A 56343-nucleotide genomic window follows, 5' to 3' on the forward strand; every position below is an offset into this window, starting at 1 on the left:
GCCACCAACGCCATTGCCAGCCTGCAGGAAAGCCTCTCGGCCGGCGGCAAGGCGGAGGAGTTCGACCAGTACCTGGCCCAGTACAAAGCCACCAACCCCAACGACAAGTCGGTGGAGAGCGTGGAGTTTGAGGCGGCCAAGTCCCTATACACCGCCGAGAAGTACGCCCAGGCCATTCCGCGCCTGGAAGCCTACCTGAAGGAGCACACCAGCAGCACCCTGGCCGCCGACGCGCGCTTCTTCCTGGCCGATGCCTACCTCAAAACCGGCCGCAAGCAGGACGCGCTGCCCAGGCTGCGCGCCGTGGTTGATGAAAACAAGAGCGAGTACGTGAACCGCGCCGTGGCCCGCGTGGCCGACCTGGAGTTCGAAAACAAGAACTACGCGGAGGCCGCCAAGTACTACGACCGGCTGCGCCAGACCACCCGCGTAGCCCGCGAGCGGGCCACGGCCGGCCTGGGCCTGGTGCGCAGCTACTACGAAGCCGCCAACTACCCGGAAGCCAAGCGCGTGGCCGCGGAAATCGTGACCGAGGGCAGCGCCGCGCCCACCATCATCAGCGCCGCCAAGCTCTACGTGGGCAAGGCCGACTACAAAGCCGGCAACCTCGACGCGGCCGTGGCCGGCCTGACCGAGTCGGCCCGCACGGTGGACGTGAACGGGGCCGAGGCCCAGTACCTGCTGGCCGACGTGCTCTACCAGCAGAAAAAGTACGAGCCGGCCCTCGACGCGGCCTTCAAGCTGAACTCCGACTTCAACCAGTTTGACCTCTGGCTGGGCCGCGCCTTCCTGCTCATCGCCGACATCTACCGCGACCAGGGCGAGGCCTTCCAGGCCAAGGCCACGCTAAACTCCATCATCGACAACAAATTCCCGGTGCCCGAAATCATCGAGGAAGCCAAGCGCAAGCTCGCCGCCCTCGACGCCGCCACCCCGGCCCCGACCAGCACCACTGGCAAGGGCAAAACCACGAGCACCCCGGCCAAGCCCGGCACCACCAAGGCCCCGGTGAAAACGCCCGCGGGCAAGACCGGCGCCCGCCAGTCGCTGGTGCCGCCGGCCGACACCACCAAGACGGATACCGCCGCGCCCGAGCCGGATGCGCCGGCCGACGAGGAATAGGAGCGAGGTGCTTTTGGAATTTATAGTCAACTGAAAAAGAATGCGCTGCGACCCAGGGGCTCCAGCAACGCCCGAAGGCCGTAGCGCATCCATCATACCCCCGTACATGAGCGTTAGCCCTTCCCAACGCCTTGCCCTGACTGCCCTGCTGGCCACCGCCGCCGGTGCCACATTGGCGCAGGGGCAGCCCACCAAGCCCCGCACCCGCGGCACCATCGAGGACGCCGAAATCGAAGTGGTGAAGGAGCGGGAAAACCAGCTGCCCGAAGCCGCCCGCAACTACGACAAGGTGGAGCTGCCCGCCCCGACCAAGGCCGACCGAGCGGTGCGCTACACCTTCCCCGACTTCCGCCTGCCCAGCCAGAACCTCAACCCCACGGTGCGGGTGCTCACCATCAAGCAGGAGGAGCTGGCCCCGCTGCAGGGCAACTACGCCCGTCTCGGCGTGGGCAACTACGCCTCGCTCTTCGGCGAAGCGCACGCCCACACCACCCGCAACGAGGACCACGCCCTGGGCCTGGATCTGCGCCACCTGTCCTCGGCCCGCGGGCCCGTCGACGGCAAGAACTCCGCCGTGAGCCAGAGCCGGCTGGGGTTGAACGGCGAGCTGTACCGCGGCGCCGTGACGCTGGGCGCCAACGTGAAGCTGGGCCGCGACCGGGCCAACTTCTACGGCTACAACCCCACCACGGAGCCCAAACCCTCGCCGGACTCCATCAAGCAGACCTTTTTCCGCACCGACGCGCAGGTGTTCGTGCGCAACCGCGACCGGGACGCCAAGTTTCAGTACGACCTGGCCGGCGGCTACCGCTACTGGAAAGACCGATTTGAGGCCAAGGAATCGGACCTGTACGCCCAACTGCGCACGGCCTACTACGTGACGGAAAAAGGCCGCGTGCGCCTCGACGGCGACCTGTCGTTCATTTCGCAGAAAGACTCGGCCTACTCCGTGAGCCGCCCCTTCGTGCAGGCCACGGCCCAGTACGAGCAGCGCATCGGCGACCGGCTCGACGTGGGCATCGGCGCCACCCTGGGCTACACCGGCGACACCATCAACGACGCCAAGCAGGTGACGGTGTTTCCGGCCATCCGGGTGGGCTACGCCGTGGTGCAGGACAAGTTCGTGCTCTTCGGCGGCCTCGGCGGCGGACTGCAGCGCGTCACGCTCTACGACCTGAGCCAGGAAAACGCCTGGCTGGGCAAGCGCCAGCAGGTGGCCGACACCCGCCGCGGCCCCTCGGTGTTCTTCGGCTTCAACGCCGCCCCGGCCCGCGCCCTGCAGGCCTCGGTGAAAGTGACGCTGGCCAACGACTACAACCTGTACTTCTACAACAACTCCGGGCGCGACTCCTCGCGCTTCGATTTGGTGTACAACCGCGACGGGAGCACCCAGCTGGTGAACGTGCACGGGGAGCTGATCTATAACGCGGCCGAAAAGCTGCGCCTCGGCACCAAAGTGGACTACAACGGCTACAAGGTGAAGACCCTGGCCAAGCCCTTCCACCGGCCCAACTTCCAGGGCGTGTTCTTCGGTTCGTACAACATGAACGAGAAGCTCATGCTCGGCGGCGAGCTGTACGTACTCAACTCCAGCTACGGCTCGACGCTGCGCCGCAGCTCCCTGGTGCCGCTGACGTACACCGAAACCGTGCAGAAAACCGACGCCGTCATCGACCTCAACCTGCGGGCCGATTACCGCTTTTCGGAAAATCTCTCGTTCTTTGTTTTGGGCAACAACCTGCTGGGCCGCAAATACGAGCGTTTTTTGAACTACCCGTCCAAAGGCGTCAACGTACTCGTGGGGGCCGGCTACCAGTTTTAAGGTGAACTGGTGAGATGGTGAAATGGTGAGTTTGATGTTCACGCATCAGTCACTGTTTCACCATCTTGCCGCTCGCCATTTCACCATCTCACCACTCACTGCTTTGCAGCTTACCGACCACATCCAGCACCTGCTCCGGGACCATGACTGCGTCATCATTCCGGACTTCGGCGGCCTGATTGCGGACTACGAGCCGGCCCGCCTGCACCCGGTGCGCCACACCCTGGCCCCGCCGGCCAAGCGCGTGGCCTTCAACCAGGCCCTCACCCGCAACGACGGCCTGCTGGTTGACACGGTGAGCCGCCGCCTGAGCTTGACGCCCGGCATGGCCCGCCAGCAGGTGCGCGACGCGGTGCAGCGCATGCAGCAGGAACTGGACGAGCAGCAGCGCACCGAGCTGCCCGGCATCGGCATTTTTCGCCAGGCCCCCGGCCGCGGCCTCGACTTCGAATATACCGGGCACCAGAACCTGCTGCCCGCCAGCTTTGGCCTGCCCGAGCTGACCTCGCGCCCCGTGCGCGCCACCGATGCCCTGCTGGCCCGCGAGCGGGTGCATCAGGCCCCGCTGCCCGTGCTGGCCCCGGCCCGCCGCAAGGCCCTGCGCCGCGTGCTCAACGGAGTGCTGAGCGTGAGCATCTTGGGCCTGGTGCTGTCGGCCAACCTGCAGGCGGTGCACAAGCTAGGCTGGTGGCCCGACGGCTGGTGGCCCTACGCCCCGGCCGGCATGGCCAGCACTCCGCAGGTGCGCCCGCAGGCCGCCAACCTCGCCGCCCAACCCTGGACGGAAACCGCCGTGCCCGACGGTACGCCCGAAGACGCACCGGAAATCGGCAAGCCCGCCGTGGCCGCACCGGCCAAAGCCGCTGCAACCCCGGCCGCCACGACGGCGTCCGTTGCCGCAGCCACCAAAGCTGCGGTGGAAGGCCGCAAGGCTGCCAAGCCGGTGGCCGTGAAACCGGCTGCTGCGGGCCGCAACACCGTGTCGGGCGTGTCGAACCGCTGGTACGTGGTGAAGGCCACGTTCAACTCCCTGGCCGGCGCCCGGCAGGTGCAGAGCAACTACGCCGGCAAGGGCGTGGCCGCCAAGATTCTGCTGCCGCGCTGGGGCCACCGCGGCGTCGTCAATACCAAGAAGTACCGCGTCACCGTTGCTGATTTCGCTGACAAGAAATCGGCCAACCAAAGCCTGCCCGCACTGAAGAAGCAGTTCGGCAACGAAATTCTGGTTTACCCTTACTAAGCATGCTCGCAACCCTGCTGCTGCAGACCGCTGTAGTCACCGCCGACTCTACCACCGCCGCCGCCGCGGCCACGGCCGCCGCCCAGCCCTCCTCCATTTCGGTTATCGACCTGATCCTGAAGGGGGGCTGGATCATGTTCCCGATTTTCGCCCTCTCGCTGGTGTCGTTCTACATCATCATTGAGCGCTACATCACCATCCGCAAGGCCGCCGCGCTGCCCGACGGGTTCATGAACCAGATCCGCAACCTGATGGTGAAGGGCGACCTGCAGGGTGCCAAGATGCTCTCGGCCCAGACGGCCTCGCCGCTGGCGCGCATGATCGAGAAGGGCATCCGCCGCATCGGCCAGCCGCTGAAGGACATCGAAACCAGCGTGGAAAACGTGGGCAAAGTGGAAATTGCCCGCCTCGAAAAGAACATCAGCATCCTCGGCATCATCGCCGGCATTGCCCCGATGCTCGGCTTTGTGGGTACCATCGTCGGGGTAATCAACATCTTCTACGCCATTGCCTCGACCGGCGACTTCGGCATCGCCCAGATTTCGGGCGGTCTGTACACCAAAATGGTGACCTCCGCCGCCGGCCTGATCGTGGGCATGATTGCCCACATCGGCTACCACTGGCTCAGCATCATGGTCGAGCGCCTGGTGTTCCGTATGGAAAACTCGGCCATCGAGTTCATGGACATTCTTCAAGACAATTAGTGAGATGGTGAGGTGGTGAAATGGTGAGTTTGAGGTTCGGGCAACCGAAACCGCGCAGGTTGCGCCAGTAGAACGACACTCACTATTTCACCACCTCACCAGTTCACCATCTTACCAAATGGACCTCAGCCGCCGTCGTAAGCTTTCTTCGCACGTCGAGACCAGCTCGATGAACGACATCATGTTCTTCTTGATGCTGTTCTTCCTGATTGTGTCGACCATGGTGAATCCCAACGTCATCAAGCTCATGCTGCCCAACGCCCGCTCGGGCAAGCAGGCTATGAAGCAGCCCATTACCATTTCGGTGGACGCCAACGGGCAGTACTTTATCGACCGGCAGCCCGTAACGGCCACCGAGCTGGAGGCCGACTTGGGGCGCCGCGTGCAGGGCCTGGAAAGCCCCACCGCCGTGCTGCGCGTCGACAAGTCGCTGAACGTGCAGAAACTGGTCGACATTCTGGAAATCGGCAACCGGCTCAAGATCAAAATGGTCATGGCCACCGCGGCCGAATCGGGCAAATAGCCCGGCCGCCGCAGCAACCTGGCCCGACCCTTGCCCAACCCTGGCCCCGGTGCGCTGAACCCCAGCCGCACCGGGGCGCGTTGTTTAGGCCAAGGCCGCTGCAGGGCTGAGCCAGCCCAGGACCGGGTTGCCGGCTGGACGGTCTGACCCAGCCCACCTCACTAAATCACTAAGTCACTAAGTCACTAAATCACCGCAGTCATGGCTGAATTTCGTCACGAGCACCGCCGCGAAGCCCTGATTGGCACCATTGCGTTTCACGCGCTGCTGGCGCTGCTGTTTCTCTTTATCGTCTTCAAAAACCCGCCCGACAGCATTGCCGAAATGGGCGACGGGGGCGGCGTGGAGCTGAACTACGGCATGGACCAGGTCGGCGACGGCGACGTGCAGACCTCGGCCCAGGCCAACGCGTCGCCCAACCGGGAGGACTCCAAGCCGCCGGCCCAGCAGCCCGACCCCGAGCCCCAGCAGGCCAGCACCCCCACGCCACCCACGCCCGCCGAGGACGTGCAGGAAAAGGTGGTAACCAGCGAGGCGGAGGAAAACGACGTGAAGATTCCGCCGGTGGAAAAGCCCACCCCGCGCCCCCGCGAGGAGCCGGTGCGCGAGCCGGTGAAGGAACCCGAGCCCGAGCGGCCCAAGGTTAATCAGCGCGCCATCTTCACCCCGCGCGGGGCCACGGCCAACACCGGCGGCAACGGCGTGAACGGCAGCAGTGACGCGCCCGCCGGCAACAACAACGGCGACAACCCCGGCACCGTGGGCGACAAAGGCGACCCGCGCGGCACCTACACCGGCAAGGCCTACTCCGGCGACCCGGGCAGCGGCGGCGGCTCGGGCGGCGGCGACGGCGACGGGTTCGTGGGCGGCGGCTGGGCCTTCGCCGCGACGCCCAAGCCCGAAGCCGTGGACAACCAGAACGGCTACCTGCGCTTTAAAATCAAAATCAGCGCCGACGGCGAAATCGAGTCGGTAGATAAAGTAGCCGGCAACATGTCGGCCGAGCAGGTACGCATCTGCCGTAGCCTGATTCAGGAGCGGTTCGGGGTGCGCAAGCTCAAGGCCGAAGCCGGGCCCGCCACGGGCTTCTTCACCTTCCGCTTCAAGGTGGAATAGCCGCCGCTCGACTCGCTTACTTGGCAAAAGCTGACGCCGCTGGTCGGAATTCTCCGGCCGGCGGCGTTTTTTTGCACCCTGATTTCCCCGCCCGCCATGACTTACCAGCAAACCCTCGACTTTCTCTACGGCCAGCTGCCGATGTTTCAGCGGGTGGGTGCTGCCGGCTTCAAGGACGGACTGGTGGGCGTGCAGAAGCTGGTAGCCGCCATGGGCCACCCGGAGCGCGGATTTCGCAGCGTGCACGTGGCCGGCACCAACGGCAAGGGCAGCAGCTCGCACCTGTTGGCCGCCATCCTGCAGTCGGCCGGCTACCGCACCGGACTCTACACCTCGCCGCACCTGCGCGAGTTCACCGAACGCATTCGGCTGAACGGCCGGGAGCTGACGCCCGAATACCTGGTGGCCTGGGTGGCGCGCTGGCGCGGGTTGTTCGACGAGGTGCAGCCGTCCTTTTTCGAAATGTGCGTGGCCCTGTGCTACGACTACTTCGCCGCCGAGCAGGTGGACGTGGCCGTCATCGAAGTGGGTTTGGGCGGGCGGCTCGATTCCACCAACATCATCACCCCGCTGGTGTCGCTCATCACCAACATCAGCTACGACCACCAGGCCATCCTGGGCGACACGCTGCCGCTGATTGCCGCCGAAAAAGCGGGCATCATCAAGCCCGGGGTACCCGCCGTTGTCAGCCAGACGCAGCCCGAGGTGCAGGCCGTGTTCGAGCAAACCGCCGCCGAGCGCGCCGCCCCGCTGCTCTTCGCCGCTACCCGCTACCGCGCCGAGCTGCTGCGCGACGCGCCCGCCGCGGCCAGCCAGTACCTGCGCCTCTGGCGCGACGGGGCGGTGTGGCTGGACGAGGTGGAGCTGGCCCTCGTGGGGGACTACCAGCGCCTGAACCTGCCCGGCGTGCTGGCTACCGTGGAGGAGCTGCGCCGCCAGGGCTTCATCATCACTGACGAGCACATCCGCCAGGGCCTGCGCGCCGTGCGCGAGCTTACCGGCCTGCGGGGCCGCTGGCAGATCATCGGCCGCCAGCCGCTCACCATCTGCGACACGGGCCACAACGAGGCCGGCATCCGCCTGGTGGTGCAGCAGCTCGGCCGGCTGCGCTACCAGCGCCTGCACGTGGTGCTCGGCATGGTGGCCGACAAGGACCTGGGCAAGGTGCTGGCCCTGCTGCCCACCGAGGCCACCTATTATTTTTGCGCCGCCAACATTCCGCGGGCGCTGCCGGCGGCTGAGCTGGCGGCCCAGGCGGAGGCCCACGGCCTGCGCGGCCCGGTTTGTGGCTCGGTGGCCAACGCCCTGGCCGAAGCCCGGCGGCAGGCTGGGCCCGAGGACGTCATTTTCGTCGGCGGCAGCACCTTCGTGGTAGCCGAAGTACCCGACCTGTACGAAGCCGAAACCGGGCCCGAAACCGCGGCTTAGCAGTGGGCGGCGGTAGGGCAGAGGCCCACCGCCACAACGGCCGTCAAGCCGCACCGGCCCGTTAGAATGGCAGGTCGCGGCGTAGCGTCACCCGCGCCCCACAAACTCACCACTTCACCACTTCACCATTTCACCTCTAGATGGGTCGAATTAAACTCCGGCGCTTTGCCGAAAACGCCCAGCGGGCCGACATTGTCGAGCCGGGCAAGGACACCTTCGGGGCGCTGCGCGGCCGCTGGCAGGCCGATTTTTTCAAGAATGACAACCCCATCACCCTGGAAATCGGCTGCGGCAAGGGCGAGTACACCGTGGGCATGGCCGAGCGCTACCCGGAGCGCAACTTCCTGGGGCTCGACATCAAGGGCGAGCGGATGTACCGCGGCAGCAAGCTGGCCGAGGAAAAAGGCCTGACGAACGTGGGCTTCCTGCGCATGCAGGCCGAAAAGCTGCTGGAGCACTTCAGCCCCGGCGAGCTGGACGAAATCTGGATTACCTTCCCCGACCCGCGCCCGAGCCTGGGCGACACCAAGCGCCGCCTCACGGCCCCGCGCTTCCAGGAGCTGTACCGCCAGCTGCTGCGCCCCGGTGGCCTGGTGCACCTCAAAACCGACTCCGACCTGCTCTTCGACTACACCCTGGAGCTGCTGCAGGAGCAACCGGCCCCGAACCTGGTCTTCACCAAAGACCTCTACCAGACCACCGGCCTGCTGCCGCACGCGTACGACATCCAGACCACCTACGAGCGGCGGTACCGCGCGCTGGGCGTGCCCATCAAGTACCTGCACTTTTCGTTTGAAGCAGGTGACAAGTAATACGTGACAGGTTCGCCGTGCTGACCTATACGTACCATGTATCACTGGTCACCTGTTACTTGCCACGTGTTACCTCCCAAAAACCAGTCGCGTGTTACCCATGAAGCAACCCCCCATCGTCACCCTGCCGCTGTTTGCCGAGCTGGACCGGCTGCTGCTGGACTTTCTGCGCACGCTCAGCCCCGAGGAGTGGGAGCGGCAGACGCTGGCCCCGCGCTGGCGGGTGATGGACGTGGCCCTGCACCTGCTCGACGGCAACCTGCGCACCCTCTCCATGCTGCGCGACGGGCACTTCGGCGTGGCGCCCACCGGCGACATGGGCACCCACACCGGCCTGGTGGAGTTTCTCAACCAGCTCAACGCCGACTGGATTACCGCCACCCGCCGCCTGAGTCCGCAGGTGGTCACGTGGCTGCTGGAGTTGAGCGGCCGCGAGTACACCGCGTTTCTGCAGACCCTCGACCCCTGGGCACCGGCGGCCTTTGCCGTGGCCTGGGCCGGCGAGGCTGAGTCGCCGAACTGGTTTCACGTGGCGCGGGAGTACACCGAGAAGTGGCACCACCAGCAGCAGATCCGCCAGGCCGTGGGCCGCGGCGAAGATGCCCTGCTGGCCCCGGCCCTCTACGAGCCCTACCTGCAAACGTCCATGCGCGCCCTGCCGCACCACTACCGCACGGTGCTGGCGCCCGAGGGCACCCAGCTGCGGGTGCGCCTGAGCGGCCCGGTGCCCGGCGAGTGGCAGCTGGTGCGCACCGCCGACCACTGGCAGCTGACGCCCGAGCGCCCCACCCCCGACGCCACCGTCACCATCGATGGCGCGGTGGTCTGGCGGCTGCTGAGCAACGAGCTGGACCCCGCCGACGCCGCCCGCCACGTGCACACCGAAGGTGAGCAGTGGCTGGGCGAGAAAATCATGGACCTGGTGGCCGTGATGGTGTGATTGACTGGCTAAATGGCTGGGCGTTCAATCGGTAGCCAATAAAAAAGGTCCTTTCCGCGCGGAAAGGACCTTTTTCTTGTAAGCCGTTGTGGCGCAGGTAGTGCCATTTAGCCATTTGTCAATCAATTTCCAGCTCTTCAAACACGGTTTCCATTTCGCTGAAGTCGCGCACGCCGGGGCGGATTTCGTCGCCACCTTCCAGCACCAGGCCGCGGGGCTGCACCGCGTCGAGCAGCTGCCGCACCGTGCCGGGCGCGAAGCCGGGCGCCAGCCAGATGGGGTAGGAGCGGGCCTGCTCGGTAAGGCGCGTCAGCTGGGCCTCGGTGAGGGGCTGCGGGGGCAATTCGGCAAACACGAAGCCGGCCACGTGCGGGGCCAGCAGCTGAAAGCGGCGGTCCACGTCTTCGGGCAGCATATCGGGCACCCAGCCCACCAGCAGCCACGCGGGCAGGGCCAGTTCGGCCATTTCTTCGGCCGTGCGCAGCCCGTGCAGCAGCACCGCGTGCAGCCCGCACTGCCGGGCCAGGGCGTTGATCTGCTCGGCCGGCATAGCCCCAAACTCGCCGATCAGCTCCACGCCGGCCACCCAGCCGCTCAGCTCCTGCACCAGCTCGGGCGTGACGGCGCCCGGCAGGGCCGGGTCGAGGCGAAACGTGAGGTAGTCGGCCCCCATGCCGGCGCAGTAGCGCACGTCGGAGAGGTTGTTGATGCCGCGAACCAGAACGGAAGTCAGAAGAGCCAAGGTGGTGAGATAGTGAAATGGTGAAATGGTGAGTTGATGTTCGGGCTCCTGGCAGCGTGAACGACACTCACCAATTCACCATTTCACCATCTCACCGCCGCGAAGGTAGGAAACCCAACGCGGCTGTTCGGTGTTACCTTTGCCATTCGGCCGGGAACTTTGACCTCCCGGGCGCTACTCTATGACCGTAGAAACTACCCCCGGCGCCGGCTCGAAAGGCCGCGTCCTCGTCGCGATGAGCGGCGGCATTGATTCCTCCGTCGCGGCCGTGATGCTCCACGAGCAGGGCTACGAAGTGGTCGGGATGACCATGAAAACTTGGGACTACGCCTCGGCCGGCGGCTCCAAGAAAGAAACCGGCTGCTGCTCGCTCGATAGCATCAACGACGCGCGCGACGTGGCCGTGCAGCTGGGCTTCCCGCACTTCATCATCGATATCCGCAACGAGTTCGGCGGCCACGTCATCGACGACTTCGTGGAAGGCTACCTGGCCGGCCGCACGCCCAACCCCTGCGTGCTCTGCAACACCCACATCAAGTGGGACGCCCTGCTGCGCCGCGCCGACCAGCTCGGCTGCCAGTACATTGCCACCGGCCACTACGCCCAGGTGCGCGAGGAAAACGGCCGCTACGTCATCACCAAGGGCCTCGATGAAGGCAAGGACCAGTCGTACGCCCTCTGGGGCGTGTCGCAGGAAAGCCTGGCGCGCACCATCTTCCCGCTGGGCCAGCTGCGCAAGGCCGAAATCCGCCAGATGGCCACCGACCGCGGCTTTATGGAGCTGGTCAACAAGCCCGAGAGCTACGAAATCTGCTTTATCCCCGACAACGACTACCGCGGCTTCCTCAAGCGCCGCGTCGAAGGCCTGGAGGAGCGCGTGGCCGGCGGCAAGTTCGTGCTGACCGACGGCACGGTGGTAGGCACACACGAGGGCTACCCGTTCTACACCATCGGGCAGCGCAAGGGCCTGGGCGTGGCGCTGGGCTTCCCGGCCTACGTGGTCGAAATCCGCCCCGAGGCCAACGAAGTGGTGCTCGGCAACTTCGACGAGCTGGCCCGCACCGCCACGGTGGTCGGCCGCCTCAACCACGGCAAGTTCGCCTCGCTGGAAGGCCAGGGGCTGGTGCCGGCCGTGACCAAGGTGCGCTACAATCATGCGGGCGCCGCGTCGTTCTTGGAGGAAAAGGACGGAAAAATGTACGTTTACTTTCCCGAGCCCGTACACGCCATTGCCCCGGGCCAGGCCGCCGTATTCTACGACGGGCTGGACGTGCTGGGCGGCGGCTGGATCGAGCGCAGCCCCGCCGGGCTCAGCGTGCCGACCCTGCCCGTCGTCGGCCGCGCCGGGGTTGCTGTCTAAGCCATCCACTGTATTGTCGTTATGAAGCGTCTGTTATTTCCGGTAGCGGCCGGCCTGCTGCTCGGCCTGGGAGCCTGCAAAAACACCAGCGAAGCGCCCACGGCCTCGGGCCGCGACTATTACCCGCTGAAAGTTGGCACCGAGCGCGTCTACGACGTGGTGGACCGCAGCTACACCAACAACCGCGCGACCGAAACCCGCTCGCAGGTGCGCGAGCAGCTGACCGAGTCCTACACCGACGCCACCGGCGCGCTGACCTACAAGCTGGTGCGCTCCTCGCGGGCCCTGGCCACCGACGGCTGGCGCGTCGACAGCGTGCAGACGCTGACGGTGAATGCCCAGAACCTGCTGCTGACCCGCAGCAACTGGCGCACCGTGGAGCTGATTTTTCCGGTGCGCGACGGGGCCGAGTGGAACAAGAACGCCTTCAACGACCGCGACACCCTGGTGGCCCTCAACCGCCGCTACCAGGACGTTGGGGCCAGCTTCGCGGCCGGCACCCGCAGCTACGACAACACCCTGACCACCTACGACGACGACCCGGACCGCAACAACCTCTACTACGAGTTCAACTCGCGGCAGGTGTTTGCCAAGGGCATCGGGCCGGTGCTGCGCGAGTCGCGGGCGCTGAACTACTGCCAGCCCAACGGCAGCTCCGGCTGCCAGGTCGGGGTGAACTACATCACCTCGGGCAAGACGCACACCGAAACCCTGGTGCAATAGGCCGCGGCGGCATCCCGAACGGGCAACGCCCGCCAGCGCAAGCCGGCGGGCGTTGTCGTGTCCGGAAAACCCGCCGGGCGGTCCGTTGGGGCTCCTGCGCTAATTCAGTATCTTGCCTATTCCATTTTCACTCGTATTCATGCGTCTTCTTTCCCTGGGACTCGTGCTGGCGGCCCTCACGCTGGCCGCGCCGGCGGCGCAGGCCCAAAGCAGCCCCGTGCAGCGGCACCTGGTGTATTTCCGCGACAAAACCGGCACGCCCTACACCGTGGCGCAGCCGCAGGCCTTTCTGTCGGCGCGGGCGGTGCAGCGGCGCACCCGGCAGGGCATTGCCGTGCTCCCGCGCGACCTGCCGGTGACGCCCGCCTACGCCACGCAGGTGCGCAACACCGCCGGCGTGCGCCTGCTCTACACCTCGCGCTGGTTTAACGCCGCCGTGGTGGAATGCAGTGCTACGGCGCTGGCGCAGCTGCAGGCCCTGCCCTTCGTGCGCACGGCCACCACCCTCAACCGCAACGCCGCGGCTTCGCTGCCGGTGCGCAACCCCGTCAGGCCGCAGGCCGCCCCCGCCGCGGCGCGCACCGCCGCCGTGCCCGCCGATTACGGGCTGGCGTACGGGCAAGCCGAGATGATCGGGGCCGTGGCCATGCACAACGCCGGCTACCGGGGCGAAGGCATGCAGATTGCCGTGTTCGACGCGGGCTTTCCGGGCGTCGACCAGATGGCCGCTTTTGCCCCGCTGCGGCAGGAAGGCCGGCTGCTGAGCACCTTCGACTTTGTCGACAAGGACCGCGGCGTGTACGAGAAGAACGACCACGGTACGCTCACGCTCTCGACGCTGGCGGCCAACCAAACGGGCTACTTCATCGGCACGGCGCCCAAGGCCAGCTACCACCTCTGCATCACCGAGGACATTCGCTCGGAGCACCCGGTGGAAGAGGCCAACTGGCTGATTGCGGCCGAATACGCCGATTCGCTCGGCGTCGACGTCATCAGCTCCTCCCTGGGCTACACCACCTTCGATGCGCCCTCCACCGACCACACCTACGCCGAGCTGAACGGGCGCACCGCCATTGCCAGCCGCGCCGCCAGCGTGGCCGCCCGGGTGGGCATCCTGGTGCTGAACTCAGCCGGCAACGACGGCAACAACAGCTGGCAGTACATCGGCGCGCCCGCCGACGCCGACTCGGTGCTGACCGTGGGCGCGGTGGATACGCTGCTGGTGCGCGGCAGCTTCAGCTCCATCGGCCCCACGGCCGACGGGCGCATCAAGCCCGACCTCGCGGCCCGGGGCGTGCGCGCCACCGGCCTCTCGCCCGGCAACGGCATCCTGCAGGGCAACGGCACCTCCTACGCCTGTCCCATCCTGGCGGGCATGGCGGCCGGTTTCTGGCAGGCCAATCCCTCGCTCACGGCCCAGCAGGTGCGGCAGTTTCTGCGCAGCAGCGGCACCCAGGCCTCCAGCCCCGACAACTTCGTGGGCTACGGCGTGCCCAACTTCGTGCGGGCCTACAACCTGGCCAACCCCGGCGCCCCGCTGGCCGCCGGCGCCCCCCGCCAGCCCACCGAGGAGCTGAGCGTGTTTCCGAACCCCGCGGGCTCGGAGCTGGCCCTGTACCTGCCCGAGCCCTTCCGCCGCCAGGCCCTGCGGGTGCGCATCCGGGACAGCCGCGGGGCGCTGGTCAGTGAGCAGCGCCTGGCCGCGGCGGGCCGCGAGCAGGTGCCGCTGCAGCTGCCCGCGCTCAGCCCCGGCGCCTACACCTGCACGGTGGAAGCCGGCAGCGAGTCGCGCACGGTGCGCTTTGTGCGGCAATAACCCGGCTTCTGCAGCTCCCAGAGGGCTGTTGGCTTCTGAGCCCTTTCGCTGGTCCGTCCGGCGGGAGGGCCTTTTTATGAGTTCTGTTTGCTAACTATTTTGGATTGCTAAAAATATTGGGTACCTTTAAATCGTATTGCAGAACCATTCAAGCACAGCGCATCATGCTCCAACTGATGACCACTAAGCGAATTGGCCGGCGCCAATTCCACTTCACCGTACAGGGCGGCTCCTTCCACGAAGTCGTGGCCGAGTACGACCGATTGAGCTTTCCCGACGTGGCCGCCTGCGGCCTCTGCGGCTCCGATAACCTGGACCTGACCTCGCGCGTGGCCCAGGACAAATTCAAGTACACCTCCGTCAAGTGCCTGGACTGCCGCGGCGACCTGACCTTCGGCAAAATGCAGCGCGACGACCAGACCGTGTTCCTGCGCCGCCGCGAGTCGGGCGAGCTGGACTGGCAGGCCTGGAAGAAAGGGGAGTAGAAAAGGTGACGCGTACTACGTGACAGGTAACAGGTGAAAAGTTGAGTTAGGAGTGAATGGCGGTTGGGCCGGGGCCGTGTGGTGAGACGCCCGGCCCGCAGCCTGCCCGGCTAGCTTACCCCGTGCGACTATCGGCTTATTAACGGCCCGGCCATACTTTGTGGCCGGGCCGTTCGTTTGGGGGCCGTTCGGATGGCGCGACCGGTCTTGTTCTGCCAGGTCCATTGGGCTGCGGGCTGCTGAAAGGCCCCGTTGCCCCGACCAGCCCCGGCAACGAATAAGCGGAAACACCCCGCCCGGCGGAACCCGGCACCTGCTCCCTTCATCACCTAATTACCCAATCACTCCCAACCTGTCACGTGTCACCTGTTACTTGTCACCCCATTGCCTAATTTCGCGGTCATGAGCACTTCTCCCCGCCGCATCACTCCCTTGCTAGCGCCGTCGTTGCTGGCCGCCGACTTTGCCAACCTGCAGGCCGAAACCGAGCGCCTCGCCGGTAGCGCCGCCGACTGGCTGCACTGCGACATCATGGACGGGCGCTTCGTGCCCAATATTTCCTTCGGTATTCCGGTGCTCCAGGCCATTCACCGCCACGCCAAGCAGCCGCTCGACGTGCACCTGATGATCGAGGACCCCCAGAACTACCTGCAGGCCGTGCGCGACGCCGGCGCCGCGGGCATCACCGTGCACTACGAGGCCTGCCCGCACCTGCACCGCGTGCTCCAGCAGATCAAGAAGCTGGGCTGCCGCGCCGGCGTAGCCCTGAACCCGCACACGCCCGCCTGGGTGCTGCAGGACATTGCCCAGGACGTGGACCTGGTCTGCGTGATGTCGGTAAACCCCGGCTTCGGGGGGCAGAGCTTTATTCCGCACACCCTGCAGAAAGTGGCCGAGCTAAAGGAACTGCTCACCGATGCCGGCTCCGAGGCGCTGATTGAGGTGGACGGCGGCGTGAACGAGCAGAACCTGCTGCCGCTGGTGGAAGCCGGCGCCGACGTGCTGGTGGCCGGCTCCTTCGTGTTCAGCGCCCCCGACCCCGTAGCGACCCTGGCCGAGCTGCGCGCCCAACTCAACGGCCTGTTTTCCGCCGCGAATTAATGACGAACCGTCGACCCTCGTTCTGGCCGACCGTGACGGTGCGGGCCCTGCTGCTGGCCGGCCCCGCTGCGGCCTTAGTGCCCGCCACCGCTCTGGCCCAGCAGCCCGCCGCCGGCCGCGTGGAGCTGCGCGGCACCGTGCGCGACGCCGCCGGCCAGCCCGTGGAGCAGGCCTCGGTATCGGTGGAGGGCCAGCCCGGGGGCACCAGCACCGACGAGGCCGGGCGGTTTCGCCTGAGCGCGGCCCGGCCCGCGGGCAGCTCCCTGGGGGGCGGTTCCCTGACGGTGGTGGTGCAGCGTCTGGGCTACGCCACCGTGCGCCGCACGGTCTCGGCCCGCGAGCTGGCCGACGGAGCGGCCGAGCTGAGCCTGAGTCTGCAGGCCAGCACCCGCGCCCTCGACAACGTGACCGTGCGCGGGCAGCGCGGCGTGGACACGCGCGAGCAGATCAGCCTCACGACGCTGGAGCCGCGCACGGCCAAGGAAATTCCCTCGACCTTCGGCGACTTCAACGCCATTCTGAAGACCCTGCCGGGCGTACAGTCGACCAACGAGCTGACCAGCACCTACTCGGTGCGCGGCGGCAACTACGACGAAAACCTGGTCTACGTCAACGGCATCGAGATTTACCGGCCGTTTCTGGTCACGCAGGCCCAGCAGGAAGGCCTGAGCTTTGTCAACCCCGACCTGGTCGACAAGGTGGAGTTTTCGTCGGGCGGCTGGCAGCCGCGCTTCGGCGACAAGCTCTCCTCGGTGCTGAACGTGGAGTACAAGCAGCCCACGCAGCGCGGCCTCACCGCCACGGCCAGCCTGGTGGGCGGGGCGCTCAGCTACGAGAACGTGTCGAAATCGGGGCGGGTGAGCTACCTGGGCGGGCTGCGCTACAAGACGGCGGACTACATCCTGGGCACGCTGCGGCAGCTGAAGGGCGGCTACAACGCGGACTACGCCGACGGGCAGCTGTACGTCAACATCGGGCTGGGGCCCAAGGACGACCTGCAGAAAACCAGCCTGGGCGTGCTCGGCTCCTGGGCCCACAACAACTACCGCTTCGCCCCGCAAACGGGCCAGGTCACGTTCAGCACCGGCACCAACCAGTTTCAGCGGCTGACCATCTTCTACGATGGGCGCGAGCGGATGCAGTACGACACCTACCAGGGCGGGCTGAACCTGCGGCACCATTTCACCCCGAAGCTGACCGGGGAGCTGATCGGCGGCGGGCTCATCACCCGCGAATACGAGATGCGCGACGTGGAAGCCTCTTACCGCCTGGCCGACATCAACCGCGACCCGAACTCGCCGGACTTCAACCAGGCCGTGCGCCAGCGCGACGTGGGCTCGCGCTTCGACCACTCGCGCAACCGGCTGCTGGCCTGGATCGGCACCGTGGAGGCGCGCGCCACCTACGCGCCGGCGCCGCGCCACGAGCTGCGCGTGGGCGTGAAAGCCGGCCGGGAGCACGTCGACGACCGGCTGGACGAGTACGCCTTCACCGATTCGGCCGACTACGTGCCGGCCAAGCGCTTCAGCCGCCTGCGCACCCAGCTGGACCTGACCTCGACCCGGGTGCAGGGCTACGGGCAGCACACCTGGCGCCTCGACTCGCTGCGCACCGTCACCTACGGCGTGCGCCTGCACTACTGGTCGGTGAACCAGCAGCTGACGGTGAGCCCGCGGGTGCAGTTTGCGGCCCGCTCGCGGCGCCACCCGAGCGTGTCGTACAAGGCGGCCACGGGGCTGTACTACCAGCCGCCGTTTTACCGCGAGCTGCGCAACCAGCAGGGCGTGCTCAACCCCGCGCTGCGGGCGCAGCGCTCCGTGCACGTTATCGGGGGCACCGAGTACCGCTTCCGGTACTGGGGCCGCCCGTTTCAGCTTACCGGCGAGGCCTACTTCAAGTACCTGACAGACGTGATTCCCTACGACGTGGACAACGTGCGCCTGCGCTACTTCGCCCAGAACCTGGCCACGGCCTACGTGGCCGGCGTCGACGGGCGCCTGAGCGGGGAGTTTGTGCCCGGGGCCGAGTCGTGGTTTAGCCTGGGCCTGCTCACCACCCGCGAAAACCTGCGCGGCGACTCGCTCACCGTTTACAACGGCGACGGGCAGCCCATTGGCAAAAAGGAGAAGGGCTACATCCGGCGCCCGACGGACCAGCGCGTGAACCTGGGTATTTTCTTCCAGGACCACCTGCCGAACAACCCCTCGGTGCGCGGCTACGTGAACTTCGTGTTCGGCTCCGGCCTGCCCTTCAGCCCGCCCGCCCTGCCCGAGCTGCGCGGCACCAGCAAGCTCACCCGCAGCTACAAGCGCGTGGATCTGGGTTTCTCGAAGGTGCTGAGCTTACGCACCATCCGCTCCAGCAAGTTCTACCAACCGGAAAGTCTCTGGATGGGCCTGGAAGTGCTCAACGTGTTTGCCGCCAACAACGTGGCCGGCTACAGCTACATCCAGGACCTGAACGGGGCCACCTACGGCGTGCCCAACTACCTCTCGCAGCGCGTGGTGAACCTGCGCGTCATTGCCCGCTTCTAAACCCGCCACAACGGCCCGAATGCCGCGTGCCCGCCCCGAATTTCGGGACGGGCACGCGTTGGTATAATGCGGTAGCTATTGAGCGTAGGAATGCAACACGTTGATCAAGGGGGAGGCGCCGCTGGCAAAGGCCGGTCAGAAACCCAGGCGCTGGGAGTAGGACAAGTACAGCGCGAGGCCGAGCGGAAATAGCAGGAGGATGGCCGCTTTGCCGGGCCAGGGCCGCGGAGCGGGCGTGACCAGGTCAATTAGCTGGGTGAAGACCCCCAAGCCGCTGGCCAGCGTCACCAGCAGCATCCAGCCGCGTCCGGCCGCGTCGAGGGTACCGCCAGCAACCAGCACCAGGCCCATGTGCTGCAGGCAGACAAGGCCGAGGGTAGCCAGGGCAAAGCCGCCGCGCCAGCCGCGCCGGGCAGCCGCGGCGTTCAGGGGGTTGACGGATTGGTAGAGCACTACCGGGGAAATCAGCCAGCCGAGCGGCGCGAAGAAGTGGGCCGCCAGCAGCGTGAGTCCCAGCAGGCAGGCCGCGAAGCCTAGCGCGGGGCCGAACGACCAGGAATGGAGCAGGCGCACCGGCGTGGATTACTTATCGGCGTCCTGGTGCACGTCGCGGAAGCGGAGCATGTCGAGCAGGCGCTGCTCCTTCGCGTTGTCGAAGCCGCAGGTGGCGCGGAATTCCCGGGGGTTGCGGTAGGTGCCGAAGAGCATGTCCCACCACACGATGTCGCCGTAGTTGTGGGCGTGGTGCTCGTACTCGTGGTGGATGCGGTGCATTTCGGGCCGCTGGAAGATGTAGCCCACCCACTGCGGGGTGCGCACGTTGGTGTGGTAGAAAAACTCGCCCAGGGCCGTGCAGAGCGTATAGACGGCGCCGGCGGCCGGGCTCAGGCCCAGCAGCGTAAATACCAGCAGCGTGCCGATAAGGGAATTGACCACCATTTCCACCGGGTGCTTGTAGAAGGAGGTGATGACCTCCAGCCGCTGCGGGCTGTGGTGAATCTGGTGAAAGTGCCGCCACAGAAAATCGACGCGGTGTCGCCAGCGGTGCCACCAGTAAAACACGAACGTGGCCACCAGGTAGGCCAGCAGCCCGCCCACCGCCGGCCCCACGTGGGCCGAGAGGTGAAACACGGAGTAGGCCGACAGCCACTTTTCCCAGCTGATGCCCGCCAGCAGCACCACCAGCAGCTGCACCGCGTTGAGCAGCAGCACGCGGGCGGGCCAGGTGGGCACGGCGGGCAGGCGCCAGCCCGGGCGCAGGCGTTCGAGCACGAAACAGCCCGCAAAAACGAGAAAGATGATGGGGAGCATGAGCGCAGAGCTTGGGGTGAAACGATGCCCCAAAAGTCCCGCGCCGCCCGCCGCCCGCGCTTGACAAATATCAATTTCGCTCCCGGCCGGCGCCCTGGGCCCGGATGCGGCTGATGGTTTCGGGCGTCACGCCGAGGTAGGAGGCCAGGTGCTTGAGCGGCACGCGCTGCAGCACTTCGGGGAAGGATTGAACCAGCTGGGCGTAGCGCTGCTCGGCCCGCAGCAGGCGCAGCTGCTGGGTGCGCTGCTCGCTGAGCACGTAGTAGTGCTCGGTGAGCACGCGCCCCACGTAGTTGAACTCGGGAAAGTCGCGGTAGAGCTGCTGCAGCTGCTCGTAGCTGATGGAGTACAGCACGCTGGCTTCGAGCAGCTCGATGAACTCCTGCGACGCGGTGCGGGTCAGGAAGCTCACGATGGAGATGATAAAGTCGCCCTCGCGCATAAACCAGGTGTTGGCCTCGCGCCCCTCGTGCAGGTAGTAGCCCCGGGCCAGCCCGCGTTCCACGAAGTAAATCCGCCCCGCCACCTGGCCCGGGGCCAGCAGCGCCCGGCGGGCGGGCAGCTCCTCGCGGCGCATCTGCTCGGTGATGGCGCGCAGGCAGGCGTCGGAGAGGGGATAAAGGGCCCGCAGGCGAAGCAGCAGCGCATCCATAGGCGAAAACGGGAATCCGGGGGCGGCCAACAAACGCCCGCCGCCCCAAAAGTCCGGAATTCCGGGCTCCTGGGGCGGCGGGCCGCAGCACGGACGTATCTTCTAGTAGGCTTTCGACTGCCACTGCGTCAGGGTCACTTTCATGCCCGGCAGCTGGGTTTTAAACTTGTCGTCGTCCTTGTCGCCGGCTTTGATGGCGCGCCGGGCGCTTTCCACGGCCGAGAGGTAATCCTCCTTCTGGGCCATCAGGCGGGCTTTCAGCCAGAGGTTGGTGTAGCTCTCGTTCAGCTCGATGGCCCGGTTGATGTAGCGCAGGGCCAGCTCGGCCTCGATCTGGTTCTGGATCAGGTAGTCGGCGGCGGCGGCCAGCAGCTGCGGGTCGTTGGGCGTTTTGCTCAGGGCCGCCTGCATGCTCTGCAGCACCTTGGCGTGCACGTTGGTGCGGATAAACACCGAAATGGTCTTTGTTTCCCACGACAGGTTCAGGCGGGCGGCATTGGGGCGCACGTCCGAAAACCAGTAGTGCAGCGATTCGCGCATGGGCGTGGTTTCGGGCAGCACCGCCACGCGCAGCACGTCGTCCTCGGCCTTGTAGCCTTCGCTGCCCCAGTGGTTGGTCACCTTGTTGAGGATGAGCTGCCAGTCGTGGTCGGCCGAGGGCAGCACGTAGAGCGAGTAGGTGCCCGCGGCCACGGGCTTGCCGCTGAGGCGCACCGAGTCGGAAAAGGTGATGAGCGTGTTTTCGTTGGCGCCGGCCCGCCACACCTGCTCGTAGGGCACCAGCTGCCCCCAGACCTTGCGGTTTTTCACCCCGGGCGTGTGGTAGTCCACGGTCACGTCGGCCAGGCCGATGGTCTGGGTGACGACGGCGTGCGGGCTGGCCTGGGGCTGCACGAATTGCTGGGCGTGGGCTTCGGCCGCCCCCAGAAAGGCGGCCAGAATCAGGCAAAAGAAGCGGGACATGGCAGGGGCAATGGGTGTGGAGCTAACGCGGCGGGCCGAAAGAAAAGTGCCAAGGTACGACAAGCGGGCCGCCGCCGGGTTTAATTCACATCATCATGTGAGCCGCGGAGGCGGTGAGCAACTGCGCGTTAGAGGCGGAAAAAAATACGGCAATGGCAACTGCGCGGCGAAAAATTTCGGTATTTGATTTTGGCGCGTACCTTTGCCCGCATAATTCCCAATTCCCGCATGTCCCTCGTCGCCTCGTTGCGCTACACTACGTCGCCGGCCGCCCCGCACTGGGCCGCCGCGCCGGGGCATGCCGGTCATCATCACCACCATTCCTCCCCGGGAGAGGAATAATTACGTATAGGCGTTCGGCTACGGTCCGAACCTACGTCGCCCCGCCGGTTTTGGCCCCTTGCCGCTCAAGAGCAGCTCTGCTTCGGACCCCGGCCCCCTTTGATGATGTTTTCGACAACGAATCGGCGCGCTTTGCCGCGGTCGGCGTTGTTTCCCGCTTTTCCTTTTTCCCATGATTCGTCTGGCCATCCAGAAATCTGGTCGTCTGAGCGAAGACTCGCTCGCCCTGATCCGCGAATGCGGCATCGGCTTTGTCAGCAGCTCCTACAAGCTCAAAACCGAAGCCACCAACTTCCCCCTCGAAATCCTGTTCCTGCGCGACGACGACATTCCCGGCTACGTGCAGGACGGCGTGGCCGACCTGGGCATCGTGGGCCAGAACGTGCTGGCCGAAGCCGGCCTGCCCCAGCTCCAGGTCGAGGCGCTGGGCTTCAGCAAGTGCCGCCTCTCGCTGGCCGTGCCCCGCGGCGAGGCCTACAGCTCGGTGGCCGATCTGCAGGGCAAGAACATTGCCACCTCGTACCCCGAAATCCTGGGCCGCTACCTGGCCGGCGAAGGCGTGCAAGCCCAGCTGCACACCATCAGCGGCTCGGTGGAAATTGCCCCGAGCATCGGCCTCGCCGACGCCATCTGCGACATCGTGTCGTCGGGCTCCACCTTGCTCGGCAACGGGCTGCGCGAGGTGGAAACCGTGTTTCGCTCCGAGGCCGTGCTCATTGCCAGCCCGCAGCTGCCGCAGGAGAAGCAGCGCCTGCTCGAGCAGCTGCGCTTCCGCATGCAGGCCGTGCGCCGCGCCCGCCGCAACAAGTACATCCTGCTCAACGCCCCGGTGGCGGCCCTCGACGCGGTGAAGGCCCTGCTGCCGGGCATCAAGTCGCCCACGGTGACGCCGCTGGCCGAAGCCGGTTGGGTGTCGGTGCAGTCGGTGGTCAACGAGGACGACTTCTGGCACATCACCGACCAGCTCAAGGCCGTCGGGGCCGAAGGCATCCTGGTGCTGCCCATTGAGAAGATGATTAGCTAAGCGGTGAACTGGTGAGATGGTGAACGGGTGAGTGCCGTCCTGCCTGCGCCAACTGCGCGGGGCCGGCCTCCCGAACATCAAACTCACCCGTTCACCATCTCACCAGTTCACCGAAATGCAACGATTCAACTACCCCAGCCCGGCCCAGTGGCCGGCGCTGCAGCTGCGTCCGGCCCAGCAGGAAGCCGCCGAGGTGGAGCAGCGGGTGCGCGCCATCTTCGACGACGTGCGCCAGCGCGGCGACGCGGCCCTGCGCCACTACGCGGCCGCCTTCGACGGCGCCGCGCTGACCGAGTTACGGGTTTCCGCCGCCGAGCTGGCGGCCGCGGCCGCCGCGGTGCCCGCCGCGCTGCAGGCCGCCATCCGGCAGGCCCGCCAGAACATCGAGCGGTTCCACGGCGCCCAGCGCGAGGCCGAGCTGCGCCTGGAAACCATGCCCGGGGTGGAGTGCTGGCGCCGCCCGGTGCCGGTGCAGCGCGTGGGCCTCTACATTCCGGGCGGCACGGCGCCGCTGTTCAGCACCCTGCTGATGCTGGGCGTGCCCGCCCGCCTGGCCGGCTGCCCCGACATCGTGCTGTGCACGCCCCCGACCAAGGACGGCTCCGTCAACCCGGTCATCCTCTTCACCGCTGCGCTGCTGGGCATTGATACCGTCATCAAGGCCGGCGGGGCCCAGGCCATTGCCGCCCTGACCGGCGGCACCGAATCCGTGCCGGCCGTCGACAAAATCTTCGGCCCCGGCAACCGCTACGTGACGGCCGCCAAGCAGCTGGCCGCCCAGCGCGGCGTGGCCATCGACATGCCGGCCGGCCCGTCGGAAGTACTGGTCATTGCCGATGCCTCGGCCAATCCGGTATTCGTGGCGGCCGACCTGCTCAGCCAGGCCGAGCACGGCCCCGACTCGCAGGTGGTGCTCTTGTCCGATTCGGCGCAAGTGCTCGACGCCGTGACGGCCGAGGTGCAGCGGCAGCTGGCCGAGCTGCCCCGCCGCGACGTGGCCGCGCAGGCCCTGCGGGAAAGCCGGGCCATCCTGCTCGGCAGCGCCGCCGACATGCTGCACTTCTCGAATCAGTACGCGCCCGAGCACCTGATCCTGGCCACCGACCACGCCGAGGCGCTGGCCGCCGACGTAACCAGCGCGGGCTCGGTGTTCCTGGGCCACCTCACGCCCGAAGCCGCCGGCGACTACGCCTCCGGCACCAACCACACCCTGCCCACCAACGGCTACGCCCGCAGCTACAGCGGGGTGTCGCTCGACTCGTTCGTGAAGAAAATCACCTTCCAGCGCATCACCCCCGCGGGGCTGCGGGCCCTCGGGCCGGTGGTCGAAACCATGGCCGAAGCCGAGGGCCTGCGCGCCCACGCCCGGGCCGTGACCCTGCGGCTGGACTCAATTGGTAGTTAACAAGCAGCCCTGAACAATGAGCAACCGGGGCAGCGGCGCTTGAGCCGGCTGCCACCCGCAGTGCTCATCGTTCGTTGGCAATTGATCATTGAACGCAATGAACCTCGACGAACTCATCCGGCCCAACGTGCGGGCCATGAAACCCTACGCCTCGGCCCGCGACGAATTTCAGGGCACGGCGCAGGTCATGCTCGACGCGAACGAGAACAGCCTGGGCTCGGTCGGCGGGCAGGCCTTCAACCGCTACCCCGACCCGCTGCAGCGCGCCGTGAAGGCCGAAGTGGCCCGCCTCAAGCAGGTCGGCCCCGGGCAGATTTTCCTCGGCAACGGCTCCGACGAAGCCATTGACCTGCTGCTGCGCCTGACCTGCGTGCCGGCCCGGGACAGCATCCTGATTTTGCCGCCGACCTACGGCATGTACGAAGTGGCTGCCAACCTCAACGACGTGGCCATCGAGCGGGTGCCGCTGACGGCCGACTTCCAGCTTTCCGACGACGCTATTACTAAGGTGTTGGCCTCGCCGGCCAAGCTGGTGTTCGTCTGCTCGCCCAACAACCCCACCGGCAACCTGCTGCACGCGGCGGCGGTGGAGCGCATCCTGCGCGGCTTCCCGGGCCTGGTCGTGGTCGACGAAGCCTACAGCGACTTTGCCGCCGCGCCGAGCTGGACTTCGCGCCTCGCGGAGTTTGAGAACCTGGTGGTGCTGCAGACGTTTTCCAAGGCCTGGGGCCTGGCCGGGCTGCGCCTGGGCATGGCCTTCGCCTCGCCCGCGCTTATCGGCTACCTCAACAAAATCAAGCCGCCCTACAACGTCTCGGAAACCACCCAGCAGCACGCGCTGGCCGGCCTGGCCGATACCACTGGCTTCGAGCAGATGCGCCGGGCGCTGCTGGCCGGGCGGGAGCAACTGGCCGCCGCCCTGCCCGCCGTCGGCATCGTCGAGCACGTGTTTCCGTCCGACGCGAACTTCCTGCTGGTGCGTTTCCGGCCCGATGCCACCGCCGTGTACGAGTACCTGCTCGGGCGCGGCATCGTGGTGCGCAACCGCACCACCCAACCCGGCTGCGCGGGCTGCCTGCGCCTGACCGTGGGCACGCCCGCCGAAAACCAGCAGCTGCTCGCCGCCCTGCACCAGTACCCCGGCTAGGCCCTTGCCGGCCCGCCCGTTCTTTCCGACCACGACCACCGCGCCCCACGACGGCGCGCCTGCCATGAAAAAAGTACTCTTCATCGACCGCGACGGGACCATCCTCGTCGAGCCGCAACCCAGCCAGCAGGTCGACTCCTTCGACAAGTTTCAGTTTCTGCCCGGTGCCATCACCGGCCTCGCGCGCATTGCCCGCGAGCTGGACTACGAGCTGGTGCTGGTCACCAACCAGGACGGCCTCGGCACCGACTCCTTTCCCGAGGATACGTTCTGGCCCTGCCAGAACCTGATGCTCGACATTCTGCGCGGGGAAGGAGTGGAGTTTGCCGCCGCCCTCATCGACCGCAGCTTCCCCCACGAAAACCAGCCCACCCGCAAGCCCGGCCTCGGCCTGCTCGGTGAGTACCTCGACCCCGCCAACGGCTACGACCTGCCGAATTCCTACGTGCTCGGCGACCGGCTCACCGACGTGCAGCTGGCCGAGAACCTGGGCTGCCGCGCCGTCCTGCTCAGCGACGAGCTCAGCGACGAGCGCGCCGCGCTGACCACCACCAACTGGGACGCGATATACCAGTTCCTGCGCCTGCCCGCCCGCCAAGCCGTGGTACAACGCGACACCAACGAAACTAAAATCAGCGTCGAGCTGAACCTGGACGGCAGCGGCCGGCACAGTATAAAAACCGGACTCGGGTTTTTCGACCACATGCTCGATCAGCTGGCCAAGCACAGCGGGGTGGATATGCGGGTGCAGGTGCAAGGCGACCTGCACATCGACGAGCACCACACCATCGAAGACGCCGCCATTGCCATCGGTGAAGCTTTCAGCCAGGCCCTCGGTGACAAGCGCGGCCTGGCGCGTTACGGCTTCCTATTGCCCATGGACGACGCGCTGGCCCAGGCGGCCATCGACTTCTCCGGCCGCCCCTGGCTGGTGTGGGATGCCCACTTCAAGCGGGAAAAAATCGGCGACATGCCCACGGAAATGTTTTACCATTTCTTTAAAAGCTTCGCCGATGCGGCCCGCTGCAACCTCAACGTCAAGTGCGAGGGCGACAACGAACACCACAAGATCGAAGCCATTTTCAAGGCGGTGGCCAAAGCTATCAAAGCCGCTTTGCAGCGCGACGCCAGCAAGATGGAAATTCCCAGCACCAAAGGGGTGCTGTAGGCTTTACACAAATGTTGAAACAAATGGATAAGTCCTGGTTTCCGGGTTTGCAGCCAATGCAAGGCAGGCAGATGGAAAGGAAAGCCATGTTTATTCATTTGTTAAACATGGTTTGAATCAGCAAATGGAAATAGCCGTCATTGATTATAAGGGAGGCAACGTGCAGTCGGTGCTGTTTGCCCTGGAGCGCCTCGGCGTGCAGGCCACCCTGACCGCGGAACCCGACGCCATTCGCCGGGCCGACAAAGTCATCTTTCCGGGCGAAGGCGAAGCCGCCTCGGCCATGCGCGAGCTGCGTGCCCAGGGCCTCGACCAGCTGCTGCCCACCCTGACGCAGCCCTTCCTGGGCGTGTGCCTGGGCATGCAGCTGCTGGGCCGGCACAGCGAAGAAGGCGACACCGAGCTGCTCGGCATCCTGCCCTTCGACGTGCAGCGCTTCCAACCCGACGCGCAGCACAAGGTGCCGCACATGGGCTGGAACACCCTGCGTAACCTTCGCTCCCCGCTCTTCCGGGGGCTGCGCGAAGACGACTACGTGTACTTCGTGCACAGCTACTACGCGCCGGTGGGCGCCTACACCATTGCCGAGGGCGCCCACCCGGGCCCGTTCAGCGCGGCCGTGCAGCACCAGAACTTCTACGCCGTGCAGTTTCACGCCGAAAAGAGCGGCCCCGTCGGCACGCGCATCCTCCAAAACTTCCTCGACCTGTAATCGACCCGCCATGGAAATCATTCCCGCCATCGACCTGATCGGGGGCCAGTGCGTGCGCCTGACCGAGGGCGACTTCGCCCAGCAAACCACCTACGATTCCGACCCGCTGGCCGTGGCCCAGCGCTTCGAGCAGCACGGGCTGCGCCGCCTGCACCTGGTCGACCTCGACGGGGCCCGGGCCAAGCAGCCCGTCAACCTGGCCGTGCTTGAGCGCCTGGCCCGCCACACCACGCTGCACATCGACTTCGGCGGCGGGCTGCAGCACGAGGACGCCGTGCGCCAGGCCTTCGACGCGGGCGCTGCCCAGATTACGGCCGGCAGCATTGCCGTGCGGGAACCCGAAACCGTGCAGCACTGGCTGCGCACTTTCGGGGCCGGGCGCATCATCATCGGGGCCGATTTTCGGGATGAGCACATTGCCATCAACGCCTGGGCTGAGCAATCGGAGCGGACCCTGCAGGAGTTTGTGGCCGGGTACCTGGCCGCCGGGGCCCATACCTTCGTGTGCACCGACGTGCGCAAGGACGGCAAGCTGCAGGGGCCGGCGCTGGAAACCTACCAGCAGCTGCGCGGCCAGCTGCCGGCGGCCCGGTTGGTGGCCAGCGGCGGCGTGACCACCGTGGCCGATCTGCAAGCCCTGGCGGCGCTGGGCATGCACGGGGCCATCATCGGCAAAGCCATCTACGAGGGCACCATCAGCCTGGCCGAGCTGGCGCCCTTCGTGGCGTAAGCAGCGGCCTTGGCCACTCCTTAGTAATAGTATATACCCTGGTACAAGCTTTCTGCGGCTCATGCTGACCAAACGCATCATTCCCTGCCTCGACGTAAAAGACGGGCGTACCGTCAAGGGCATCCGGTTCGAGGGCCTGCGCGACGCGGGCGACCCGGTGGCCCTGGCGGCCCAATACGCCCGCCAGGGCGCCGACGAGCTGGTGTTTCTCGACATCACGGCTACCAACCAGAAGCGCCAGACGCTGGTGGCCCTCGTGCGCGACGTGGCGCGCGAGCTGGATATTCCCTTCACCGTGGGCGGCGGCATTTCGGCCGTGGCCGACGTGGAAGCCCTGCTGCTCAACGGGGCCGACAAGGTGTCCATCAACTCCGCCGCCCTGCAGCGCCCCGCGCTCATCGACGAGCTGGCGCGCCGCTTCGGCTCCCAGTGCATCGTGGTGGCCGTCGATGCGCGTAGTACGCCGGAGGCCGGCTGGCAGGTATACACCCGGGCCGGTACCCAGGCCACCGGCCGCGGCGCGGTGCAGTGGTGCCGCGAAGCCGCCGACCGCGGGGCAGGGGAGCTGCTGCTCACTTCCATGAGCCACGACGGCACCAAGGATGGCTTTGCCCTGGAAGTGACCGGGGCGGTGTGCGCGGCCGTAACCGTGCCGGTAATAGCCTCGGGCGGGGCGGGGCGCCTGGAACACTTCACCAGCGTCTTTGAGCAGGCCGGCGCCGATGCCGGGCTGGCCGCCAGCATCTTTCACTTCGGCGAAGTCGGGATTCCCGAGCTGAAGCAGCACCTGCATTCCAATGGCATTCCAGTTAGATTGTAAATATGATTACTAAATGGTATACCTGTAATGTAAAGTAGTTTACTTATAATTGAAATAGCTTGATAGTAAACCCGTTAGTCATTCAACGAACGACCTGATGAACCTCGACTTTGAAAAAATGGGCGGCCTGATTCCGGCCGTGGTGCAGGATGCCGACACGGGCCAGGTGCTCATGCTTGGGTACGTAAACGAGGCGGCACTGCGGCAGACCGAGCACTCCGGCCGCGTGACGTTTTTCTCGCGCTCTAAAAACCGGCTCTGGACCAAGGGCGAAACCAGCGGGCACTACCTGACGCTGGTGAGCCTGCACCCCGACTGCGACCAGGACGCGCTGCTCATTCGCGCCCGGCCCGACGGCCCGACCTGCCACCGCGGTACCACCAGCTGCTTTGAGCAGGCGGCGCAGACGGCTTTGCCCACGGCGCCGATTAGTTTCCTGGCCGAGCTGGAGCGCCTCGTGCAGCGCCGGCAGCAGCGGCCCGAGGAAGAGCCGGATTCCTACACCGCGAAGCTGTTCCGGCGCGGGCTGCCCAAAATCGCGCAGAAAGTCGGGGAGGAGGCCGTCGAAACCGTGATTGACGCCGTGGCCGGCAACACCGAGGGCCTGAAGGGTGAAGCGGCTGATCTGCTTTATCACCTGCTGGTGCTGCTGGCCGCCTCGGGCCTGAGCCTCGACGACGTGGTGCAGGTGCTGCGGCAGCGGCACACGACCATTGCGGCCGGTGAACGACGGGACTCCTGACAAGTCCACGAACTGGCTTTCAGCCAAACGCCCCGCGCCAATCCAGCTGGATTGACGCGGGGCGTTTGGCTTGTTGGGCGGTCGGGGCGGCTAAAACCGGTAGCTCAGCTGCAAGCCGGCCGTGGCGTTGAGAAATTGCGGGGATGCCGCGGACAGGGTATACCTGGAACGGGACCGTTCCAATCCCAGATACGTGTCCAGGCTCAGCCGTTGACCCCAGGCCCACTGGCGGCCGACGCGCACCTGGGGCGTCAGGTCGAAGCGGCGGCGGGCATCGTTTAGCCCCTCGCCGGCCGTGACGGTGTGGCGCAGGAAGTGGTAGTTGCCCTGCAGGCCGAGGTCGGCGTACCAGCCAATCAGCGCCGGCTGGCGGCTGGAAAGTGGTAGCGGCCGTGGACTCCGGCCGAGAGCTGCCGCTGGCGGATGGTGCTGCGGCAGCGGTAAATGCTGTCGGTGGAAAGCACGTAGTCGTAGCCGCTGGCGGAAGTGGAGCCGGAGTAGCTGCCGCTGACTTCGAGTGCGAGTTGCGGCGCCAGCTGCCACTCGTACGCCAGCGTGGGCCGGATGCCCGACTGACCGGCGACGGCGTGCACCCCTAACTTAACCTGATGCGTGCGGGCCGCGGGGGCGGACCAGGAGCGGGGTAGCCAGGGCGACGCTGGCCAGTAGTACGCGGGTGAAAACGGAACGGAACATGACGGAAAGCAACGAATCAGAAGCGGTACCCGGCCTGCAGGGCCAGGCCGAAGGAGGGCCGGGCGTAGAAATAGCGTTCCGCCGTCGGGGCGTAAAGGCCGGTGTTGGAATTGTAGGCGTAGCGCGGCTCGGTGCCCACCACCAGTTCGGGCCCCAGGCTCGCGTCGAAGGTGAAGCGCGGGCCGAGCTGGCACTGCCGGCCAAGGCGCAGCTGCAGGGCCTGCTCGCGGCGTCGGCGGCGCTCGGTATGCCCGTCGTCGAAGCGGTAGCGCGTCCACTGGCCCAGCAGCTGCGCCCCGGCCCCAACGTACCAACCCGCCAGGGCGGGTTTGGGGGGCTGCAGGTAGCGGCGCACCTGCGCCGTCAGGGCCAGGCGATGCCCGCGGGCCCGGAAGCGCTGCGTCGGGATATAGTAGGAATAGGCGGAGTCGTACACGAACCCGCGGCCGCCGTCGTAGCCGGTAAACCAGCCGCCCAGCGCGGCCTGCAGGCTGTAGCGGGGCGCCAGCTGCCGCTCGTAGCTGAGGCCGATGGTTTCGCTGGAAAATACGCCGAGCTTGAGCGCCTGCCGCGGGGCCGGCGGGGCGGGAGCAGCGGCTTCGGAGGATTGCTGGGCCGCGGCCGGGGCCGCAGCCAGTAGCAGCAAGGCCGGCAGACACGCAAGAAGCTTCACGGACGATGTAACGTAAGGATCGAACAAGCCAAACAACGCCGGGGCGGGCGGGTTTGGTATGGCAATAATACGCCGGCCGGGCACCCAGGCCAAACTTCCCGGCCGGGGTGGGCGTAGAGCCCGCACGCGGCCCGCCGAAATCCTGGCTACCTTGCGCGCCGTTTTGCTGTTTTTATGTCCGACAACGCTTCTTACCTGGCCACGCAGTCGCTGACCGTGCTCGTCCCCGTGTACAACGAAGAGGAGAGCCTGCGGCAGTTGGTGGTGGAGATGAACAAGTACCTGGAAATTGCCCCGGTGGCCACCACCGTGCTCTTCGTCAACGACGGGTCCACCGACGGCTCGCTGGCCATTCTGCGCGACATCTGCCGCCACGACGCGCGCTACGAGTTCATTTCGCTGGCCCAGAACCGCGGCCTGAGCACCGCCATCAAGGCCGGCATCGACCACGCCCGCGGCACGCTCGTGGGCTACATCGACTCCGACATCCAGACCACGCCGCTGGATTTCGTGGAGCTGCTGCGGTTTTTCCCCGACTACGACATGGTCACCGGCATCCGGGCCAAGCGCCAGGACTCGGCCGTGAAGCTGCTCTCCTCGAAGATTGCCAACAACTTCCGCCGCCTGCTGATCAACGACGGCATCGTGGACACGGGCTGCCCGCTGAAGATTCTCAAGACCGAGTACGCCCGCCGCATTCCGCTCTTCCACGGCATGCACCGCTTCCTCGGGGCCCTGGTGCAGCTGCAGGGCGGCAAAGTCAAGCAACTGCCCGTGCGTCACTTCCCGCGCTTTGCCGGCACGGCCAAGTACAACCTCTGGAACCGTCTCTGGAAGCCCCTGGTGGACACGTTTGGCTACCGCTGGATTCGTTCGCGCTGGAAGAACTACGAAATCGGGGAGAAGCACCACCAATCCGCGGCCTAAGCGCCCGCCGCCGCCATGACAACCGAAACCGTCGCGCTGCTGATCGGGCTGACCTCGCAGCTGCTCTTCTCCAGCCGCATCGTGCTGCAGTGGGTGCAGAGCGAGCGGGCCCGGCGGGTGCTGGTGCCCACCCTGTTCTGGCAGATCAGCCTGATTTCGTCGTTTCTGATGATTATCTACGGCATGCTGCGCCACGACCCGGTGATTCTCGGCGCGCAGCTCATCAGCTACGGCATCTACATCCGCAACCTGCAGCTGCTGGGCGAGTGGGGCAAGCTCAACGCCTGGTTCCGGGCCGGGGCCTACGTGTTTCCGCTGGCCGTGCTGGCCTGGTTCGTGGTCGGCAACCAGCACTTCAGCCTGCAGCAGATGCTACACCACCGCATTCCGGGCGGGGTGCTGGCCCTGGGCGCCATCGGGCAGACCATCTTCCTGCTGCGCTTCGTGTACCAGTGGATTTACTCGGAGCGCAAGGGCGAGTCGGTGCTGCCGCTGGGCTTCTGGGTGGTGAGCCTGGTCGGCTCGGTGCTCATCCTGACCTACGCCGTGCTGCGCCGCCCCGTCGACGTGGTGCTCATCGTCGGCAACGTGTTCGGTACGGTGGTGTACGCCCGCAACATCGTGCTGCTGCGCCGGGAGCTGCGGCGCGCGGCCCGGGCCGCGGCTCAAGCTCCCGTTGAGCCCGATCTGGAACCGGAAAATGCGGCCGCCACGGGCTAGGCGGCTCCAAGCAAGAACTGTCATCACCAGCGAGCGGGCCGGATAGCAAATCCGGCCCGCTCGCTGGTGATGACGGCGGGCAGAAAGAGCCGTACGCGCCTTATTCCCCCTGCGCGTCCAGCCACTCCACGAACTGCCGCAGCCCGTCGGCCAGCGAGGTTTGGGGGGCGTAGCCGAGCAGTTGCTGGGCTTTGCGGATGTCGGCGAAGGTCACGTCCACGTCGCCGGCCTGCATGGGCTCAAACTGCAGCCGGGCCTCCACGCCCACGGCCGTGGCCACGGCCTGAATCAGCTCGAGCAGGGGCACGGGGCGGTTGTTGCCCAGGTTCACGGTTTCGTACACCCCGTCGTGGGCGAGCAGGTAGCGCACGCCGCGCACCACCCCGTCCACCGTGTCGGCCACGAAGGTGTAGTCGCGGGCCGTCGACCCGTCGCCGTACACCGGAATGGGCTGGCCCGTGCGCAGCAGGCGCGCAAACTTGTGAATGGCCAGGTCGGGCCGCTGCCGGGGGCCGTACACGGTGAAAAACCGCGCGTTGAGCACGTTGAGCCGGTAGAGGTGGTGGTAGGTGTAGGTCAGCTCCTCGCCGGCCAGCTTGGTGGTGGCGTAGGGCGAGATGCAGGCCTGCTGCAGCTGCTCGTCCTCGTTAAACGGCAGCCGCCGCGTGTTGCCGTACACCGACGAAGACGAGGCGAACAGCAGCCGCCCGACGCCGCGCTGCCGCAGCCATTCCAGCAGGTGCCCGGTGGCCAGCACGTTGTTGTCGAGGTAGGCCAGCGGCTGCTGCACCGACGGGCCCACGCCGGCCTTGGCGGCCAGGTGCACCACCACGTCGGGGGTGTCGGTGGGGTCGGGCCAGGCCGTTTCCAGGGCTGCGGCGCCGGCCCGCAGATCCAGCTCGCGAAACGTAAACCGCGGCTGGGCCAGCAGGGTCCGCAGGTTCCGCTCCTTCAGGCCACGGTCGTAGAACGGATCAAAATTGTCGAGGCCCAACACGCGAAACCCGTCGGCGAGCAGGCGCTGACAGAGGTGGGAGCCGATAAAACCTGCGCAACCGGTGACAAGAACCGTGGGCATACAGCGGAGCAGTTGATAAAGGAGTCAGGAGCCCGGGCGGCAGGGGAGTCGGCGCCCGGGAAAGGCGCGCAAAGGTAGCCGAAATGCCGCCCCGCGCGAGGGACATACGTAGCTTTCGGGCCGTGGGGCCGTATACGCTCCGATTTTGCCTGGATATGACGGATACTTTTCTGACCACCGCGGGCTGGCCGCGGCCGTGGGTACAATGGCTGGGGCTGGCCATCGTGTTGGGGATAGGGCTGCTGGTGCGGCTCGACGCGCCGGAAATCGGCCTGATGGAAGCCCGTAACTTCGTGGCCGCCCGCGAAATGCACGCCGGCGGCTCCTGGCTGCTGCCCACCATGAACGGGGAGCTGCGCCTGGCCAAGCCCCCGCTGCCTACCTGGCTGGTGGCCGGCGTGATGCACCTGACCGGCTCTACCACCGACCTGGGCCTGCTGCGCCTGCCCTCGGCCGCCGGGGCCTGCCTGCTGGTGCTCTTCTTCTGGGCCCTGGCCCGCCGCCTCACCCCGCCCCAGGACCGGGGCCGCACCGCTTGGCTGGCCGCCGTGGTGCTGGCCAGCAGCCTGCTGCTGCTCACCGCCGGCCGCGACGGCAACGGCTGGGACATCTACTGCTACTGCTTTATGACGGGGGCCCTGGCCGCGGCCGTGCGCGGGCTGCAAAGCCCGGGCCGGGGCTGGGGCTGGTTTGCCGCCGCCGGCGCGCTGATCGGCCTCTCGATTCTGAGCAAGGGCCCCGTGGCGCCCTACGGCATGCTGCTGCCGTTCCTGCTGGCCTGCGCCCTGCGCGGCGACCGGGCCGCGCTGCGCCGGCACTGGCCCGGGCTGGTCCTCATGGCCGGGGTGGGGCTGCTGCTGGGGGCCGCCTGGCCCCTGTACGTGCTCGGGCAGCACCTGAGCGAGGCCAGCCAGGTGGCGCAAACCGAATCCAGCTCCTGGGCCAACCGCCACGTGCAGCCCGTGTGGTTCTACGTGAGCTTTCCGGCCTTTATGGGCTTCTGGGCGCTGGCCGCCGGGGCCGCGCTGGCCTGGCCCTACGCGGCCCCGCGCATCCGGCCCTATGCCCCGTATGCGCTGCTGCTGGCCTGGGCGCTGGCCACCTTGGTGCTGCTGAGCCTGGTGCCCGAGAAGAAGGAGCGGTACTTGCTGCCCGTGTTGCCGCCCCTGGCCCTGCTCACGGCCGGGTTGCTGCGCTACTGGCTGAGCGCGTTGCGCCCCACCGGGGCCGATCAATGGCTACTGCGGGCCTGGGCCGGGGTGGTGGGGCTGGCCCTGCTGGCGCTGCCGGTGGCCCTACGCCTGGTGCGCCTGGCCAGCTTTGCCCCCGAAACGCCCCGGTACTGGCTCACCAGCGGGCTGGCCGTGGCCGCCGCCGCCGCGACGTGGTGGCTCTGGCGCAGCGGGGCGCGGGCCCGCGCTGCGGTGGCCGCCACGCTGTCGGCGGTGCTGCTGGCCAGCGGGCTGCTGATGCCGGCCTATCCCGAGTGGCAGCGCCGCCGCGACGACCCGGGGCTGCGGCCCCTGGCCCGGGTTGTGCGCGAGCGGGCGGGGCTGCGGCACCAGCCGGTGCTCAGCGTAGGGGAGATGCAGATTAAGTGGATTTGGGCGGCCGGCCGGGTGGTGCCGCAGTGGCGGCCCGAAGTCGATTCGCTGCCGCAGCTGCCGGTGCTCGTGTACGCCGGCGCGCGAGGCACTGCGCCGTTTCCGCCATCCGTGGCCCGGCGCTTTCAAATCGAAACCGTCGACAGCTTCGATCTGAGCCACCAGTTTGCGGATGGCCGCTGGTACGTAACGGAAATTCGGCCGCGGCCTTAGTTAACATAATAATGTTCCCGGGGCGAAGCAGGCCCGGCGGGGCAGGAGAGTAGCCATGACCGGCTTGTGCTCCTGCCCCGCCGGGCCTGGTGATTTTGCCTGGTCAGCTCCGGCGTTGCAGGTGTTTGCGGATCTTCTCCAGCAGCGCCTGCACAATAAGCAGGTCGGCATCTTCCTGAACCGAGAGCTGGGTATCGAGTCCCGGACCGGTAATACGAACGGTATAAAGCGCGCCGGTATCATTTGCTGCCCCGGCTACTGGCACTACCGTGGGTACATGCGCCGGCTGAGGCGGAATACCGGCCTCGGGAGCTGGTACAAGCGGGGCCGGTATGGGGGCGCTGGTATCCGTCGCCGCCCGCGGTAGCCCAACCGGTGCCAATGGGGCGTTTGGGCCGCTAAGTGGTGGTACAAGCGTTACGGGCGTTGTAGACTGCATCCCGGGGCCCGATAGCCCGAAGAGGTCCGCAACGGCATCATCCGTAAATGCGGGGGGGCTAATCACTGGCCCGGTTCCCGTCAGGGGCTCGGGCAACTCTACCGGCGAGGCCGGGCTGCTGCCGCTATCAGCGTCCGGCCGAAACAGGTTCACGTTCATGCCAGGGCTGGCAAGTTCTCGGCGCGGAGTGGCTTTGGCCAGCAGGTCGATGTCGGCTATGAAGTTGCGCTCATCGAGTATGTCCACCATGCGCGCTCCTTCCACAAAGGCTTTGGCGACATTCTGCGCATTGATTTCCTCTACATCGAACTCGCGCACCAGCATCACATCAAACATGTGCACGGGTAGCTCCCGGTTGCGAAACTTGCGGCAGATGTGGGAAAACAGCGGTGGGTGGAGGAAGGCTTCGCGGTGGTAGACCTTCTCTTCCTCTTTGTCATAGGCATTCTTAATGCGCCGGAAGAGGTTAGTGGTGGTGAGCATTTCGCGCTTGCTGGTCAGTAGACCAAACTTGACGGCAGACCCCAGGATGGCTTTGAAGCTCCCGCTAACCTTTCTGTTCAGTTTGCGGGCACACGTTTCCACGGAGCACTTGCCTCCAGTATCATCAACCGTCTCTGCCACTTCCCAAGCCGACAGATAGCTGGTGCGCGGGTAGTCTATGGTCTTGGGCATGTTGTAGTAGAAGAGAGAATAATTAGAGTCCTAAATACGGGAATAACAAGTATATAAACGCACATAAAGTATAAAATAGTATATACCAATTTAAACTTTTTATGCTTTTTTGTACTTTCAATGACTATAGAATTGCCTAATACAATATCAAACACCTGATATAAAAAAAATCTATCTAACAGACGGCCACAGGCGGGTTCCGAAGAGGAGAGAGGCTCTATTAGAATCACAGACAAGCCACACCGGAACAACTGCAACTAACACCATCCTGATAGCCATCATAACACAAGTCTCGATACAAAGCCTGAAAAGCCTTATGGTCGACACCCATGAGGCATTGGAGAAAATAAAAAGACGTGAGGTAAACGTTACTAAGCTGATATCGAGAGGACAGAAACTCAGCAAAATCAATGCTGGTCCATAATTAGGAAATAGAGCTAAAGTACGGCTGGGTACTGGTCGTGAGACCATGGGTTTCCTGCACCATAGTCATACCACGCAGCAACTAGAAGCTCACCAGACGCCGGTGGAACAAGCCGATCAAATCCAAGATTATCAGCCGCACCAAGCAAATCAGAAAGCACACCCGGCAGAGCACTCCCGAGTTACTTAACAGCCGCCACAGACCTAGAATCAGACAGCAACTCAACACGAGATACCACGAAGCTACAGAACACCCAGTATCGATATGTGCTATAATTTATATTATGTTAAGTAGTATTCCCAAAAAGCAGGCCCGCCTGATTAGGCGGGCCTGCTGAGAGACTTAACCCCTACTTCATCAGCCGCTCGGCATCAGCTTTACGCCCTACCGTTACATAGGCTTTCTGCAAGGCGCTGCGCACCCCGGCGTCATCCGGCTTCAGTTGCATTGCGGATTCGAAGTACGGAATAGCTTGCTCCATGTACTTCTTACCATCTGCCTCCATCTTCTTGCCTTTGGCCTGGTAGTTCTTGATGTCCATCTTGTTGACCACCTTGAAGATATCCGCGCCTCGGTTGTAGTAGTACACACCAAGGTTGTATTGCGAGTCGAAGTTCTTCGGGTCGAGCTCAATGGCTTTCTTGTGGGCCGCCAGCGCATCGTCCGGCCGCTTGCTTTGCTCGTAAACCGAGCCCAGCACCGAATACAGGTTTGAATTGTTCGGATCGGCCGCAATGGCTTTCTGAATCTTGTCGATGGCTTCCGGGCCGCGGCCGGTGCTCAGCGCCATGTTCAGGTCTTCGAGCAGAAAGGCTTTGTTGGTCGGGTACGCCTGCAGGGCCTGCTGCACCACGCGCTGCGCTTCAGCCTCGTTGTTTTCCTGGCGCGCAATGCGTAGCAGCCGGTCGTAGAGCTGCGGCGACTTGTAGTTGATGGCGACGAGCTTGTTGTAATTTTCCTTCGCCTGGCCCACATCCTGCTTGGCTTCGGCTGCGTACGCCGCGTACAGCAGCGCCGTGGTGTCCTGCGGACGAATCTGCTGCGCCATGCGGTAGGCGTTTAGCGCGTCGTCGTATTTCTGGGCGTTGTAGTTTTCGACGCCAGAGTTCAGCGCCATGGCGTAGATGTTGTCCAGGCGCTGGGTGGCCTGCTTGCCGTAGTCGCTGTCCTTACCCTCCAGCGAAATGGCTTTCTGATACGACTCAAAAGCCGTTTTGGCCCCTTCGCCCGGCTGCAGCGTCTTGCCGTAGATTGGGCTTTGGGCGAGGCCTTCGTAAATCTCACCGCGCACGTACCAGGTTTTGGCTTTATCCGAGGTCTTCGGATTGGTAATGGCCTTGTCGATTTCTGTGCGGGCTTTGTCCAGCGTACCGTTTTTCTGCAACAACTGGGCGTTGTTCACGGCCGAATTTTGCGCCACGGCGGCGTGCATCGCCAACGCCGGCAAAATCGTCAGAAAAGTCTTTTTCATGGGAATGAAAAGAGTGGGAAACTTAGGTTGAGAGAATTCGTGGGAAACGGGAAACCCCGGCACCGGGTTATTCGGCGCCGGGGGTTTCTTCGTTTAGCGTAGGCTCGGCGTCGGCGTCAACCGACTCCCCTGCCGTCGGCAGCTCAGCCAGCTCAATGGCCAGCTCCTTGTCATCCGCCGCTACTTTGGCAACCGACGAAATTTCGTCGCCCTCGCTGATTTTGATCAGGCGCACGCCCTGGGTGGCACGGCCAATCGAGCGCACATCTGCCACGCGCAGCCGGATGGTAATGCCCGAGCGGTTGATGATCATCAAATCGTCGTCGTCGTTGACGTCTTTGATGGATACCAGCGCGCCGGTTTTATCGGTGATTTTCAGTGTGCTTACTCCCTTCGCGCCGCGGTTCGTGATGCGGTAATCGTCGATGGGGCTGCGCTTGCCGTAGCCGTGTTCGGAAACGACGAGCAGTTCCTTGTTTGGGTCGGCCAGGCAGACCATGCCGACCACCCGGTCATCGGCCCCTTCGGCCAGGGTGATGCCCCGGACCCCGGCAGCGGTACGGCCCATCGGGCGCACGTTCTCCTCGTTGAAGCGCACGGCCCGGCCCAGCCGGGAAGCCAGGATAACCTCGCTGCTGCCGGTGGTGAGCTGCACGTCGAGCAGCCGGTCGCCTTCGTTGATGGTAATGGCGTTGATGCCGGCGGTACGCGGCCGCGAGTAGGCTTCGAGCGTGGTTTTCTTCACCGTGCCCTGCTCGGTGCAGAACATCAGGTAGTTGTTCTGCGCGTAGTCCGGGTCGCGCAGGTCGCGCACGTTCAGCACGGAGCGCACCGGGTCGTTGGCCAGCTCCGGAATCAGGTTCTGAATCGGGCGGCCTTTGGCGGCTTTGCCGCCCTCGGGCAGTTCGTAGGCCTTCTTCCAGAACAGGCGGCCGCCCTCCGTGAAGAGCAGCAGGAAGTCGTGAGTGGAGGCCACGAACATGTGCTCGGTGAAGTCCGACTCCTTGGTCGAAACGCCCTTGGCGCCGGTGCCGCCGCGGCCCTGCGCGCGGTATTCGTCGAGCGAGGTGCGCTTGATGTAGCCCTCGTTGGAGATGGTAATGACCATCGACTCCTCGGCAATCAGCGACTCAAAGTCGATTTCGCCGCCGGCGTACTCGATTTCGGTGCGGCGCGAGTCACCGTACCGGTCACGAATGTCCTGCAGCTCCTGGCGGATGATGTCGCGCTGCATCTCGGGCGACTCCAGCACGGCCTTCAGGTGGTCAATGAGCTTCATCAGCTCGTTGTACTCGTTCACGATTTTGTCGCGCTCCAGGCCGGTCAGGCGCTGCAGACGCATATCGAGGATGGCGCGGGCCTGCACGTCGCTGAGCGAGAACCGCTCGATGAGCTGCGTGCGGGCCAGCTCCGGGTCGCGGGAGCTGCGGATCAGGGCAATGACCTCGTCGAGGTGGTCGAGGGCGATGAGCAGGCCTTCCAGGATGTGGGCCCGCTTCTGGGCCTCCGCCAGCTCAAAGCGCGTGCGGCGCACGATAACGTCGCCGCGGTGCTCCACGAAGTGGTGAATCAGGTCGCGCAGGTTGAGCGTCATCGGGCGACCCTTCACCAGGGCCACGTTGTTGACGCCGAAGGTCGACTGCAGCTGGGTGTACTTGAACAGGTTGTTCAAAACCACCTGCGGCACGGCGTCGCGCTTCAGGTCGTACACGATGCGCATTCCGTCGCGGTCCGACTCGTCGCGCAGGTCGGCAATGCCCTCGATTTTCTTCTCATTGATCAGCTCGGCGGTCCGGGCAATCATGGCCGCCTTGTTGACCATGTAGGGCACTTCGGTGACGATGATCTGCTCCTTGCCCGAGGGCGTGGTGTCAAACTGCGTCTTGGCGCGCATCACCACGCGGCCGCGGCCGGTTTCCAGGGCCTGGCGCACGCCTTCGTAGCCGTAAATCACGCCGCCCGTGGGGAAGTCCGGCGCTTTGACGTACTCCATCAGCTCCTGCACGGTGATGTCGGGGTTGGCCAGGTAAGCCACGATGCCGTCCACGACTTCCGTCAGGTTGTGCGGGGCCATGTTGGTGGCCATGCCCACGGCAATGCCGGAGGAGCCGTTCACCAGCAGGTTCGGGAACTTGGCCGGCATCACCGACGGCTCTTCCAGCGAGTCGTCGAAGTTGGGCTGGAAGTCCACCGTGTCCTTGTCCAGGTCGCCCAGCAGTTCGTCGGCCAAGCGCTTGAGGCGGGCTTCGGTGTAGCGCATAGCGGCCGGCGAGTCGCCGTCGATGGAGCCGAAGTTGCCCTGCCCGTCCACGAGCGGGTAGCGCAAGGACCAGTCCTGGGCCATGCGCACCATGGTGTCGTACACCGAGGAGTCGCCGTGGGGGTGGTATTTACCGAGCACCTCACCCACGATACGGGCGCTCTTCTTGTGGGCTTTGGTGTAGGATACGCCCAGCTCCGACATGCCGTAGAGTACGCGCCGGTGCACCGGCTTCAGGCCGTCGCGCACGTCGGGCAGCGCACGGGAGATGATGACGGACATCGAGTAGTCGATGTACGCGCCACGCATCTCGTCCTCAATGTTGATGGGAATGATTTTTTCGCCTTCAGCCATTAGTCAAAACGAAAGGCCCGCGGCACCCCCGAAATGGGGGCCGCAGACGCCGGATGTGAAGTGGTATTTAAGCTGGCAAGATACCGAAAAAAGGCCGTTTTCCCTAGCAAAATCACGGTTTTGACTTGCTGCGGTCGTTACCCATTTTCTTGTCGGGCTCCTGGTGCACCTTGATCTTCTCGCCTATCTCCGGATTCTGTTTTTTCCAGAGCGGCTGGCCGCGGTATTTCTGTCCGCCGTGGATGTGCACCTTGCGCACGTGGCACGAGGCAATGGGACAGGTGCGGCAGCTGGCCAGGGCCGTGAGCAGCAGCACCGGCAGCCACCATGCGCGGCGAAGCAGGGAGTTGGGTGTTTTCATCTTACCAGCAAAACAACGCAAAAATGCCCGCTTTCGTGCCGGCGGGATTGGATAAAACCGATTAATGGCCGGGCAGCAGGTCGCTTCCCTCCCACTCGTTCAGAAACTGCGCCAGAAACTGTTCCATAAACCGGTGGCGCTCCTCGGCCACCCGCCGGGCCGCGGCGGTGTGCAGCCGCTCGCGCAGGTGCAGGAGCTTCTCGTAGAAGTGGTTGATGGTCGGGCCGCCGTTGGATTTGTACTCGGCAAAGGTGCCGTGCTGTACCGGCGGCTGCTGCGGGTCGTGCAGGGGGCGGCCCTTGTGCCCCCCGTAGGCGAAGGCCCGGGCCACCCCGATGGCGCCGATGGCATCGAGGCGGTCGGCATCCTGCACGCAGGCGCCCTCCAGGGTAGCCACGGGCGTGGCCACGCCGGCCCCCTTGAACGAGACTTCACGGATGATGGCCTCCACGCGGGCAATGAGCACTTCCTCGGCGCCCTGGGCCAGCAGCCAGGCGCGGGCGGCGCGGGGGCCGGCTTCTTCGTCGCCGCCGTGGAATTTCCAGTCGGCAATGTCGTGCAGCAGGGCGGCCAGCTCGGTCACGAGCAGGTCGGCGCCTTCGGCCCGGGCCAGAGCGCGGGCGGCCAGCCACACGCGGCGGATGTGGGCCCAGTCGTGGCCGGAGCCTTCGCCGGTGAACTGGGCTTCGACCATGGCCGCGGTGCGGGCCACCAGGTCGGGGGATGCGTCGGGAATCATGGGGCAAAAATGCAACGGCCGCGGCGAAGAAAGCCGCGGCCGTGCGGCGCTGCGGGCGTCGCCGGCGGCAAGCCGGCTGATACTCTGCGCCAAAGACGGGTGGAAAAAAAGCTAGTCGATGACGGGGTGGCGCTGGAATTCGCGGGTGCGGTCGAAGAGGTAGCGCAGGGTCTGGTGCTCCCGCCACGGCTGCCCGCCAATCAGCTTGACGATGCTCATCATCTTGGGGTTGAAGTCGCCGATCCAGTTCATCACCGTCTGGGTGTAGGGCACGGCGCCGGGCTTCTGAATGAGCAGCGAGGAGGCGTAGACCATGGCCGCTTCCACGCCCTTGCGCTGGTGCTCGGGCACCACCCCGAACACCACCCCGAACAGGGTCTTGACCGTGCCGCGCAGCTGGTGGTACTTGAACTGCACTTTCTGCCACCAGCCCAGCTTGCCGTTGAAGCGACGCAGGATTTCGTTGATTTCGGGCAGGTTGATGTAGAAAGACACCGGCTGCCCGTCGTAGTAACCAAACCAGATGATGCGCTCATCCAGGATGTCGAGCATGCTCTTCATCAGCTTGACCGACGCCTCGGGCGACATCGGCTTCACGCCTTCGTGCTTCACCCAGGCTTTGTTGTAGATGGTACGGAAGTCCTCGGCGTACTTTTTCCAGTCCTTCTTGCGCATGTGGCGGAATTCGTACTTCGGGTCGTTGGCAATGCGCTCGGCCCGCAGCTGCACGGACGGGTGCAGCTGCGCCGCCACGGTGCGGTAGAAAGTCACCTGCTTGAAGAACGTCTCGAACCCGTAGCGGCGAAACAGCTCCACGTAGTACGGCGGGTTGTAGGCCGCCCCGTAAATCGGCGAGCCGTAGTTGTCCGTCACCACGCCCCAAAACCGGTCCCGGTCGCCGAAGTTGATGGGGCCGTCCATGCCTTCCAGCCCGCGCGCGGCCAGCCAGTCGCGGGCGGCGTCGAAGAGCTGATTGGCCGCGGCCTGGTCGTCGATGCAGTCGAAAAAGCCGCAGCCGCCCATGCCACGGGCAAAATCCTCCCGGGGCGGCGGGGCCTCGGCCCCGTCGGGCGCGGGCAGAGCCGGCTTTTCGGCGGGAAACGCCGTTTCGCGGTTGAAGAAGGCGGCAATGCGGCCCACGGTCTGGCCCCGCTCGTCGAGCAGCAGCCAGCGCGTGCACTCCCCTTTCTGAAACAGCTTGTTTTTAGCGGGGTCAAACACCGCTTCGATATCCTGATCGAGCGGGCGGATGTAATGCGGGTCGCGGGCGTAGACCACGCGGGGCGGAAATTCCAGAAACTCGCGGGCCTGAGCCGGGGAACTGACTTCAACTAGCTGCATGCAATGGCGCAATACGGGAGGACAACAGAGCACGAAATAACGCAAAAGCTGCTGTTTGCGGGTCCGCCCCCGCCGCCCGGCGCGGATATGCAAAAAAGTGCTTACCTTGGCCCTACCAAAACTATTCTTTCGCGCCCCGTTGGCTTCGGCCGGCGGGGCGTTTTTGGTTATGGCGGCCCGCCGCCGCGCTAATCCGCCGGCCGCCGCGTTTCGTTTATGCCCCATTCGTTAACCACATCCGCTTTCCATGATACCGCTATACTCGCCGGCGGGCACGGCGGTGGCCTTTGCCGACGACGCCTGCCGCCTGCTTTACTTTCCCGACGGGCGGCTGGCGGCCTGGCTCGACGACGGGCTGCTCTACGCCCCCAGCGGCCGCTACCTGGGCTGGGTGCACCACGGCTGGATTCTTGACCGCACCGGACGGGCGGCCCTGTTTGCCGACAACGCCGCCGGCAAACCCGCCCGGCCGGCTGTTACGCCCCCCCCGCCCGCCCTCTGGCCCCGCCCGGGCCAGTGCCCGCGGCGGCAGCCCACGCGCAGCACCCGCCCGGCCCGCCGCGGGCGCATTGCGGAATGGTCGACCCACGCGGGCAAAGCCTACTTCGATCAGTAAAGGCCGGGGACACCCCAGCACGTACACGTCACGCAGCACGGGATTACACGCCGTTTTCAGTGGCGTGACACCACTCAACAGCGCGGCGAGGGCATGAATAGGCTTATAGCCAGCAACCCAGTGCCTGATAGATCCATGTCACAGCACCACCAGCGTCTTCCTGTTTTGCAAGGCCCGGGCAGGCCTACCTTGCACCGAAATCTTACCATGCCTCTCATGTCTTCCTGCCCGCTTCCGCTTGTTGCTCTTGCCCTGATGCTCACCGCTGCCCAGCTACCGGCCGGGGCATCTTTGTCGGAAGCCGCGGCCTAGCCGGCTTACCCCGGCACTTGTTACTTCGCCGCTACCGGTCGGCGTGGCAGATCCAAGAGACTAAAAAGCCCTGGCTGGGTGGCCAGGGCTTTTTAGTTAGGCCTTGCACAAACCCCAAAAGGCAGAGGCGGCCTATCGGCTTGCATAGACGCAAAAAACCCGCTGTAAACACGTGGTTTACAGCGGGTTTTTTGCGTCTGTGAGCCCCCTGCCGGGATCGAACCAGCGACCTACTGATTACAAGTCAGTTGCTCTACCAGCTGAGCTAAGGAGGCGAAACAGTGGTGCAAACCTAATGCATCGGGGGCACACGCACAACCCCGGCGGGGTGATTTCCTTGGCTTCTCAGCTTCATCCCGGCTTCATGGATTCCAAGGCAGCTTTGGGGCGAAGTTGCCGCATGCGCCGCCTCGCGCGCCGACGCGGCTGCGCATCGCGCTGACAGACAGGATGCCAGCCGACGGGAGGCTGGCCTGACAAGGTCCCGGCTCCGGCCGTGCGCCATGAGGTTGGAACGCTAGCGCACGGCGGGTCGGGTACCCAGCGGGGCCGGGCAGCCGGGACGTGGCGAAGGCCGTTGATTACCAATGACGCCCTCGCAAGCCGGGCAGCTCGGCCCCGCGCTCCTGTGGCCGGCGCGTCTGGCACGGGTTCGATTACGTCTTCTCTGCCCCGGCGCCCGGTTGTCGCATTATTCCTCGCCTGGGCGGCTGGATTATCCGGCCGGTTGCGCACCGGACGTACCCCGGCGCAAACTTACCGGCGCCGCTACCGCGTGGCTGGCCCAACCAGAAAAGCGCCGTCCGGCCGTACGTTGAGGTGCTCATCAGTTATTCAGATGCGGCGCGCTAACTCGCCGCCCCGTCACCGGCCGGACACGCTGGTAGAATCCCCGGCCATTATCGGTCTGATGGCCGTACTTGCTCATTGTTGATTGCTCATTTTCCCATGAACGTTCTCATCATCGAAGACGACAAGGCCCTGGCCCGCGAGCTGGGCCTGTACCTGCACAACGAACGGTTTCACTGCGACTTTGCCCGCACCGGCCGCGAGGCCTCGGAAAAGCTGTTCGTAAACGAATACGACTTTGTGCTCCTCGACCTGGGCCTGCCCGACCAGGACGGGCTGCAGCTGCTGGCCGAGGCCCGCCAGGAGCGCAACCAGCAAGCCAGCATCATCATCCTGAGCGCCCGCGGCACGGTGGATGACCGCATCAAGGGCCTGGACCTGGGCGCCGACGACTACCTGGCCAAGCCCTACTCCCTGCTGGAGCTGGTGTCCCGGATGCAGGCCATCGTGCGGCGCAAGCACGGCGTGACCCAGGACACGCTCTCGTTCGGGCCGTTCGTGCTCAACGTGAGCGACCGGACGCTGCGCCACGGCGAACAGGAAGTGCCCCTGACCAAAAAGGAGTTTGACCTGCTGCATTACCTGCTGCTGCACCGCCACAAGGTGCTCACCCGCCTGCAGCTCAGCGAGCATATCTGGGGCAGCCTGATCAGCGACAGCGACGACCGGGACTCCAATTTCATCGACGTGCACGTGAAAAACATCCGCAAGAAGCTGACGCCCTACGACCCGGGCGACTGGATCGAGACGGTGCGCGGGGTGGGCTACCGCATCAAAACCACGGCGGACGCGTGAGGCTGCGCCAGAAGCTGGTGCTGCTCACCACCCTCTCGAAGGGCCTGATGGCCGGGGTGCTGCTGCTGGCCCTGCCCTGGGCTATCGAGGTGTTTGCCCTGCGCCACACCGAAGCGCGCCTGCGCAGCGAGCTGGTGAAAGTGCGCCGGCGCATCGAGCGGGTGGGCGTCACGTCGTTTCTGCGGGGCCAGGAAAACGACCAGCGCCTGCACTACGACCTGCTGGAAGACGAATTCATCGAGCTGCGGCGGGGCCGGCCCGGCCACCGGCAGCCCGACACCATTGCCACCCTGCCGCGCCGGCAGCAGGGCGCGCTGGTGGATTTTCGGGTGCTGCGGGCCAGCTTCGAGCACGACGGACGGCCCTACACCCTGGAAATCGGCAAGAGCATGGAGTCGGTGGAGGACGTGTACGGGCTGCTGCGCAGCTTCGCGGCCTACGCCCTGGTGTTTGCCGTACTCAGCACCCTGCTCATCGAGCTGGGCGTCATCACCTACCTGCTGCGGCCCGTCGACCAGATTGTGCAGCGCCTGCGGGCCGTGCAGGGGCCCACGCCGCCCCCGCTGCCGCCGCTGCAAACCAGCACCTGGGACTTCCGCTACCTCGACGACACCATCCAGCAGATGCTGCAGAAGATCCGCCGGGTGTTTGAGCAGGAGCGCGAGTTCATTGCCAACGCCTCGCACGAGTTGTTGACGCCCATCAGCATTCTGCAGAACCGCTTCGAGAACATGCTGCAGGCCGAAAACCTGCCCGAAGAGGCCGAAACCCAGCTCGTCACCTCCCAGAAGACGCTGCAGCGGCTCACGGCCACCCTGCGCACGCTGCTGCTGATTTCGCGCATCGAAAACGCGCAGTTTGCCCGCCCCGACCGCGTCGACCTCCGCGCACTGCTCGGGGAGGTGGTGGAGGAGCTGGACTACCGCCTGCTCGACCAGCACATCCGCCTGCACCAGCAGCTGGAGGGCGCGCCCACGCTGGCGCCGGCCAACCGCACCCTGCTCTTCACCCTGTTCTACAACCTGCTCTCGAACGCCATCAAGTACAACCGGCCCGCGGACGGCCGCATCAGCCTCACCGGCGCCCCCCAGCCCGACGGCACCTACGTGCTGGTGATTCACAACACCGCCGTCCGGCCCATCCCGGCGGCGCAGCTGCCCCAGCTGTTCGAGCGGTTCCGCCGCTTCGACGACGGCCGGGTGGAGGGCTTCGGGCTGGGCCTGGCGGTGGTGCGCTCGGTGGCGCAGTTTCACCTGATCGGCATTGCGGCTGCCTCCGACGAGCACGGCACGGCCTTCACGCTGCGGCTGCCGCCGGCGCGCCCGGACGCGGCGGAATAAAAAAGCGGATTTTTGCCGCGGCCACGGCGCCGGCCCCTGCCGAAACGGGCCGGCGCGGCCTGTCGTACCCCGCCCCATTCCTGATGTGCAGCCCCTCCCCGGCGGGCGGGGCTGCGATGCCGCTTATGCGTATTCCCCGACTTCAACTCCCGCCCTTGCCGGCCGTGCTGCTGTCCATCCTCAGCGTGCAGGGCGGCGCGGCCATTGCCAAAGGCTTGTTTCCGGTGCTCGGCCCGGCCGGCACGGCTAGCCTGCGAATCGGCCTCTCGGCCCTGATTCTGCTGCTGGCCGTGCGCCCCCGCCTCAGCCGGCTGACGGGGCAGCAGTGGCGGGCGGTGGTGCCCTACGGCCTGGCCCTGGGCAGCATGAATTTCTTGTTTTACTGCGCCCTGGCCCGCATTCCGCTGGGCTTGGCCGTCACGCTGGAGTTTGTGGGGCCGCTGAGCCTGGCGCTGCTGGGCTCCCGCCGCTGGCTCGATGCGCTGTGGGCGGTGCTGGCCGCCGCTGGCATTGCGCTCATTGCGCCCTGGCAGGGCCGCGGCCTCGACGTGCCGGGCATAGGCTTCGCGCTGGCGGCGGGCGCCTGCTGGGCCGTGTACATCGTGCTGGGCCGGCGCACGGCGGCGGCGCTGCCGGGCGCGCAAGCCGTGGCCATCGGAATGCTGTTTGCCGCCCTGCCGGTGGTGCCCTTCGGCCTGGGCAGCGGCCAGCTGCTGGCCCTGACGCCCTGGCTACTGCTGCTGGGCGGTCTGCTGGCGTTGTTTTCCAGCGTGCTGCCGTTTTCGCTGGAAATGCAGGCGCTCAAGACCATGCCCACCCGCACCTTCAGCATCCTGATGAGCCTGGAGCCGGTGGCCGCCGCCCTCTCGGGCTGGCTGCTGCTGCACGAGCAGCTAACCCCCGCCCAATGGCTGGCCGTGGCCTGCATCGTGGTGGCCAGCGCCGGCGCCACCCTGGCGGGGCGGTGAGGTGGTGAGGTGGTGAGGTGGTGAGGTGGTGAGATGGTGAGATGGTGAGGTGGTGAGGTGGTGAGATGGTGAGATGGTGAGGTGGTGAGGTGGTGAGTTTGATGTTCAGACGGCGCGGTACTGCGCATCTCGTGCAATCAGAACAGAACTACACTCACTATTTCACCATCTCACCATCTCACTAAACCACCGGCAGGGTGAGGTGGAAGGTGCTGCCGCAGCCGGGGAAGCTTTCCACCCAGAGGCGGCCGCCCTGGGCGGCCATGAACTCGCGGCTGATGCTCAGGCCCAGGCCGGTGCTGCCGCGGCGCACTTCGCCTTCGGGGCTCTGGTGGAAGCGCTGAAAGATTCGCTCGTGGTGCTCGGGCGCAATGCCGGGGCCACAGTCTTCCACGCTGAGCTGCACGCGGCCGTCGGCGCTCAGCGCGCCGCGGATGGTCAGCTGGGCTTCGCTGGGCGAGTAGCGGATGGCGTTGGAGAGCAGGTTGATGAGCACCCAGGTGGTTTTTTCTTCGTCGGCGCGCACGGGGGGCAGGTCCGGGGGCAACTCCAGCCGCAACGGCAGGCGCTTGTCGTCGAGCTGGGGGCGCACGGTGTCGACGGCGCGCTGCACCACGGCGGCCAGGCTGCTGGGGCGCAGGCTGAGCTGGATGCCGGCGCCGGCGTCGAGGCGGGCCACGGTGAGCAGCTCGCCCACCATGCGCTGCAGGCGCTGGGTTTCCTGCCCGATGCCCTGGGCCAGGCGCTGCCGCTCCTCGGCGTCGGTGCGCTCGTGCTGCAGCAGCTTCAGGCTAAGGCCGATGCTGGCCAGCGGGGTTTTCAGCTCGTGCGAGACGGTGGCCAGGAAGTTGGATTTGAGCTGGTCGAGCTTCTTGAACTCCGACACGTTGCGCAGGGCCAGCAGCTGCCCGGCCGGGCGCACGTGCTGCCCGCTCTCGTCGAAGGTGCGCAGCTCGTGGGCGCTGAGGCGGTAGTACTGGTCGTAGCCGCTGATGCGCACGGTGATGAGCGGGGCGGCTTCGCCATCGGCCGCAGCGGCCGGCGGGGCCTCGGCTTCGGCGTCATCAGACTCCGGGCGGCCGGCGTGGGCGGCGGCTACGGGGCGGAGCATCCGGGCCAGCAGCTCCTGCGCCGGGGCCAGCTCGGTGGCGCGGCGGCCCACCAGCTCGGTATCGGCGCGGCCGAGCAGGCGGCAGATGGCGGGATTGGCCAGCAGGATGACGCCACGCTCATCGAGCAGCAGCAGGCCCTCGTCGAGGCTGCTCACCACGCCTTCGAGGCGGGTGCGCTCGGTCATGATTTCGGTGAGGGCGGTGCGGCGGAACTTCTGCAGCTCCAGCAGCAGGCGGTTGAAGGCCCGGCCGGCGCGACCCAGCTCGTTGTACTCCCCGGCCGGGATGGTCGACTCGAAGTTGTTTTTGCTGGCGTGCTCCAGGGCCCGCGTCAGCTCCTCGATGGGCACGGCGGCGGCCTCGGCGGTGGCAATAATCAGCCCCAGGGTGATGACCACGGCCAGCGCTGCCAGCGCCAGCATGATGCGAAACGACTCGGCGGCGCGGCGGTCGGCCACCAGGCTTTTGCGCTCCAGGGCCTCCACGTTCAGATCGACTAAACGGTGGGCGAGGCCGCGCAGGTAGCTGCGGTAGGGCGCCAGCGCGGCGGGCACTGCGCCATTCTGCACGCGCTGCTGGTAGGCCGCCGCGGCCTGGGCCAGGCTGTCGATGACGGCCTGCTCGCCGGGCTCGGTGACGTTGGCACCCGCGCGGCTGAGGGCCTGGCCCAGCAGCGGCAGCCCGCCGGGCGCAGCCGGCTGGGTTTCCAACTGGTCGATGGCGCGCAGCAGCACCTGGCCCACCTCCACGGAGTAGAGGTTGGTTTGGCGGATGCGGCGGGTGGTGTTGTCGAGGCGTAGCAGGGCCGTGGTGGCGTAGGCGCCCAGCACCAGCAGCAGGGCCAGTACCACGCCGAAACCCAGGCTTATTTTCGTGCGGATGTTCATTGAGGGGCCGCCGGGGCGGGGAATCAGGGGACAAGGTACGGCGGGGCGGTTTTAGCCTGCTGCACGTCAAGAACCAGCCCCTATGATTTCTTGAGTACTTTGCCTTATTTCGTCCAGTGACGTAATCTTAAATGTTTTAAGTATTGCCAATGAGTGTACGTGAAGACGACGTCGAGTTTTTTAGAAAGCTGCGCGCTCAAAATGTTGACAAAATAATTCTTGCTAATGGCGGCATAAGCCTCTACCGCAAAGAAGCAGCTTTGGACTACGACATAAAACTTCTCATTGATAAAGACTAGCAAATAATTGAATTTGATGGCAGGTTTATTTCTACTAAAGCAGAGTTGCATTTTGATCTATACCAGCAACTACAGTTCCCACCGTGGTATGGCCACAACTTCGATGCGCTGAATGACTGTCTACGTGATTGGAAAGTAGCTACCAATGGAACTGTCTTTATTTTTCGGAACCTAAATACATTAGAGCCTGAGCACACCAATGCATTACTTCACATATTATCAATGCATTCCAGACGCAGATTACCCTATGGACAAAAATTAATCACTTTAATTCAAGGAAAGCTATTAGGACTTGCCACCACCAAACCAATTGGAGCTATTAATTTATATGTATGGAGTGGTTTGGAAAGCCCCGGGGGATATGGAAACTTGTTATCAGAGTCTGAACGACCTTAGTTCCCTAGCCCCTACGACCGCCGAATCTTCTCCTTCAGATGCTCCACGGAGCAACTCCGCTCTAGCCCTCACTGCTCTTTTACATTATGAAATTCAAGGACAAATTATTTGCAACACTCCGCCTCCTCCAACTCATTACGAGTATTACGCCGGCCGTGTGGCTATTCATTATTATCTATTATCTACTGGTTCAAAATCAATTTCTAAAAGCAGGTCTTTTCTTCGGATTCATCACTACTGGCTGGTCAGTGTATATCTGGCTACCAACTACGATTATCCTGCTCGTTCTTAAAAAAAGGCCTATTATGCATCCAGCGACTTTACTCATTCCGGTGGTTAGTATCGTGACCAGCTTCGTAATAATTAATATTAATCCAGGCTGGGTATTTGACGATTGGCTAGGTTGATATTACTATCTAACGAAGCGGGAGAGATGCTTCGACAAGCTCAGCATGACGTTCTAGGGGATTCTACGACCGCCGAATCTCCTCCTTCAGGTGCTCCACGAAGCGGCCGAATTCCGGCTCGGCTTCCACGTTGGGGTGCCAAGCCAGGCCCAGGGCGGCCAGGTCGTATTGGTGCTGGCGGGAGATGGTGGCGCCGGGGATGAGCTGGCCGGCCTCGTCCCGTTCGTGGCCCATGAGCCAGAGGGTATCGGAGAGGGCGGTGGTGGTGGCCAGGTCGTGGGAGACGATGACGACGGTGTTCAGTTCGTCCATCGTGGTGACTTCGACGATGATTTTCTTTAGCTCGTCGATCATGGCCACGTCAAGGCCGGAGAAGGGCTCGTCGAGCAGGATCAGGTGCTCGGAGCAGAGCAGCTGCTGGGCAATGGCGGCGCGCTGCCGCTGGCCGCCGGAGAGCTGGGCGGGGAACTTCTTGCGGTGCGGGGCGAGGCAGAACCGCTCCAGGAAGGCTTCGACTTCCTGCCGGGCGGCCTCGGGCTGATGCTTTTGCTGGGCGGCCAGCAGCAGGTTGTCGGCCAGGCTGCGGTGGTTGAACAGGGGGTAGCGCTGCTGCACCAGGCCCACGTCGCCGGGGCGCACAGGGTGCTGCTCCTCTCCTACCTGCACGGCGCCGCTGCTCGGCTGCGTGAGGCCGGCAATGATGCGGCACAGCACCGATTTGCCGATGCCGGAGCGGCCGTAGAAGCCTACGACCTGGCCCTGGCTCATGCCGGGGCGCACCACGTTGCGCACCTGGGCGCTGATGTCGCGCAGCACCAGCTCGCCGTGGAAGCTCATGGAGATGTTGTCAAGGGTGAGTACGGGCTCGTGGTGGCTGTATGGTGACATAGTGAGTTGGTGAAATGGTGATTTAGTGCCGTGTGCCAGTCAGTGCACTTGCGCAGAGCAGTTGGTGCCGGGCGGCGAATGATTGTGACGAGGCTGCACAGCCCCGAATCCAGGCTTAGAGGTCCTGCGTTCGAACTGCCGACCATCGGGGCCGGGCTGCAACTGCTCGGAACCCGGTTGCAGACGACTGAAACCGGGCTGCGAGCCATCGGGGCCAGCTTACAAACAACTGTGACCAAGTTGCCAACGCTTAGGACTGGTTTGCACGCGGTTGCGTCCAGCCTGCAAACAATCGGGTCCGGTATGCAGGATTCCGGCAGAAAACCGCACGACTACCCCTGACCGGCCGCCATCAGGGCCGCGTAGGGGAAGAACACGCGGCGCAGCAGGCCGAATACGTAGTCCTGGGCGGCGCCGGTAGCGAGGATGACCAGCTGAATGGCCAGCACGCCGTCGAGGTGCAGGTAGCGGTTTTGCTTGTAGAGCAGCAGTCCGATGCCGCCTTCCGACTGGTAGAGCGTTTCCACCAGGGTTATCATCGTCCAGATGATGGCGAAGTTCTGGCGCACCACTTCCAGCATCAGGTCCAGCTTGCCGAGCACCACCACTTCCCAGAAGCTGCGCCACTCGCCCAGGCCCAGGGTGCGGGCGTGGTCCATTTCCTCCTGGGTGGTGGTCAGAATGACGCTGGTCATGCCGGTGACCAGGTACACGGTGGTGGCAAAGACGAGCACCGAGAGCTTGACTTCGTGGCCGGAGCTGAGCATCAGGGCCATGAAGAAGGTGAGGCCGGTGAGGGTGAGGTAACGCATCTTGGTGGCCGCGTAAGCCAGCGGGCGGAAAAAGGGCAGCGCCGTCAGGTACGACAGCAGCAGGGCCAGCACCGTGCCGATGGCCAGGGCTTGCAAGGCCGTGGTCATGCTGGCCCACAGCTCCTGGATCAGACCCTGGGCAGTAACCAGGTCGCGCAGGGCGGCCAGCACCTGGCCCAGGCTGGGGAAGATCTGCACCGGGTAAAAGGCCCAGAGCAGCAGCAGCACCAGCACCTGCAGGGCCACCATCGTGGTGAACACCGCGCGGCGCGGGGTGGCGTTGGGAAGGAACAGGGTTTTCATGGGGACAGACCTGGCTCGAGGCAATTGGGGTCGTTAGTAAGATGAATCAAGGCCGTCCTGCTGAGCTTGCCGAAGCATGACGGTCTGGTGTGTTCGGGTCAACTCAGCGGCCGGCAAATCAGCCAGCCGAGCAGATACCCGGCCTGGGCCGCCGCGGGCAGGCGCCCCGTTACCGGCGGGGCGCCTGCGGCATCTGGCGGATAATCGGCTAATGAATCGGGCGTAGGAATAACACACGCTGGATACCAGGGCCCGCAAGACCCCTTAGTTGCCGAGCACGATTTCGACGCGGCGGTTTTTGGCGCGGCCGTCTTCGGTGGTGTTGGCGGCCACGGGCTCCAGCGCGCCGTGGGCGTAGACCTGCACGCGGCCGTCGGGAAACGAGGAGCGGCTTTTGGCTTCCAGCCAGCTCTTCACGGCCAGGGCGCGCTGCTCGGAGAGCTGCTGGTTGCTGGCGGCGGCGCCCACGTTGTCGGTGTGGCCGTGCACGGCCACTTTCAGGCGGCCGGCTACCACCAGGTCGTCGAAGAGGCGGTTCAGGTCCTGCTCAGCGGCCGGGGTGAAGGCGCTGCGGCCGGTTTCGAACGCGATGTTCCAGGCCCGGCGGCTCACGCTCTGGCGGATTTCGTCGTCGGCGGCAAACTGTTGCTGCTCGGCCGGGGCAATGGTTTTGCCCTTGTACTGCGCCTGCAGCTTGCGCAGAATCGAGAGGTCCAGCATCTGCTCCAGGGGCACGTAGCTGGGCAGCTCCTTGGGGTAGAGCCGGCTTTGCACGTCGCCGAAGGTTTTGTAGACGGAGGCGTAGATATTGGTGCCGCCGTTGTCGAGGCCGAAGAGGGTGAGGTTGTCAGCGAAGTTGAAGGCCTTGCTGCCGCCCAGCTCCACCACTTCGCCGGTGCGGTCGGCTTCGCTCACGCCCTTGTAGTAGCGCAACCAGTAGCTGCCGGGCTTGTCTTTGTCGCCGTACACTTCCGAGGAAATATCGGCGGCGCGCTGCAGGGCTTCGGGGTGCGACTTCACCTGGTCACCGGCCACGGCCAGGGCGGTGATGATGCCCTGTACTTCTTTTTCGTGGGCCGCGTACCAGCGCTTGGTCGTCACCATGATGTTGGGCATCTGGTTGCTGTAGTCCTTGGTCGAGACGATGTTGACCAGGCCGCCCTTCTGCTTGGCAATGTTCACGTCGCCGGGCGTCCAGGTGGCCACCGCGTCGGCTACCACGTCGACTTTGACGCCAGTGCTGCGGCCTTTCACCACTTTCAGGCGCTGCTCGGGCTTGCCGAGGATGTATTTCTCGGCGGCCACCAGGAAGTCGGAGGCGGCCATGAAGTTCACGGCTTCGGGGTCGTAGGTCGTCTCGTCGGGGTTGACTTTCAAGCCGTTGTCGGCGCACCACTTCAGGGCAATGTTCTGGTCGCCGTCGCGCAGGTAGCAGGCAATGGTTTTGCCCAGGGCCGATTTGGGGTTGTCGAGCCACTCCTTCGGGCCCATCAGCTTGTCTTCGCCGAAGGACTTACCGGGGCTGTAAGGCAGAATCTGCAGGCCGGTGCCGGCTTTTTCCAGCTGCTGCTGCACGGCCGAGAAGGCCGGCAGCCCGTCACCCATGATGCTCACGATGAGACCGGGCGTCTGGGGGTTGTTCTGCAGGTCCAGGGCATTCTTGACCAGGTCGGCCTGCATCTTGGCCACGTCGTCCTGCCGCACAATCTGCATGTCGATACCGTTGGCGGCCATGGCCGAACCCTCGGTGCTGCGCGGGCCGCCGTTGGCCAGCATGGCGCCCATCTGCGAGTTCCAGGCCATTACTTCCCAGGTCACCGGGGTGCCTTTCTCAGCCGGCGTGCTAGTCGGCAGCGGGGCCAGCGGCACCGCCAGGTTGGTGCGCGTGCCGCCCGCCTGGGTGGGCAGCTCGATGGAGTTGAGCAGGACGGATTGCGTCTCCGCTTTCTGAAAGACGGCCCCGCTGCTAATGAGCTTGTTGATGCCGAAGTAAGCGGCCAGCACCAGCAGCAGGCCGATGACGATTTTACCGCGAGTTGTCATTGTGGTAGGAGAAAAAGTGGGTTTTGAGAGTTGATTTAAGGTTCACCAAGCCGTCATGCCGAGCGAAGCCGAGGCATCTCGCTGGGTAGTAATCGGCTCGTTGAGGCTACAGCACGCGAGATGTCTCGCGGGGCTCGACATGACGTTCAAGCGGGGTGGATTAGTCCAGCAGCCGGCTGAAGGCGTCGTTGCTGGCCTGGGCGGTGGTGCGGGGCGTGGCCGGGGCCGCTTTTTCGTCGAGCAGGGAGTTGAAGTCGCCTTTCTGGTAGCGTTCCAGCAGCTGCTGGCCCTTCTGGCTCATCACCCCGTTCTGGATGTCCATTTCCTTCACGAAAGCCTGCGAGTAGCGCATGGCCTGCTTGATCTGGCCGAGCTTCATGGCCATGTCCTGGGCCACGCGGTCGGTAGCCAGGTCGAAGAAGTACTTCTTGTCCGGGTCGCCGCGCAGGATGTTCATGGCGGCGCGCATGCCCGAGGAGGTGCGTTTTACCAGCTCGTACTCGTCCTTGAGCAGGTTCACCTTGAACTTGGAGTTGTCGATCTGGCGCAGGGCGGCTTTCAGGATCTGGCGCATCACCAGGCTCACGTTGGCGGTGGTGGTGAGCATGGGCTGCAGGCGGGCGTTGTAGTCTTCGAGTTGGGCGGCGCGGGAGGCATACTGCTCGGCGGCGTCCTTTTCGCCCTGGCGCTGGGCCGAGGTGGCCAGGTTCAGGTACTCCTGCATCTGCTGCTTGTTGCCGTCCATCTTGCGCTTCACCAGTTCGTGGGCGCCCTCCACGTGGGCCACTTCGGCGTCCATCTTCTTGGCCTCCTGCTCGGTGTTGCGGATGTAGTCCTGCATGATGCCGATGGGGTCC

Annotated in this window: 52 protein-coding genes and 1 tRNA gene (2 of these 53 only partly in view); 33 read left to right on the plus strand and 20 right to left on the minus strand. The window is 65.2% G+C overall.

Annotation, left to right across the window (positions count from 1 at the left end; translation table 11 throughout):
* The 9 genes from DLM85_RS04155 to DLM85_RS04195 all read left to right on the plus strand — a co-directional run.
* Window positions 1–1122 carry the 3' end of a tetratricopeptide repeat protein gene (locus tag DLM85_RS04155; RefSeq protein ID WP_111476786.1) on the plus strand. It extends 2097 nt beyond the left edge of the window, so only the last 1122 of its 3219 coding nucleotides appear in the window; its start codon lies beyond the left edge, outside the window; the stop codon is at window positions 1120–1122.
* Window positions 1123–1228: 106 nt separating this feature from the next.
* On the plus strand, window positions 1229–2944 hold the full coding sequence (locus DLM85_RS04160) for a TonB-dependent receptor (protein ID WP_133256897.1): 1716 nt from the start codon (window positions 1229–1231) through the stop codon (window positions 2942–2944).
* Between the two features lie 103 nt (window positions 2945–3047).
* Window positions 3048–4184 (plus strand): HU domain-containing protein, encoded by a 1137-nt coding sequence (locus DLM85_RS04165; RefSeq protein WP_111476788.1) that lies wholly within the window; start codon window positions 3048–3050, stop codon window positions 4182–4184.
* 2 nt (window positions 4185–4186) lie between these two features.
* On the plus strand, window positions 4187–4888 hold the full coding sequence (locus DLM85_RS04170) for a MotA/TolQ/ExbB proton channel family protein (protein WP_111476789.1): 702 nt from the start codon (window positions 4187–4189) through the stop codon (window positions 4886–4888).
* 118 nt (window positions 4889–5006) lie between these two features.
* Complete coding sequence (locus DLM85_RS04175) at window positions 5007–5411, plus strand: ExbD/TolR family protein (protein WP_111476790.1); 405 nt, start codon at window positions 5007–5009, stop codon at window positions 5409–5411.
* Window positions 5412–5612: 201 nt separating this feature from the next.
* Window positions 5613–6527, plus strand: coding sequence for a hypothetical protein (locus tag DLM85_RS04180; RefSeq protein ID WP_111476791.1), 915 nt, complete (start codon window positions 5613–5615; stop codon window positions 6525–6527).
* Window positions 6528–6623: 96 nt separating this feature from the next.
* Window positions 6624–7955 (plus strand): bifunctional folylpolyglutamate synthase/dihydrofolate synthase, encoded by a 1332-nt coding sequence (locus DLM85_RS04185; RefSeq protein WP_111476792.1) that lies wholly within the window; start codon window positions 6624–6626, stop codon window positions 7953–7955.
* Window positions 7956–8095: 140 nt separating this feature from the next.
* Window positions 8096–8767: a tRNA (guanosine(46)-N7)-methyltransferase TrmB gene (gene trmB / locus DLM85_RS04190; RefSeq protein WP_111476793.1), complete on the plus strand. Its 672-nt coding sequence runs from the start codon at window positions 8096–8098 to the stop codon at window positions 8765–8767.
* Window positions 8768–8867: 100 nt separating this feature from the next.
* A complete protein-coding gene (locus DLM85_RS04195; protein WP_111476794.1) occupies window positions 8868–9707 on the plus strand; it encodes a maleylpyruvate isomerase N-terminal domain-containing protein in 840 nt (279 codons plus the stop codon).
* Window positions 9708–9825: 118 nt separating this feature from the next.
* Here the strand turns inward: DLM85_RS04195 and trpF are convergent, their stop codons facing one another.
* On the minus strand, window positions 9826–10449 hold the full coding sequence (gene trpF / locus DLM85_RS04200; RefSeq protein WP_111476795.1) for a phosphoribosylanthranilate isomerase: 624 nt from the start codon (window positions 10447–10449) through the stop codon (window positions 9826–9828).
* Window positions 10450–10630: 181 nt separating this feature from the next.
* On the opposite strand from trpF, the gene mnmA reads away from it, so the two are divergent.
* The 6 genes from mnmA (at window position 10631) to DLM85_RS04230 (ending at window position 18468) form a co-directional block, all read left to right on the plus strand.
* Complete coding sequence (mnmA, locus tag DLM85_RS04205; RefSeq protein WP_111476796.1) at window positions 10631–11809, plus strand: tRNA 2-thiouridine(34) synthase MnmA; 1179 nt, start codon at window positions 10631–10633, stop codon at window positions 11807–11809.
* 21 nt (window positions 11810–11830) lie between these two features.
* The gene (locus DLM85_RS04210) at window positions 11831–12532 is read left to right on the plus strand and encodes a hypothetical protein (RefSeq protein WP_111476797.1); all 702 of its coding nucleotides are present in this window, start codon (window positions 11831–11833) and stop codon (window positions 12530–12532) included.
* 139 nt (window positions 12533–12671) lie between these two features.
* Window positions 12672–14348 (plus strand): S8 family serine peptidase, encoded by a 1677-nt coding sequence (locus DLM85_RS04215; RefSeq protein ID WP_111476798.1) that lies wholly within the window; start codon window positions 12672–12674, stop codon window positions 14346–14348.
* A gap of 176 nt (window positions 14349–14524) precedes the next feature.
* On the plus strand, window positions 14525–14833 hold the full coding sequence (locus tag DLM85_RS04220) for a hypothetical protein (protein ID WP_126695904.1): 309 nt from the start codon (window positions 14525–14527) through the stop codon (window positions 14831–14833).
* A gap of 402 nt (window positions 14834–15235) precedes the next feature.
* A complete protein-coding gene (gene rpe, locus DLM85_RS04225; RefSeq protein WP_111476800.1) occupies window positions 15236–15934 on the plus strand; it encodes a ribulose-phosphate 3-epimerase in 699 nt (232 codons plus the stop codon).
* Window positions 15934–18468 carry a TonB-dependent receptor gene (locus DLM85_RS04230; protein ID WP_111476801.1) on the plus strand — a complete coding sequence of 845 codons (2535 nt, stop codon included), beginning with the start codon at window positions 15934–15936 and terminating at the stop codon, window positions 18466–18468. The genes rpe and DLM85_RS04230 overlap by 1 nt, the downstream gene beginning before the upstream one ends.
* A 135-nt stretch (window positions 18469–18603) precedes the next feature.
* Here DLM85_RS04230 and DLM85_RS04235 read toward each other — a convergent pair whose 3' ends face one another.
* The 4 genes from DLM85_RS04235 to DLM85_RS04250 form a co-directional block, all read right to left on the minus strand.
* Window positions 18604–19041 carry a hypothetical protein gene (locus DLM85_RS04235; protein ID WP_111476802.1) on the minus strand — a complete coding sequence of 146 codons (438 nt, stop codon included), beginning with the start codon at window positions 19039–19041 and terminating at the stop codon, window positions 18604–18606.
* A 9-nt stretch (window positions 19042–19050) separates the two neighbouring features.
* Window positions 19051–19779 carry a sterol desaturase family protein gene (locus tag DLM85_RS04240; RefSeq protein ID WP_111476803.1) on the minus strand — a complete coding sequence of 243 codons (729 nt, stop codon included), beginning with the start codon at window positions 19777–19779 and terminating at the stop codon, window positions 19051–19053.
* A gap of 70 nt (window positions 19780–19849) precedes the next feature.
* A complete protein-coding gene (locus tag DLM85_RS04245; protein ID WP_111476804.1) occupies window positions 19850–20431 on the minus strand; it encodes a Crp/Fnr family transcriptional regulator in 582 nt (193 codons plus the stop codon).
* Window positions 20432–20533: 102 nt separating this feature from the next.
* Window positions 20534–21394, minus strand: a complete 861-nt coding sequence (locus DLM85_RS04250; protein WP_111476805.1) for a DUF2911 domain-containing protein — start codon at window positions 21392–21394, stop codon at window positions 20534–20536.
* A gap of 514 nt (window positions 21395–21908) precedes the next feature.
* On the opposite strand from DLM85_RS04250, the gene hisG reads away from it, so the two are divergent.
* The 8 genes from hisG (at window position 21909) to hisIE (ending at window position 29484) form a co-directional block, all read left to right on the plus strand.
* Window positions 21909–22760 carry an ATP phosphoribosyltransferase gene (hisG, locus tag DLM85_RS04255; RefSeq protein ID WP_111476806.1) on the plus strand — a complete coding sequence of 284 codons (852 nt, stop codon included), beginning with the start codon at window positions 21909–21911 and terminating at the stop codon, window positions 22758–22760.
* A gap of 115 nt (window positions 22761–22875) precedes the next feature.
* The gene (gene hisD, locus DLM85_RS04260; RefSeq protein WP_111476807.1) at window positions 22876–24165 is read left to right on the plus strand and encodes a histidinol dehydrogenase; all 1290 of its coding nucleotides are present in this window, start codon (window positions 22876–22878) and stop codon (window positions 24163–24165) included.
* A 97-nt stretch (window positions 24166–24262) separates the two neighbouring features.
* Entirely contained in the window at window positions 24263–25312 is a 1050-nt protein-coding gene (gene hisC, locus DLM85_RS04265; protein ID WP_111476808.1) for a histidinol-phosphate transaminase, read from the plus strand.
* 64 nt (window positions 25313–25376) lie between these two features.
* Window positions 25377–26480 carry a bifunctional histidinol-phosphatase/imidazoleglycerol-phosphate dehydratase HisB gene (gene hisB / locus DLM85_RS04270; RefSeq protein ID WP_111477498.1) on the plus strand — a complete coding sequence of 368 codons (1104 nt, stop codon included), beginning with the start codon at window positions 25377–25379 and terminating at the stop codon, window positions 26478–26480.
* A 124-nt stretch (window positions 26481–26604) separates the two neighbouring features.
* Window positions 26605–27192 (plus strand): imidazole glycerol phosphate synthase subunit HisH, encoded by a 588-nt coding sequence (hisH, locus tag DLM85_RS04275; RefSeq protein ID WP_111476809.1) that lies wholly within the window; start codon window positions 26605–26607, stop codon window positions 27190–27192.
* Window positions 27193–27202: 10 nt separating this feature from the next.
* The gene (hisA, locus tag DLM85_RS04280) at window positions 27203–27922 is read left to right on the plus strand and encodes a 1-(5-phosphoribosyl)-5-[(5-phosphoribosylamino)methylideneamino]imidazole-4-carboxamide isomerase (protein ID WP_111476810.1); all 720 of its coding nucleotides are present in this window, start codon (window positions 27203–27205) and stop codon (window positions 27920–27922) included.
* Window positions 27923–27983: 61 nt separating this feature from the next.
* Window positions 27984–28742, plus strand: coding sequence for an imidazole glycerol phosphate synthase subunit HisF (hisF, locus tag DLM85_RS04285; protein ID WP_111476811.1), 759 nt, complete (start codon window positions 27984–27986; stop codon window positions 28740–28742).
* Between the two features lie 97 nt (window positions 28743–28839).
* Window positions 28840–29484, plus strand: a complete 645-nt coding sequence (hisIE, locus tag DLM85_RS04290) for a bifunctional phosphoribosyl-AMP cyclohydrolase/phosphoribosyl-ATP diphosphatase HisIE (RefSeq protein WP_111476812.1) — start codon at window positions 28840–28842, stop codon at window positions 29482–29484.
* 356 nt (window positions 29485–29840) lie between these two features.
* Here the strand turns inward: hisIE and DLM85_RS04295 are convergent, their stop codons facing one another.
* Window positions 29841–30077, minus strand: coding sequence for a hypothetical protein (locus DLM85_RS04295; protein ID WP_111476813.1), 237 nt, complete (start codon window positions 30075–30077; stop codon window positions 29841–29843).
* 119 nt (window positions 30078–30196) lie between these two features.
* The gene (locus tag DLM85_RS04300) at window positions 30197–30853 is read right to left on the minus strand and encodes a hypothetical protein (protein WP_133256898.1); all 657 of its coding nucleotides are present in this window, start codon (window positions 30851–30853) and stop codon (window positions 30197–30199) included.
* Between the two features lie 174 nt (window positions 30854–31027).
* On the opposite strand from DLM85_RS04300, the gene DLM85_RS04305 reads away from it, so the two are divergent.
* Together DLM85_RS04305 and DLM85_RS04310 are read left to right on the plus strand one after the other, a co-directional pair.
* Complete coding sequence (locus DLM85_RS04305) at window positions 31028–31780, plus strand: glycosyltransferase (protein WP_111476815.1); 753 nt, start codon at window positions 31028–31030, stop codon at window positions 31778–31780.
* 15 nt (window positions 31781–31795) lie between these two features.
* Window positions 31796–32500, plus strand: a complete 705-nt coding sequence (locus tag DLM85_RS04310) for a lipid-A-disaccharide synthase N-terminal domain-containing protein (protein ID WP_111476816.1) — start codon at window positions 31796–31798, stop codon at window positions 32498–32500.
* Window positions 32501–32600: 100 nt separating this feature from the next.
* Here the strand turns inward: DLM85_RS04310 and DLM85_RS04315 are convergent, their stop codons facing one another.
* The gene (locus DLM85_RS04315; protein ID WP_111476817.1) at window positions 32601–33578 is read right to left on the minus strand and encodes a GDP-mannose 4,6-dehydratase; all 978 of its coding nucleotides are present in this window, start codon (window positions 33576–33578) and stop codon (window positions 32601–32603) included.
* A gap of 155 nt (window positions 33579–33733) precedes the next feature.
* On the opposite strand from DLM85_RS04315, the gene DLM85_RS04320 reads away from it, so the two are divergent.
* Window positions 33734–35395 (plus strand): ArnT family glycosyltransferase, encoded by a 1662-nt coding sequence (locus DLM85_RS04320; protein ID WP_165822000.1) that lies wholly within the window; start codon window positions 33734–33736, stop codon window positions 35393–35395.
* A gap of 103 nt (window positions 35396–35498) precedes the next feature.
* Here the strand turns inward: DLM85_RS04320 and DLM85_RS04325 are convergent, their stop codons facing one another.
* From DLM85_RS04325 to DLM85_RS04350, 6 genes are all read right to left on the minus strand, one after another.
* Window positions 35499–36509, minus strand: coding sequence for a hypothetical protein (locus DLM85_RS04325; protein ID WP_111476819.1), 1011 nt, complete (start codon window positions 36507–36509; stop codon window positions 35499–35501).
* Window positions 36510–37282: 773 nt separating this feature from the next.
* Window positions 37283–38404 (minus strand): tetratricopeptide repeat protein, encoded by a 1122-nt coding sequence (locus DLM85_RS04330; protein ID WP_111476820.1) that lies wholly within the window; start codon window positions 38402–38404, stop codon window positions 37283–37285.
* A gap of 67 nt (window positions 38405–38471) precedes the next feature.
* On the minus strand, window positions 38472–41018 hold the full coding sequence (gene gyrA / locus DLM85_RS04335) for a DNA gyrase subunit A (protein WP_111476821.1): 2547 nt from the start codon (window positions 41016–41018) through the stop codon (window positions 38472–38474).
* 112 nt (window positions 41019–41130) lie between these two features.
* Window positions 41131–41379, minus strand: coding sequence for a hypothetical protein (locus DLM85_RS04340; protein ID WP_111476822.1), 249 nt, complete (start codon window positions 41377–41379; stop codon window positions 41131–41133).
* Between the two features lie 61 nt (window positions 41380–41440).
* Window positions 41441–42118, minus strand: a complete 678-nt coding sequence (locus DLM85_RS04345; protein WP_111476823.1) for an HD domain-containing protein — start codon at window positions 42116–42118, stop codon at window positions 41441–41443.
* Between the two features lie 111 nt (window positions 42119–42229).
* A complete protein-coding gene (locus tag DLM85_RS04350; RefSeq protein ID WP_111476824.1) occupies window positions 42230–43459 on the minus strand; it encodes a hypothetical protein in 1230 nt (409 codons plus the stop codon).
* 247 nt (window positions 43460–43706) lie between these two features.
* On the opposite strand from DLM85_RS04350, the gene DLM85_RS04355 reads away from it, so the two are divergent.
* Window positions 43707–44075 (plus strand): 4-fold beta flower protein, encoded by a 369-nt coding sequence (locus DLM85_RS04355; protein ID WP_111476825.1) that lies wholly within the window; start codon window positions 43707–43709, stop codon window positions 44073–44075.
* 514 nt (window positions 44076–44589) lie between these two features.
* On the opposite strand, the gene DLM85_RS04360 is transcribed toward DLM85_RS04355, so the two are convergent.
* Window positions 44590–44662 (minus strand) — tRNA-Thr (locus tag DLM85_RS04360).
* Between the two features lie 673 nt (window positions 44663–45335).
* On the opposite strand from DLM85_RS04360, the gene DLM85_RS04365 reads away from it, so the two are divergent.
* The 3 genes from DLM85_RS04365 (at window position 45336) to DLM85_RS04375 (ending at window position 48339) form a co-directional block, all read left to right on the plus strand.
* Window positions 45336–46031: a response regulator transcription factor gene (locus tag DLM85_RS04365; RefSeq protein WP_111476826.1), complete on the plus strand. Its 696-nt coding sequence runs from the start codon at window positions 45336–45338 to the stop codon at window positions 46029–46031.
* The gene (locus DLM85_RS04370; protein ID WP_111476827.1) at window positions 46028–47371 is read left to right on the plus strand and encodes a sensor histidine kinase; all 1344 of its coding nucleotides are present in this window, start codon (window positions 46028–46030) and stop codon (window positions 47369–47371) included. Before DLM85_RS04365 ends, DLM85_RS04370 begins: the two co-directional genes overlap by 4 nt.
* Window positions 47372–47535: 164 nt before the next feature.
* Window positions 47536–48339: an EamA family transporter gene (locus DLM85_RS04375; protein ID WP_207890951.1), complete on the plus strand. Its 804-nt coding sequence runs from the start codon at window positions 47536–47538 to the stop codon at window positions 48337–48339.
* Between the two features lie 181 nt (window positions 48340–48520).
* Here DLM85_RS04375 and DLM85_RS04380 read toward each other — a convergent pair whose 3' ends face one another.
* Window positions 48521–50338 (minus strand): sensor histidine kinase, encoded by a 1818-nt coding sequence (locus DLM85_RS04380; protein ID WP_111476829.1) that lies wholly within the window; start codon window positions 50336–50338, stop codon window positions 48521–48523.
* 149 nt (window positions 50339–50487) lie between these two features.
* Here DLM85_RS04380 and DLM85_RS25705 point away from each other — a divergent pair, with 149 nt between their 5' ends.
* From DLM85_RS25705 to DLM85_RS24935, 3 genes are all read left to right on the plus strand, one after another.
* Window positions 50488–50637 carry a hypothetical protein gene (locus DLM85_RS25705; protein ID WP_207890952.1) on the plus strand — a complete coding sequence of 50 codons (150 nt, stop codon included), beginning with the start codon at window positions 50488–50490 and terminating at the stop codon, window positions 50635–50637.
* Window positions 50638–50643: 6 nt separating this feature from the next.
* Window positions 50644–51033 carry a barstar family protein gene (locus DLM85_RS26325; protein WP_424321690.1) on the plus strand — a complete coding sequence of 130 codons (390 nt, stop codon included), beginning with the start codon at window positions 50644–50646 and terminating at the stop codon, window positions 51031–51033.
* 86 nt (window positions 51034–51119) lie between these two features.
* On the plus strand, window positions 51120–51440 hold the full coding sequence (locus DLM85_RS24935; protein ID WP_133256899.1) for a hypothetical protein: 321 nt from the start codon (window positions 51120–51122) through the stop codon (window positions 51438–51440).
* A 63-nt stretch (window positions 51441–51503) separates the two neighbouring features.
* Here DLM85_RS24935 and DLM85_RS04390 read toward each other — a convergent pair whose 3' ends face one another.
* The 4 genes from DLM85_RS04390 to DLM85_RS04405 form a co-directional block, all read right to left on the minus strand.
* The gene (locus DLM85_RS04390) at window positions 51504–52328 is read right to left on the minus strand and encodes an ATP-binding cassette domain-containing protein (RefSeq protein ID WP_111476831.1); all 825 of its coding nucleotides are present in this window, start codon (window positions 52326–52328) and stop codon (window positions 51504–51506) included.
* 332 nt (window positions 52329–52660) lie between these two features.
* Window positions 52661–53443, minus strand: coding sequence for an ABC transporter permease (locus DLM85_RS04395; RefSeq protein ID WP_111476832.1), 783 nt, complete (start codon window positions 53441–53443; stop codon window positions 52661–52663).
* Window positions 53444–53707: 264 nt separating this feature from the next.
* Window positions 53708–55486 carry an OmpA family protein gene (locus DLM85_RS04400; RefSeq protein WP_111476833.1) on the minus strand — a complete coding sequence of 593 codons (1779 nt, stop codon included), beginning with the start codon at window positions 55484–55486 and terminating at the stop codon, window positions 53708–53710.
* Between the two features lie 160 nt (window positions 55487–55646).
* Window positions 55647–56343, minus strand: the 3' portion of a protein-coding gene (locus tag DLM85_RS04405) for a PspA/IM30 family protein (protein ID WP_111476834.1). It continues 290 nt past the right edge of the window; the window shows 697 of its 987 coding nt (coding positions 291–987); its start codon lies off the right edge, out of view; the stop codon is at window positions 55647–55649.

The sequence above is a fragment of the Hymenobacter edaphi genome (genome assembly GCF_003258365.1).
Lineage (GTDB): Bacteria > Bacteroidota > Bacteroidia > Cytophagales > Hymenobacteraceae > Solirubrum > Solirubrum edaphi.

Excerpts from the sequence above, each read along its gene's own strand:
- DLM85_RS04160 (WP_133256897.1), top strand. The coding sequence starts at position 1,229 with ATGAGCGTTAGCCCTTCCCAACGCCTTGCCCTGACTGCCCTGCTGGCC.
- DLM85_RS04170 (WP_111476789.1), top strand. The coding sequence starts at position 4,187 with ATGCTCGCAACCCTGCTGCTGCAGACCGCTGTAGTCACCGCCGACTCT.
- DLM85_RS04175 (WP_111476790.1), top strand. The coding sequence starts at position 5,007 with ATGGACCTCAGCCGCCGTCGTAAGCTTTCTTCGCACGTCGAGACCAGC.
- DLM85_RS04180 (WP_111476791.1), top strand. The coding sequence starts at position 5,613 with ATGGCTGAATTTCGTCACGAGCACCGCCGCGAAGCCCTGATTGGCACC.
- DLM85_RS04185 (WP_111476792.1), top strand. The coding sequence starts at position 6,624 with ATGACTTACCAGCAAACCCTCGACTTTCTCTACGGCCAGCTGCCGATG.
- trmB (WP_111476793.1), top strand. The coding sequence starts at position 8,096 with ATGGGTCGAATTAAACTCCGGCGCTTTGCCGAAAACGCCCAGCGGGCC.
- DLM85_RS04195 (WP_111476794.1), top strand. The coding sequence starts at position 8,868 with ATGAAGCAACCCCCCATCGTCACCCTGCCGCTGTTTGCCGAGCTGGAC.
- mnmA (WP_111476796.1), top strand. The coding sequence starts at position 10,631 with ATGACCGTAGAAACTACCCCCGGCGCCGGCTCGAAAGGCCGCGTCCTC.
- DLM85_RS04210 (WP_111476797.1), top strand. The coding sequence starts at position 11,831 with ATGAAGCGTCTGTTATTTCCGGTAGCGGCCGGCCTGCTGCTCGGCCTG.
- DLM85_RS04215 (WP_111476798.1), top strand. The coding sequence starts at position 12,672 with ATGCGTCTTCTTTCCCTGGGACTCGTGCTGGCGGCCCTCACGCTGGCC.
- DLM85_RS04220 (WP_126695904.1), top strand. The coding sequence starts at position 14,525 with ATGACCACTAAGCGAATTGGCCGGCGCCAATTCCACTTCACCGTACAG.
- rpe (WP_111476800.1), top strand. The coding sequence starts at position 15,236 with ATGAGCACTTCTCCCCGCCGCATCACTCCCTTGCTAGCGCCGTCGTTG.
- DLM85_RS04230 (WP_111476801.1), top strand. The coding sequence starts at position 15,934 with ATGACGAACCGTCGACCCTCGTTCTGGCCGACCGTGACGGTGCGGGCC.
- DLM85_RS04240 (WP_111476803.1), bottom strand. The coding sequence starts at position 19,779 with ATGCTCCCCATCATCTTTCTCGTTTTTGCGGGCTGTTTCGTGCTCGAA.
- DLM85_RS04245 (WP_111476804.1), bottom strand. The coding sequence starts at position 20,431 with ATGGATGCGCTGCTGCTTCGCCTGCGGGCCCTTTATCCCCTCTCCGAC.
- DLM85_RS04250 (WP_111476805.1), bottom strand. The coding sequence starts at position 21,394 with ATGTCCCGCTTCTTTTGCCTGATTCTGGCCGCCTTTCTGGGGGCGGCC.
- hisG (WP_111476806.1), top strand. The coding sequence starts at position 21,909 with ATGATTCGTCTGGCCATCCAGAAATCTGGTCGTCTGAGCGAAGACTCG.
- hisD (WP_111476807.1), top strand. The coding sequence starts at position 22,876 with ATGCAACGATTCAACTACCCCAGCCCGGCCCAGTGGCCGGCGCTGCAG.
- hisC (WP_111476808.1), top strand. The coding sequence starts at position 24,263 with ATGAACCTCGACGAACTCATCCGGCCCAACGTGCGGGCCATGAAACCC.
- hisB (WP_111477498.1), top strand. The coding sequence starts at position 25,377 with ATGAAAAAAGTACTCTTCATCGACCGCGACGGGACCATCCTCGTCGAG.
- hisH (WP_111476809.1), top strand. The coding sequence starts at position 26,605 with ATGGAAATAGCCGTCATTGATTATAAGGGAGGCAACGTGCAGTCGGTG.
- hisA (WP_111476810.1), top strand. The coding sequence starts at position 27,203 with ATGGAAATCATTCCCGCCATCGACCTGATCGGGGGCCAGTGCGTGCGC.
- hisF (WP_111476811.1), top strand. The coding sequence starts at position 27,984 with ATGCTGACCAAACGCATCATTCCCTGCCTCGACGTAAAAGACGGGCGT.
- hisIE (WP_111476812.1), top strand. The coding sequence starts at position 28,840 with ATGAACCTCGACTTTGAAAAAATGGGCGGCCTGATTCCGGCCGTGGTG.
- DLM85_RS04305 (WP_111476815.1), top strand. The coding sequence starts at position 31,028 with ATGTCCGACAACGCTTCTTACCTGGCCACGCAGTCGCTGACCGTGCTC.
- DLM85_RS04310 (WP_111476816.1), top strand. The coding sequence starts at position 31,796 with ATGACAACCGAAACCGTCGCGCTGCTGATCGGGCTGACCTCGCAGCTG.
- DLM85_RS04315 (WP_111476817.1), bottom strand. The coding sequence starts at position 33,578 with ATGCCCACGGTTCTTGTCACCGGTTGCGCAGGTTTTATCGGCTCCCAC.
- DLM85_RS04320 (WP_165822000.1), top strand. The coding sequence starts at position 33,734 with ATGACGGATACTTTTCTGACCACCGCGGGCTGGCCGCGGCCGTGGGTA.
- DLM85_RS04325 (WP_111476819.1), bottom strand. The coding sequence starts at position 36,509 with ATGCCCAAGACCATAGACTACCCGCGCACCAGCTATCTGTCGGCTTGG.
- DLM85_RS04330 (WP_111476820.1), bottom strand. The coding sequence starts at position 38,404 with ATGAAAAAGACTTTTCTGACGATTTTGCCGGCGTTGGCGATGCACGCC.
- gyrA (WP_111476821.1), bottom strand. The coding sequence starts at position 41,018 with ATGGCTGAAGGCGAAAAAATCATTCCCATCAACATTGAGGACGAGATG.
- DLM85_RS04340 (WP_111476822.1), bottom strand. The coding sequence starts at position 41,379 with ATGAAAACACCCAACTCCCTGCTTCGCCGCGCATGGTGGCTGCCGGTG.
- DLM85_RS04345 (WP_111476823.1), bottom strand. The coding sequence starts at position 42,118 with ATGATTCCCGACGCATCCCCCGACCTGGTGGCCCGCACCGCGGCCATG.
- DLM85_RS04350 (WP_111476824.1), bottom strand. The coding sequence starts at position 43,459 with ATGCAGCTAGTTGAAGTCAGTTCCCCGGCTCAGGCCCGCGAGTTTCTG.
- DLM85_RS04355 (WP_111476825.1), top strand. The coding sequence starts at position 43,707 with ATGATACCGCTATACTCGCCGGCGGGCACGGCGGTGGCCTTTGCCGAC.
- DLM85_RS04365 (WP_111476826.1), top strand. The coding sequence starts at position 45,336 with ATGAACGTTCTCATCATCGAAGACGACAAGGCCCTGGCCCGCGAGCTG.
- DLM85_RS04380 (WP_111476829.1), bottom strand. The coding sequence starts at position 50,338 with ATGAACATCCGCACGAAAATAAGCCTGGGTTTCGGCGTGGTACTGGCC.
- DLM85_RS25705 (WP_207890952.1), top strand. The coding sequence starts at position 50,488 with ATGAGTGTACGTGAAGACGACGTCGAGTTTTTTAGAAAGCTGCGCGCT.
- DLM85_RS24935 (WP_133256899.1), top strand. The coding sequence starts at position 51,120 with ATGAAATTCAAGGACAAATTATTTGCAACACTCCGCCTCCTCCAACTC.
- DLM85_RS04390 (WP_111476831.1), bottom strand. The coding sequence starts at position 52,328 with ATGTCACCATACAGCCACCACGAGCCCGTACTCACCCTTGACAACATC.
- DLM85_RS04395 (WP_111476832.1), bottom strand. The coding sequence starts at position 53,443 with ATGAAAACCCTGTTCCTTCCCAACGCCACCCCGCGCCGCGCGGTGTTC.
- DLM85_RS04400 (WP_111476833.1), bottom strand. The coding sequence starts at position 55,486 with ATGACAACTCGCGGTAAAATCGTCATCGGCCTGCTGCTGGTGCTGGCC.